General features: G+C 43.0%; 50 protein-coding genes and 1 pseudogene. 8 read left to right on the forward strand and 43 right to left on the reverse strand.

The window, feature by feature from the left end:
* From LJE12_RS10405 to LJE12_RS10425, 5 genes and pseudogenes are all read right to left on the reverse strand, one after another.
* A pseudogene (locus LJE12_RS10405) lies at nucleotides 1-82 on the reverse strand (MarR family transcriptional regulator); the annotation flags it as partial.
* Between the two features lie 272 nt (nucleotides 83-354).
* The gene (locus LJE12_RS21075; protein WP_331466132.1) at nucleotides 355-531 is read right to left on the reverse strand and encodes a hypothetical protein; all 177 of its coding nucleotides are present in this window, start codon (nucleotides 529-531) and stop codon (nucleotides 355-357) included.
* A gap of 41 nt (nucleotides 532-572) precedes the next feature.
* On the reverse strand, nucleotides 573-1,178 hold the full coding sequence (locus tag LJE12_RS10415; RefSeq protein WP_021885137.1) for a YczE/YyaS/YitT family protein: 606 nt from the start codon (nucleotides 1,176-1,178) through the stop codon (nucleotides 573-575).
* Nucleotides 1,168-2,088: a carbon-nitrogen hydrolase family protein gene (locus LJE12_RS10420; protein ID WP_195981585.1), complete on the reverse strand. Its 921-nt coding sequence runs from the start codon at nucleotides 2,086-2,088 to the stop codon at nucleotides 1,168-1,170. The genes LJE12_RS10415 and LJE12_RS10420 overlap by 11 nt, the downstream gene beginning before the upstream one ends.
* 52 nt (nucleotides 2,089-2,140) lie before the next feature.
* The gene (locus tag LJE12_RS10425) at nucleotides 2,141-2,506 is read right to left on the reverse strand and encodes an ACT domain-containing protein (protein WP_195981587.1); all 366 of its coding nucleotides are present in this window, start codon (nucleotides 2,504-2,506) and stop codon (nucleotides 2,141-2,143) included.
* A gap of 279 nt (nucleotides 2,507-2,785) precedes the next feature.
* On the opposite strand from LJE12_RS10425, the gene LJE12_RS10430 reads away from it, so the two are divergent.
* Both LJE12_RS10430 and LJE12_RS10435 read left to right on the forward strand, forming a co-directional pair.
* Nucleotides 2,786-3,634 carry a tyrosine-type recombinase/integrase gene (locus tag LJE12_RS10430; protein ID WP_118085135.1) on the forward strand — a complete coding sequence of 283 codons (849 nt, stop codon included), beginning with the start codon at nucleotides 2,786-2,788 and terminating at the stop codon, nucleotides 3,632-3,634.
* Entirely contained in the window at nucleotides 3,631-4,806 is a 1,176-nt protein-coding gene (locus LJE12_RS10435; RefSeq protein ID WP_227226926.1) for an IS91 family transposase, read from the forward strand. The genes LJE12_RS10430 and LJE12_RS10435 overlap by 4 nt, the downstream gene beginning before the upstream one ends.
* Nucleotides 4,807-5,072: 266 nt before the next feature.
* On the opposite strand, the gene LJE12_RS10440 is transcribed toward LJE12_RS10435, so the two are convergent.
* The 4 genes from LJE12_RS10440 to LJE12_RS10455 form a co-directional block, all read right to left on the reverse strand.
* Entirely contained in the window at nucleotides 5,073-5,879 is an 807-nt protein-coding gene (locus LJE12_RS10440; protein ID WP_227226927.1) for a Cof-type HAD-IIB family hydrolase, read from the reverse strand.
* Nucleotides 5,880-6,081: 202 nt separating this feature from the next.
* Complete coding sequence (locus LJE12_RS10445; RefSeq protein ID WP_227226928.1) at nucleotides 6,082-6,930, reverse strand: hypothetical protein; 849 nt, start codon at nucleotides 6,928-6,930, stop codon at nucleotides 6,082-6,084.
* A 109-nt stretch (nucleotides 6,931-7,039) separates the two neighbouring features.
* Nucleotides 7,040-7,492 (reverse strand): hypothetical protein, encoded by a 453-nt coding sequence (locus LJE12_RS10450; RefSeq protein WP_173681011.1) that lies wholly within the window; start codon nucleotides 7,490-7,492, stop codon nucleotides 7,040-7,042.
* 256 nt (nucleotides 7,493-7,748) lie between these two features.
* Nucleotides 7,749-8,678, reverse strand: coding sequence for an AEC family transporter (locus LJE12_RS10455; RefSeq protein ID WP_118569853.1), 930 nt, complete (start codon nucleotides 8,676-8,678; stop codon nucleotides 7,749-7,751).
* A 143-nt stretch (nucleotides 8,679-8,821) separates the two neighbouring features.
* Here LJE12_RS10455 and LJE12_RS10460 point away from each other — a divergent pair, with 143 nt between their 5' ends.
* Both LJE12_RS10460 and LJE12_RS10465 read left to right on the forward strand, forming a co-directional pair.
* Nucleotides 8,822-9,757: an AEC family transporter gene (locus LJE12_RS10460; RefSeq protein WP_118569852.1), complete on the forward strand. Its 936-nt coding sequence runs from the start codon at nucleotides 8,822-8,824 to the stop codon at nucleotides 9,755-9,757.
* A gap of 53 nt (nucleotides 9,758-9,810) precedes the next feature.
* Nucleotides 9,811-10,536 (forward strand): LysR substrate-binding domain-containing protein, encoded by a 726-nt coding sequence (locus LJE12_RS10465; protein ID WP_008704295.1) that lies wholly within the window; start codon nucleotides 9,811-9,813, stop codon nucleotides 10,534-10,536.
* Here the strand turns inward: LJE12_RS10465 and LJE12_RS10470 are convergent.
* A complete protein-coding gene (locus LJE12_RS10470) occupies nucleotides 10,524-11,915 on the reverse strand; it encodes an MATE family efflux transporter (RefSeq protein ID WP_330380932.1) in 1,392 nt (463 codons plus the stop codon). The genes LJE12_RS10465 and LJE12_RS10470 overlap by 13 nt on opposite strands.
* A gap of 182 nt (nucleotides 11,916-12,097) precedes the next feature.
* On the opposite strand from LJE12_RS10470, the gene LJE12_RS20280 reads away from it, so the two are divergent.
* Nucleotides 12,098-12,292 carry a hypothetical protein gene (locus LJE12_RS20280; RefSeq protein ID WP_008704297.1) on the forward strand — a complete coding sequence of 65 codons (195 nt, stop codon included), beginning with the start codon at nucleotides 12,098-12,100 and terminating at the stop codon, nucleotides 12,290-12,292.
* A gap of 13 nt (nucleotides 12,293-12,305) precedes the next feature.
* Here LJE12_RS20280 and LJE12_RS10480 read toward each other — a convergent pair whose 3' ends face one another.
* The 3 genes from LJE12_RS10480 to LJE12_RS10490 are packed head-to-tail and all read right to left on the reverse strand — an operon-like array spanning nucleotide 12,306 to nucleotide 14,006.
* Nucleotides 12,306-12,677 carry a DUF4186 domain-containing protein gene (locus LJE12_RS10480; RefSeq protein WP_008704298.1) on the reverse strand — a complete coding sequence of 124 codons (372 nt, stop codon included), beginning with the start codon at nucleotides 12,675-12,677 and terminating at the stop codon, nucleotides 12,306-12,308.
* Nucleotides 12,678-12,693: 16 nt separating this feature from the next.
* On the reverse strand, nucleotides 12,694-13,272 hold the full coding sequence (locus LJE12_RS10485) for an SOS response-associated peptidase (RefSeq protein WP_173697082.1): 579 nt from the start codon (nucleotides 13,270-13,272) through the stop codon (nucleotides 12,694-12,696).
* A gap of 8 nt (nucleotides 13,273-13,280) precedes the next feature.
* Entirely contained in the window at nucleotides 13,281-14,006 is a 726-nt protein-coding gene (locus tag LJE12_RS10490; RefSeq protein ID WP_227226929.1) for an AlkZ-related protein, read from the reverse strand.
* A gap of 393 nt (nucleotides 14,007-14,399) precedes the next feature.
* Between LJE12_RS10490 and LJE12_RS10495 the strand changes: the two genes are divergently transcribed.
* Entirely contained in the window at nucleotides 14,400-15,263 is an 864-nt protein-coding gene (locus LJE12_RS10495) for a serine hydrolase domain-containing protein (RefSeq protein ID WP_119253713.1), read from the forward strand.
* 91 nt (nucleotides 15,264-15,354) lie between these two features.
* On the opposite strand, the gene LJE12_RS10500 is transcribed toward LJE12_RS10495, so the two are convergent.
* The 8 genes from LJE12_RS10500 to LJE12_RS10535 all read right to left on the reverse strand — a co-directional run bounded on the left by LJE12_RS10500 (nucleotide 15,355) and on the right by LJE12_RS10535 (nucleotide 26,625).
* A complete protein-coding gene (locus tag LJE12_RS10500; RefSeq protein WP_227226930.1) occupies nucleotides 15,355-15,975 on the reverse strand; it encodes a hypothetical protein in 621 nt (206 codons plus the stop codon).
* A gap of 159 nt (nucleotides 15,976-16,134) precedes the next feature.
* On the reverse strand, nucleotides 16,135-16,737 hold the full coding sequence (locus LJE12_RS10505; protein WP_173697085.1) for a hypothetical protein: 603 nt from the start codon (nucleotides 16,735-16,737) through the stop codon (nucleotides 16,135-16,137).
* 103 nt (nucleotides 16,738-16,840) lie between these two features.
* Nucleotides 16,841-17,848: a DHH family phosphoesterase gene (locus LJE12_RS10510; RefSeq protein WP_173697086.1), complete on the reverse strand. Its 1,008-nt coding sequence runs from the start codon at nucleotides 17,846-17,848 to the stop codon at nucleotides 16,841-16,843.
* Between the two features lie 563 nt (nucleotides 17,849-18,411).
* Nucleotides 18,412-20,745 (reverse strand): ferrous iron transport protein B, encoded by a 2,334-nt coding sequence (feoB, locus tag LJE12_RS10515; RefSeq protein ID WP_173697087.1) that lies wholly within the window; start codon nucleotides 20,743-20,745, stop codon nucleotides 18,412-18,414.
* A gap of 412 nt (nucleotides 20,746-21,157) precedes the next feature.
* Nucleotides 21,158-21,817 carry a DUF6465 family protein gene (locus LJE12_RS10520; RefSeq protein ID WP_008704312.1) on the reverse strand — a complete coding sequence of 220 codons (660 nt, stop codon included), beginning with the start codon at nucleotides 21,815-21,817 and terminating at the stop codon, nucleotides 21,158-21,160.
* A gap of 223 nt (nucleotides 21,818-22,040) precedes the next feature.
* Nucleotides 22,041-24,095, reverse strand: a complete 2,055-nt coding sequence (gene recG, locus LJE12_RS10525; RefSeq protein WP_227226931.1) for an ATP-dependent DNA helicase RecG — start codon at nucleotides 24,093-24,095, stop codon at nucleotides 22,041-22,043.
* Between the two features lie 477 nt (nucleotides 24,096-24,572).
* Complete coding sequence (locus tag LJE12_RS10530; RefSeq protein ID WP_179961419.1) at nucleotides 24,573-26,207, reverse strand: DAK2 domain-containing protein; 1,635 nt, start codon at nucleotides 26,205-26,207, stop codon at nucleotides 24,573-24,575.
* 58 nt (nucleotides 26,208-26,265) lie between these two features.
* Nucleotides 26,266-26,625: an Asp23/Gls24 family envelope stress response protein gene (locus LJE12_RS10535; RefSeq protein WP_020993850.1), complete on the reverse strand. Its 360-nt coding sequence runs from the start codon at nucleotides 26,623-26,625 to the stop codon at nucleotides 26,266-26,268.
* A 208-nt stretch (nucleotides 26,626-26,833) separates the two neighbouring features.
* Between LJE12_RS10535 and rpmB the strand changes: the two genes are divergently transcribed.
* The gene (gene rpmB, locus LJE12_RS10540) at nucleotides 26,834-27,022 is read left to right on the forward strand and encodes a 50S ribosomal protein L28 (protein WP_019161496.1); all 189 of its coding nucleotides are present in this window, start codon (nucleotides 26,834-26,836) and stop codon (nucleotides 27,020-27,022) included.
* Between the two features lie 332 nt (nucleotides 27,023-27,354).
* Here the strand turns inward: rpmB and LJE12_RS10545 are convergent, their stop codons facing one another.
* The 16 genes from LJE12_RS10545 to rsxC all read right to left on the reverse strand — a co-directional run bounded on the left by LJE12_RS10545 (nucleotide 27,355) and on the right by rsxC (nucleotide 42,706).
* Nucleotides 27,355-27,726 (reverse strand): GerW family sporulation protein, encoded by a 372-nt coding sequence (locus tag LJE12_RS10545; RefSeq protein WP_020993849.1) that lies wholly within the window; start codon nucleotides 27,724-27,726, stop codon nucleotides 27,355-27,357.
* Nucleotides 27,727-27,728: 2 nt separating this feature from the next.
* Nucleotides 27,729-28,757, reverse strand: coding sequence for a DUF2953 domain-containing protein (locus LJE12_RS10550; protein ID WP_227226932.1), 1,029 nt, complete (start codon nucleotides 28,755-28,757; stop codon nucleotides 27,729-27,731).
* A 4-nt stretch (nucleotides 28,758-28,761) separates the two neighbouring features.
* On the reverse strand, nucleotides 28,762-29,073 hold the full coding sequence (locus LJE12_RS10555) for a hypothetical protein (protein WP_062807661.1): 312 nt from the start codon (nucleotides 29,071-29,073) through the stop codon (nucleotides 28,762-28,764).
* Nucleotides 29,074-29,177: 104 nt separating this feature from the next.
* A complete protein-coding gene (locus tag LJE12_RS10560) occupies nucleotides 29,178-29,633 on the reverse strand; it encodes an NUDIX hydrolase (protein WP_055060056.1) in 456 nt (151 codons plus the stop codon).
* 183 nt (nucleotides 29,634-29,816) lie between these two features.
* Entirely contained in the window at nucleotides 29,817-31,316 is a 1,500-nt protein-coding gene (locus tag LJE12_RS10565) for a peptidoglycan D,D-transpeptidase FtsI family protein (RefSeq protein WP_227226933.1), read from the reverse strand.
* Nucleotides 31,225-32,598, reverse strand: coding sequence for an FtsW/RodA/SpoVE family cell cycle protein (locus LJE12_RS10570; RefSeq protein ID WP_118614695.1), 1,374 nt, complete (start codon nucleotides 32,596-32,598; stop codon nucleotides 31,225-31,227). Before LJE12_RS10570 ends, LJE12_RS10565 begins: the two co-directional genes overlap by 92 nt.
* A gap of 5 nt (nucleotides 32,599-32,603) precedes the next feature.
* Nucleotides 32,604-34,799, reverse strand: coding sequence for a U32 family peptidase (locus LJE12_RS10575; RefSeq protein ID WP_227226934.1), 2,196 nt, complete (start codon nucleotides 34,797-34,799; stop codon nucleotides 32,604-32,606).
* 128 nt (nucleotides 34,800-34,927) lie between these two features.
* Complete coding sequence (gene zapA, locus LJE12_RS10580; RefSeq protein ID WP_008704329.1) at nucleotides 34,928-35,335, reverse strand: cell division protein ZapA; 408 nt, start codon at nucleotides 35,333-35,335, stop codon at nucleotides 34,928-34,930.
* 134 nt (nucleotides 35,336-35,469) lie between these two features.
* A complete protein-coding gene (gene ruvB, locus LJE12_RS10585) occupies nucleotides 35,470-36,474 on the reverse strand; it encodes a Holliday junction branch migration DNA helicase RuvB (RefSeq protein WP_008704331.1) in 1,005 nt (334 codons plus the stop codon).
* 79 nt (nucleotides 36,475-36,553) lie between these two features.
* Nucleotides 36,554-37,162, reverse strand: a complete 609-nt coding sequence (gene ruvA / locus LJE12_RS10590) for a Holliday junction branch migration protein RuvA (RefSeq protein WP_022380995.1) — start codon at nucleotides 37,160-37,162, stop codon at nucleotides 36,554-36,556.
* A gap of 532 nt (nucleotides 37,163-37,694) precedes the next feature.
* Nucleotides 37,695-38,486 carry an RnfABCDGE type electron transport complex subunit B gene (locus tag LJE12_RS10595; protein ID WP_008704333.1) on the reverse strand — a complete coding sequence of 264 codons (792 nt, stop codon included), beginning with the start codon at nucleotides 38,484-38,486 and terminating at the stop codon, nucleotides 37,695-37,697.
* Between the two features lie 13 nt (nucleotides 38,487-38,499).
* Nucleotides 38,500-39,075, reverse strand: a complete 576-nt coding sequence (gene rsxA / locus LJE12_RS10600; protein ID WP_008704334.1) for an electron transport complex subunit RsxA — start codon at nucleotides 39,073-39,075, stop codon at nucleotides 38,500-38,502.
* Nucleotides 39,076-39,081: 6 nt separating this feature from the next.
* Entirely contained in the window at nucleotides 39,082-39,792 is a 711-nt protein-coding gene (gene rsxE, locus LJE12_RS10605; RefSeq protein ID WP_019161483.1) for an electron transport complex subunit RsxE, read from the reverse strand.
* Nucleotides 39,792-40,400, reverse strand: a complete 609-nt coding sequence (locus LJE12_RS10610) for an RnfABCDGE type electron transport complex subunit G (protein WP_008704336.1) — start codon at nucleotides 40,398-40,400, stop codon at nucleotides 39,792-39,794. Before LJE12_RS10610 ends, rsxE begins: the two co-directional genes overlap by 1 nt.
* On the reverse strand, nucleotides 40,397-41,374 hold the full coding sequence (locus LJE12_RS10615) for an RnfABCDGE type electron transport complex subunit D (RefSeq protein WP_008704337.1): 978 nt from the start codon (nucleotides 41,372-41,374) through the stop codon (nucleotides 40,397-40,399). The genes LJE12_RS10610 and LJE12_RS10615 overlap by 4 nt, the downstream gene beginning before the upstream one ends.
* A 15-nt stretch (nucleotides 41,375-41,389) precedes the next feature.
* A complete protein-coding gene (gene rsxC / locus LJE12_RS10620; RefSeq protein WP_008704338.1) occupies nucleotides 41,390-42,706 on the reverse strand; it encodes an electron transport complex subunit RsxC in 1,317 nt (438 codons plus the stop codon).
* Nucleotides 42,707-42,890: 184 nt separating this feature from the next.
* Between rsxC and LJE12_RS10625 the strand changes: the two genes are divergently transcribed.
* The gene (locus LJE12_RS10625) at nucleotides 42,891-43,916 is read left to right on the forward strand and encodes a ribonuclease H-like domain-containing protein (protein WP_227226935.1); all 1,026 of its coding nucleotides are present in this window, start codon (nucleotides 42,891-42,893) and stop codon (nucleotides 43,914-43,916) included.
* A gap of 14 nt (nucleotides 43,917-43,930) precedes the next feature.
* On the opposite strand, the gene LJE12_RS10630 is transcribed toward LJE12_RS10625, so the two are convergent.
* From LJE12_RS10630 to LJE12_RS10655, 6 genes are all read right to left on the reverse strand, one after another.
* Nucleotides 43,931-44,578, reverse strand: a complete 648-nt coding sequence (locus LJE12_RS10630; protein WP_227226936.1) for a 4'-phosphopantetheinyl transferase family protein — start codon at nucleotides 44,576-44,578, stop codon at nucleotides 43,931-43,933.
* A gap of 11 nt (nucleotides 44,579-44,589) precedes the next feature.
* A complete protein-coding gene (locus tag LJE12_RS10635) occupies nucleotides 44,590-44,892 on the reverse strand; it encodes an STAS domain-containing protein (RefSeq protein WP_008704342.1) in 303 nt (100 codons plus the stop codon).
* 19 nt (nucleotides 44,893-44,911) lie between these two features.
* Entirely contained in the window at nucleotides 44,912-53,896 is an 8,985-nt protein-coding gene (locus LJE12_RS10640) for a non-ribosomal peptide synthetase (RefSeq protein ID WP_227226937.1), read from the reverse strand.
* A gap of 13 nt (nucleotides 53,897-53,909) precedes the next feature.
* Entirely contained in the window at nucleotides 53,910-55,655 is a 1,746-nt protein-coding gene (locus LJE12_RS10645) for an MATE family efflux transporter (protein ID WP_022380987.1), read from the reverse strand.
* A 132-nt stretch (nucleotides 55,656-55,787) separates the two neighbouring features.
* Nucleotides 55,788-57,215: an outer membrane protein assembly factor BamB family protein gene (locus tag LJE12_RS10650; protein ID WP_227194672.1), complete on the reverse strand. Its 1,428-nt coding sequence runs from the start codon at nucleotides 57,213-57,215 to the stop codon at nucleotides 55,788-55,790.
* A 40-nt stretch (nucleotides 57,216-57,255) separates the two neighbouring features.
* Nucleotides 57,256-57,648 carry a hypothetical protein gene (locus tag LJE12_RS10655; protein ID WP_227194671.1) on the reverse strand — a complete coding sequence of 131 codons (393 nt, stop codon included), beginning with the start codon at nucleotides 57,646-57,648 and terminating at the stop codon, nucleotides 57,256-57,258.
* Between the last annotated feature and the right edge of the window lie 23 nt (nucleotides 57,649-57,671).

Consider the following 57,671-nt stretch of genomic DNA (forward strand, 5'->3'; position numbering starts at 1 on the left):
TCTTTTCACTGAGAATCTTCTCGAAAATCCGGTCTCCAAGCTGTTTTATTTTGGTGACAAGAAATCCTCCATTCATTTCCATACAAAAGCTCCTATATAATAGTTTATTAAAAAACATACTATATAGGAGCTTTATTGTCAAGAGTTTATATTTCTTAATAGGTAAATTCCGTTTTTTTCAATTCTCCAAACTGGAAGTTGTCAATTTTTTATATATTTTTGATCAGTGTCAGGAATCGTATCTTCTGACCGATATCGCTCTACTTTCATGTGAAGATTATATTTATCTCTTAACTCCGCAATCTTATTCATCATGGGTGATTGATGGTGAAAGTCAATGCTCTCTTGATTTTCCTAACTGTCAATCAATAGCACAGTTTCCTCATCTCCTAGAGGGAAAAAATAATCATATCTAATGTTCCCCGTTTCATTTCTAATTGCATCAACAGTACCGCTTGAAATCATCTCCTTTGCAAATTTTCGCGCAGAACCATTTTCCCCGGAATAATATATATTAACAACTATACTCATTATACTTTCCTCCAAATTCTAAGTTGTAAGTTTCTTTACTATCATATCTTTAAAACTTGTTTTGCTTTCGCATTAACAAATTGGATAATTGGGCCTGAAATGATAACTGTAATAAGCGTGCATACACCAAACTTTCCGCCAAACAAAACACCTGTAACAACAACCAAAATATCCAATGCCATTCGGACAAATTTAATCTGCCAGTGATTTTTTTCTGCTAAAGCAAAAGTGACTGCCTCATAGGATCCTCTACCAAGGGATGCCGACGCATATAGTCCCGTTCCGACAGCAAACAAAACCACTCCTAACAACATAATTAAAAAATTGATCCACTTATAGGTACTGTAAATATGGCAGTTAGCAAACAAATCTACACAGGTACTGTATACAATCTGGTACAACACAGTTCCTATATGAATCTGACTTTTATCGTAAATGAGCGCAAACAAAATCATTCCCAATGCTACAACAAAAGATGCTGTGCCGATGCTTATGTGAAATGTTCTTGCAATCCCCTGCCACAGCACCGCAAGCGTAGCTCCGCCAAATCCAGCATACAGTGCAAGTGTAATTCCATAAGCCGCAATTATAGAACCTATTACAAGGATTGCCAATTTCTTTAGTGTTTTTTTATTGTTATTTTTCATTGACTTTTAATTCAAGTACATCCGGACGGGCATAATGTCCGATTGCATCATGCTCCATTTTGCAGGCGGCAGGCAAATTCATATCAAGTTCTGCGTAAATGATAGTTTCTTTATCCCAGACAGGTTTTGTCAAATAATGCCCATATGGATCAATAATGCAGCTTCCTCCTCTGCACACAAGTCCTGGAAGTTCAGATACGATATTATACTCCTGCAGATCAGAAGGGTATGAACTGCGTCTGATAATCATATCAGCGTTGATAAAGAAACATTTTCCTTCGATTGCAATATGCTGAATGGTGGCTTGCCACTCCGGATTGTCATTGGTATTAGGTGAAATATAAATAGTGATTCCTTTTTGATAAAGTGCCACACGGGCAAGTGGCATATAGCTTTCCCAACAGATCATGCTACCAATCGGTCCCCATGGCGTTTCAGTAACAGGAAAATACTCTTTATCCGCATCTCCCCATACAACACGCTCAGAGCCTGTCGGCTTCAATTTTCTGTGCACCTTATATGACCCATCCGGTTCAAAAATAACATTACTGTTATAAAGTGTTCCACTAACGGCATCTCTCTCAGAAAAACCAAGGCTGATGTATGCTCCTGTTTCCCTGGCGGTTTCTGCAAGCTGCTGGAATTCCGTCTCTCCAGCAACAACAGAAGCATCATAATATCGTTTCCAATCTTTTCGTCCATACTCACTTCGTTTTCCTACACTAAACCCAAAATTCATTCCAACAGGATATCCCGGAATAAAAAGTTCTGGAAAAACAATTAAGTCCGGCTTTTGAGTTGCGGCCTCATTAATATATCGAAGTACCTTTTTCAGCGATGCACTTTTATCAAATATTACCGGTTCTGCCTGCACCAATGCTATTTTACAAATATTATCAATATCTTTCATGCTAATAATTCACTCCTCGTATGATTTTCTTTAGGTTTAAATCATCTGAAATCTATATCATTGTATATCCGGCATTTAATAATACAGCTAATGATTCTTCAAAATCCGCATCTTTCACTAAAAAATAATCTGTGTTGAATGTAGATACCGCTAAAATTCCAATTTTATTATCTGCAAGTATTCCAGACAACTTTGAAAGAATGCCAATGAGTGAAAAATCCAAAATTCCTTGAATACGGAAACCACGCCACCCATCTTCACGTTCTATTGTGTTTTCAGGAACGTCATTTGTTTCACACACAAGAGAAATTTCTTCATCTGTTTTACCAATGAAGTAGAATTCCTTGCTTAAATCTATATCATCAATGTATTTGACTTTACATACCGTTAGCAACCGCTCTAATTTATTTAATACCAGCAAATTACTCTCCTCCACAAATTCCGATTGAACAAAATCGCTGCGCGATGGCCTGCCAAGGCTGTGGCGCAGTTTTATTTTTATTAAAAAAGCAGTGGAATTACTTTCCATAATCCGTTATTGTTAAGTTACCACACGAAACAACTGAACTAAGAAAGCTCCACTGCCTATGATAAGAATAACATTTTCCAGTCTCTTCCGCAATCGGAATTATGACGCTAACGCACCTCCGAATAGGTAGATGTAATTATTAACACTACTTATTCTGGAGGTTTTATTATGTATAAAGATATTTTTGAATCCATCCGCAATGAAGCGGAAAAACGTAACCTGCGTGAAAGAACTATTCAACTGTATTGCTCTGATGTCAGTTACTTCCTCCGTTGGATTGGAAAAAATGTTTCTGATCTTACACTTGAAGATGCGGAAAGTTTTCTTACTGCCAAACGTCTGGAAGGAAGGTCTCCTGAAACTCACAATCACTATCGGTCTGCAATCAAGTTCTTATATAAAAAGGTGCTGAAGATTCTCTGGGATGATGACACTGTTCCGGCTATGAAAAGAGAGCGAAATCTTCCTGCTGTTCTATCCCGCGATGAAATAAATGCAATCATTGACGCCACTCCGAATCTGAAGCATAAAGCGATTATTGCAACTATGTATTCTTCCGGATTACGTGTATCAGAGGTTGTTCATCTTCATTATGATGACATTTCACGTACCAACATGACAATTCATGTTCGTGAAACCAAAGGCAGAATTGACAGGTATACAATTCTGTCTCAAAAAAATTTAGACCTTCTCACAGAGTATTGGTACAAATGTGGTCGCCCTAAAGATATCCTTTTCCCAAGTTCCTGGTCCGGTGGATATCTTGATATAGCCAGTGTTAACCAGTTCTTTAAGAAAAGTGCTAAACTCGCCGGCATTAACCGTCATGTTTCCTCTCATGCGTGCCGTCATAGTTTTGCCAGCCACCTATTCGAAAGTGGCACAGATATAAAATATATCCAGTCACTTCTGGGACATGTTGATCCTCGCTCTACAGATGTTTACCTTCATGTGAGCAACAAGACACTTCTTGGAATCCGCAGCCCGTTCGACAACCCGGAAGGTGGTGAATCATGAGTAAGGATTGTACGATTCAGGATGTTTTTCATCGTTTTTATCCATCTTTTAAATCCACACATAGTATTTCTCCCGCTCAGCGAAAGGCCGCTTATCACATCATGAATTGCAAAACCGGTGCCTTTGGTGTGAATGTAAGCGTATGCGAGGACTGCGGCTGCATGTCAGTCCACTATAACTCCTGCCGTGACAGATGCTGTCCTATGTGTCAGGAGTTTTCAAAAGAAAAATGGGTAGATGCACGGCGTGAGGATATCTTAGATGCTCCTTATTTCCATGTAGTTTTTACAGTTCCAGAAGAACTTAATCCCATTATCTACAACAACCAGAAATTCTTATACACTGCTCTTTATCATGCGGCTTCAGATACTCTCAGTGAACTTGCTGCTGATAGTAAATATCTTGGGATTGATATCGGCTATATTTGTATCCTCCATACATGGGGAAGCACCATGAATTTTCATCCTCATATCCATGCGATTGTTCTTGGTGGAGGGCTGGATGTGAAAAATCATTGGAAAGACAACGGGAAAGAGTTTTTTCTTCCGATTAAGGTGATCTCCAAAATATTTCGTGGAAAATATATGGCTGAACTTAAGCAGCTCTGGGAAAATGACAGGCTTGAATTTCATGGATCGGCTGCACCTTACAAAAACTACTATACTTTCAAGGAATTGTTAGATACCTGCTATACAAAGGAATGGATTCCTTATTGCAAGAAACCATTTGACGGTGCCGAATCTGTCATCAGATACCTTGGAAAATACACCCACCGGATTGCTATCAGCAACTACCGTATCAAAGACATGACAGAATCTACAGTTACTTTTTCCGCTAAAGATTACAAAAACCAAGGGCTTTGGAAAGAGATCACCATATCCGGCGAGGAATTTATCCGTCGATTTTTAATGCATGTTCCTCCAAAACGTTTTGTACGTATCAGGCACTATGGTCTTCTTTCATCCAGAAATAAGAAGAAAAAGATTACCCTATGCAGAAACATCCTTGGTTGCAAAAAATATATTTCCAAGCTGAAAGATATGGATGCACCTGCCATTATCCGTCTTCTTTATAATAAAGATATATGCAAGTGTTTTTCCTGTGGTGGTAAGATTATTCCTCTGCCTACAGAACAACATTTTATAAAACCAAAACCACATATGCTCTGTTAACGTATCATAACTGTATATTTTTTTAGCTTCCTTAGGGAGGCTTATTTCTGGTGTCATAATACAGGACTGAATTATAAATTCTATGTGTTTCTATGTGTACATGCTATCCTATTATAAATAGAGTGTCATAATTAAAAGTCCATATAGAGTTGACGCGCTTTGTTCAACCAGAAAAAATCGAAATTGATGCAAACGAAAGGGCAGTTAATGAAAAGTCTCCATACTGCTTTTTCGTTTGCACCACCTTCGATTCTTTCCTTAACGATTTATATTACATTGAGCTCACTTAAAGCGTAAGGTATACCATCTTCATTGTTTGATAAAGTGCACATATCCGATGCCTTTTTGACATCCATCTCTGCGTTTTTCATTGCGATTCCGATACCTGCCGCTTTAAGCATAGGGATATCATTTTCGGAATCTCCGAAAGCAATGCTGTTCCTTACATCTATTTTCAAAATTCTGCATATATCACAAAGACCCTGCCCTTTATTAATTCTGCGAGAAAATATTTCCAGATAAAAGGCGGCAGTTCTGACAACAGTTAAATCCTCCGGCAGAAAGTTTCTGATTTGTTCCTGTACCTCATATATTTTCATAGGATCAACCGCCAGAAGAAGCTTTATAGGTGAAAAAGTGAGCCAATCCGCCAAGTTATCGCCCTCTGTACATTGCATCTGATTATTCCGGCATTCATATTCAACCTTATACCCGTTTTTATCCGTAACATAAAACATCTTGCCATCATCAACGATAACAGTTACCGGAAGTTTTTCCAGAAACCGGAGGATTCTCCTGGTCGTAGCAAGATCCATACTGATTTCATAGAACGTATTTCCTTCGCAATCCGTTATTCTTCCACCATTATAAGACATCAGAATTCCACCGAACTGTTCCATTTTTAACTGATCTCTAATACTGAAAAGCCCGGGAGCTGGACGAGCAGATGCAAGGACAAGACGTATTCCTTTCTTCTCCGCTTCAATCAATGTTTCCAATGTCAGGCTGGATATTTTTTTTCGATCATCTGTTAATGTTCCGTCAATATCCAGTGCGATTATTTGAAAATCCATAAAACAATTCCGCCTCCATATAATTTACGATTTGTTACTCACATGATATCATATTTTTTCTTCAATTACATCCACCTAATTCTAATATACTGCCATTTGGCATGCTTCCGTAACCAGCATCCGGTGAATTTTCTTCTGCATTGTTTCCTTTACATCTTCATTAGAATAATTGAAAAAGGTGGAGCCCGAAAGCTCCACCAGGTTATTTCATCATGATCAGGTATTCTATGGTTGACTGCGCTTCGTCATAAACAACGACCTCGTCATTGAACAGAGTAGTTCCTCCGGTTCCTCTTCCATGTGCCCAGGCGCAGTGCGCTCCGGGGTATTTTTTCTGAAAGACATTTTTTGTATGCGATGTATCACAACCCTGATAAATGTCATGATGTTTACCGGTCGCAACCCTGTAGATTGCAAGAAATCTTACATCAGTGTTTCCACCGGCCCAGTACCCGCCGTCTGTATAACCCAGGGATTTCTGGGCAAGCGGGGCAAAATAAGTTCCGTTTCCAAACATACTTCCGGTACGCTGTACTCCGCAGTCCGGATTGATAAGAAGCCCGTTTGTGACAATGGACCAAAAATTCTCAGTCCTGGAGCCATGGAACAGATGATCAATCCCATGACCTTCCGATAACTGTTCCTGCTGACAGAAACGGTCGAATCGTTCTTCTGTCCTCCTGTTACGGATCCTCCACGCTTTTACATACTGACTGGCATTTCCTTTCAGCATGGAAAGAACCTTATCTTGTTCCTCTTCTGTCACATCCCTCCAGTCCAGGTGGAATGCTTCCAAAACGGTAGGTCTTACGGAACAGTTGTCTAAGTCATGTGCATTTCGCACTCTGTTTACCATCACATCAAACAACTCCTGTTCATCCGCAATGATGTCATTAAAATCCAGCTTTCTTTTGGCCAGGACCTTAGACAGGTTATCGATCCTTCTTGGGATTGCTGCATACAGGGTTTTTATCAGGTATTTCACTGACCATACCATATGGTAATTAATATTACACACACAAGTGCGGTAATGTATAAGATTTTCTTTCATACATATATGATACCATGATACCAAAAATTTCGCAATAAAATATCGAACATATTTTCTTTTTTATAATGCTGGATACAGCTTTTTATAGGGATCCTGATCTTTGCAGGAACTACAACGGAATGACATTTTTTCCCTTGCAGAGCTCTGCAGCACCGATCATTGCCATATATCCCATGTCAAATGCATTCTGAAGTACCGTTGTAAGCGGCGGATTCACCTGCTGCTGAACGCAGGACGAAAAATCTCCATATGCTATCCTGCTTTCATCAAATGAAACTTTATATGCATTCATTACATCAAAGACCGCCTGACGCCGTTCATTGGCATCTGTATTTCCATGAGGTCCTGCAAGATAAGTAAATCTTCGATATCCATGATCCCTCACCAGATGTTCTGCCACAGCATACATACCGTGATAGTTGTCTGCTATAATAGAAGTAGCTTTTCCTGAATGGTCTCTTTCTTCTGCGAGAACACAGGGCTTATCCTTATATTTGTCCAGAAACGTTTTCCTTTCTTTTTCGTCCAGAAAAATACAAAGGGAACCATATGCAATAATCAATGCATCCGCATCTGCGAACGCCTGATAATCATAAACTACATTGAACTGATAATCATAATCATCTTCCGTATCTTCGCCAAAATAAGATTTATAGTAATAACTACTGTGAATCCCAAGAAAAACAGAACATTTACGTCCATAGACTTAGCTGCATGAAAAATACTCTACGAAGTAATTTCCTGCGACATACAAAAATTACCGCCAGGTCTATTTCAATCCGCAGTAATTTTCATTTTCTGTTATTCAGATTTCATGATCAGTAGATTGTCACTGCCATAATTATATATACAAGAATAGATACCAGACAGTACATGGAGTTTGTTGTGGAAACATAAGCGCTTCCTTCTTCATCTTTCATAAAAGTCTGCATACTGAATGTGGCCGGTGCTGACATATAACTGATAATTGCAAGATTGACCAGCCGATCATCACCTACCAGATAATGTACAGCAACAAGAACTCCTGCGATCATCACTGCCTGAAGCAATACACGTAAGATGATCGTGGCAATGCATGGCTTTAATAATTTCGCATTCAGTTCCATGCTGTATCCCACTACCAGTAAAATAATGGCAGTCACAGATGTGGTGAGAATATTTTCCACACTCTGGTACACGCCTCCGAAAGGACTGTCTAAAACTGCAAGGATCACCTTCGATAATCCTGCAATAATTCCCAGGATACTTGCAATAAATGCCGGAGTCTTTAATGCACTGAAAAACAGTTTTTTCACATCAATCTTCTCACCGTTTTCCACCTGTCCCAGCATTCCCATATATACACTGAATCCAAACAACAGTCCGGCAATATCCAGAACTGCAATACGGGAAAGATTTTCACTGCCACAGAGGCTTGTATATAACGGATAGGCCATAAGTCCCCCTTCATATACGCTTACCATAAACGGTAGATATTTCTGATAGGTTCCTTTCAGAAATGGCTTCAGCAAAAAGCCCAGACCAAAGGATACTACCAGCATTACAAACATGATCAAAATCAGGATTCCGGTTTCTTTATTATATTCCGCTGTTGCCAGAGCATGAAAAATAGCAATCGGAAGCATAACATTCGTTACAAGCACCTTCATGTTATTGATTCCGTCTCTGGTCAGAATCTTCCATTTTCTGCACAGCATACCGACCACGATCATAACCAGTACAGGCAGAACAATTTCTAATACATTCACTTTTTTACTCCTCCTAATATATAACTCAGCTTTGTTTATTGTAACTCAAAAAAACATTTTTCGCCACCTATACTTTCTGTTGTATTTTCACTTTTTTGCAGTTATAATTTCATGTGAATTTACGAAAAAAAAGGAGAACTCAAATGAATACTTTCAGCATTCTGACTGCTCAGATCGGAATGTTCGTGATCTACATGCTTGCAGGCGTGATCCTGATCCGCACACGGGTTATGAACAGAGAAAATCTTGAAGTCATTTCAAAATTTGTAATAAAACTGGCGCTTCCTGTAATGATTTTTATCAATACTGTAAACGGAGTGGAACGTAAAACTCTTTTTCATTCACTGAGCATTTTTCTGATTGCGGGAATTATGTATATATGTCTGTTTTTACTCAGCTACATATCTGGTATTTTTTTTCATCTGCATGGTAACCACAGGCAGCTTTACAGTGCCATGAGCGTATTCGGAAATGTGGGATTTATGGGTATTCCCATAGTAACCAGTATTTATCCGGAAAACGGTATGCTCTACATCTGTGTATTTACCATTATTGATCAGCTCATGCTGTGGACAGCAGGTGTACGCCTTACTTCAGGTACAGACAGTCAAAAAAACCGTTTTGATTTCCGGAAGCTGATCAATCCTGTTACTGTTTCCATCTTTCTTGCTGTGATCTGTGTGCTGACAGGAATCCGGCTTCCTGAAGTTCTGAACAATTCCCTTCAGAAAATCGGCCAGACCGCCACACCTCTCGCACTGATCTATCTTGGCGGTGTTTTCGCCTGTATCGATGTACTGAAAAATATCCGGAGACTGGATTATTATGGAATTGTCATCCTAAAAATGCTTTTGTTTCCGCTTTTCTTCTATGTATTACTTGGATATCTTCCGGTTTCTTCAGAAATCCGCACTACCATGGCTCTGACTTCTGCAATGCCAGTTATGTCCTCTGTGGTAATGATGGCAAATGCCTACGGATCAGATGGCGATTATGCAATGGGTGGAATTCTTGTTACAACTATCTGTTCTGTTTTTACACTTCCATTTATTTACTGGATTTTTCATTTTATCGGATGATTTAAATATAATACTTTTTTATAAATATTTATAAATTTCATTTATAAAAAAGTGTGGTATACCAACTCTACGACAGCGCTTTCCGCATTCTGGATATCCGCAACAATCTTCTGGAGAATTTCACCGGTTCCAGAAAGCAGATCATTGATCTGGCAGCCTCCACCATTCCTTCTTCTTATCTCCTTCCTGAACTTCTCGCAGGTTTTGGCAGAATGTATCCTGATGTATATTTCCATTCCTGGCAGACAGACAGTTCCGGCGCTATTAACCGTGTACTGGATGGGACCGTAGACCTGGCTTTGACAGGACAGAATACAGGAGACGACAGCTGTGTATTTATTCCCTTCTGTCAGGATAATATGGTGATTGCTACCCCTGTGAATGATCATTATTTAAACTTAAAACAAAAAGAACAACCTGTTGTTTTTCAGGACTTTATCAAGGATCCTGTTATCATCAGGGAAAAAGGCTCCGGAACCAAAAAGGAAATGGATATTTTTCTGGAAAATGCCGGTATTGAACCTTCCAGTCTGAATGTAGTAGCCCGCATGAATGACCTGGAATCAATCAAAAAATCTATTGTAAACGGGCTTGGATTTTCCATTCTTTCTGCCAGATCTGTCGTTGACCTGCAAAAAACAAAGCAGATTCTTCTGTTTCCATTAGAAGAATCTGCTCACAAACGCAGTTTTTATATTGTTTACAGTAAAAACAGAATTCTGAAATCCCATGTACGCCAGTTCATTCACTATGTAAAAGAATACTATCAGACAGTCTGATTAATATTCTGATATTTTTTTGGCATCCAATTTCCCTTCCATGCATAGATAAGCATGAGTACCATTCCTACAGCCCATGAAACAGGATACAGTACATATATAATATCAATGCTGGTGAAATGTGGAACCACAAACTGAATCCACAGAATACGGAACAGGCATAATGCAAGCAGCATCACTACCATGGGAGGTACCGTCTTTCCTGTTCCGCGAATGGTTCCTGCCAGGGAATGCATAATTCCCAGAAGGAAATAGAACGGGCAGAAATATTTCATTGCCTGTGCCCCATAATAGATTACTTCTTTATCACTGCTGAAAATCCCTATGATCGGTCTGGAAAAGGTCAGCAGGAGAATTCCTGTCACGATCGTATAAAGCACGCTCATTCCAAGAGTTACTCTCAATCCTTTCCTGATTCTGTCTGTTTTTCCCGCACCATAGTTCTGACCGGTAAAAGTCGTTGCTGCCATACTAAAACTCATTACCGGCAGAATGTTAAACCCATCTACTTTCAGGTATGCACCAAAACCCGCCATTGCACTGGCTCCGAATCCATTGACACCAGATTGTACCAGTACATTTGAAAAGGAGATTACCGTGTTTTGAATTGCAGTCGGCAGACCTACCTGGATAATCCGTCCTGCCATTGTTCTATCAATGGAAAGTTTCTTCGGATTTATGCGGTAAATATCCGGAACTCTCATCAAAAACCATAATGCAAAAATGCAGGAAAGTACCTGGCTGATATCTGTTGCAATTGCAGCACCCTCGACTCCCATGTGCATTCCGCCGATAAGCCATAAATCCAGAAAAATATTGGAAAACGAAGCTACTGCCAGATACATCAGCGAACGTCTGGAGTTACCTACTGCATTCAGGATCCCCGCTGCCATATTATAGATGACATTAAAAACCAGTCCATAAGAATAAATTCTCAAATACAGAACTGACTGATTCATTACTTCTTCCGGAGTTCTCATCCACCTGAGAATTGCAGGTGAAAATACAATTCCAGCGATAGTAAGAACAATTCCCAGAATAAGCGCAAGCATCAAGGCTGTATGTGCAGAACGCTGAACGCCATTCTCATCTCCTGCTCCATAAAACTGGGATACAATAACTCCCGCACCTGCAGATGCCCCCATACTGAATGCAATCAGCAGACAAATCAGCGACGTACTGGAACCAACTGCAGCCAGTGCATTGCTGCCCACAAAATTTCCTACAATAATTGAGTCCACTGTATTGTACATCTGTTGGAGCAGATTTCCCAGTATCAATGGAATAGAAAACAGAAGGATCTGTCTCCAGATGGTCCCTTCTGTCATGGTACTGATCGATTTTAACTTCACACTCTTACTCTTTTCATATGCTGCCACTCTCATTCCCCCATTCATATATTATTGCTGTTCACAACGCGTCCGGCAGCACCCTTCGGCATTCCTATTATAAAATATTTTATATAAAAATCAAGCCGCCACTATTTATAGCATTGCATTTCCTGTCAGTTTACTGTACAATACTTTTATATTGTAAAGTACGAAACAGGAGGTAATTTATTATGGCTTTTGATATCACACCTTATGTAGATATGTCCCCAAAGAAAGTTCGTGAACTGATCCGCAAAGGAGTTATTGATTTCCCCACTGCAGGAATGTGCCGTGGCTATGCACAGGCAAATATGGATGCCGGCATCAGCAGTATGACTGCCAGCATCAGCATTGTCAGGAATGAAATTCTTTTTCTTTTCATGTAATTAAAGCCCCCTTTTATCGTGCATTTTCCAATTCTCTCTCAATCCATGTCATGATCACATCGACAAGATACTCCTGCTGCACCTGACTCAACTCTCGGCCGGGTTGTATCTTGTGCCATTTGCGGATGCATTCCCGGCAGCAGGTCGCAGTTGCATGCTGTGCGATGAATACCGGGTGACCGCGCATGGGTGTCTGTTTTCCATCATTTGGGATATATGCAGGAGCCTCCCGTTTTGTAATGAAATCCTCTGCGTGTTTCCGGATCGTATCCAGTCCTTTTTCATGAATATAATCAATATCATTCTGCTTAAGATGAAATCTGCTCCGAAATCTGGAGTTTTCAAGTCTCTCGAACAGTTGCTTGTACCATTCATCCTTTGTCATTAAAACTCACCACTTTCTATGAAAACAGACTCTGCTGTTCATATTCCGTCTGTTGGTTAAGCAGAGTCGGTGTCTGGTGCAGAAGTACAGGCATTTTGTTATTATCAAACCAGTCTGTAATTTGTTCCCTTTCCAAGATCAAAGGCATACGATTATGGATTTTTTTCATGGAATCATTCGCTGTGGTAGTCAGGATCACAAATCTTCGTTCATTCTCAAACCAGTCACAGAACCCTGCCATGTACAGCACAGAGGAATCAGGTCTGGTAAAGGTACTCTTTTCTTTCAGGGAATTCCATTCATAGAACCCACCTGCCGGAATCAACAGCCGGTGATATAAGATTCCGTTCTGAAAAGAAGGTTTATCCATGACGGTTTCCACCCTTGCATTGATGACCGGATTTTTACCTTTTGACAGGGGATATCCCCATCTGCACATACCCAGTTCCAGTCTATGTTCTGACTGTCCAATGACCGGTGCGACATCGGTCGGACGGATATCTCCTTGTGTCAGCCGAATCCTCCCATCTATGTTCTGTACCACTCTGGAAATCTCCTCCATCATATTGGGATCTATATAATATCTGCTGCACATATTCTCTCCTATTTTAGAATCTTTCTTATCTGCGTATCTGCGGCTTCTGGATAAAGCTGTTTCATATGATCAACAATTTTTCCCAAGGATGTCCGCGGATCTTCCTTATAACAGGAAGTAACATGGTCATATCCATAAATGTGTTCCGGAGAAGAATACACAGCCACATCCCAGCCGTACTCCACGCCTTTTTGATTGATCCTTTTCCGAAAGTCGCAGTTACACAGATATGTCTGCATCATAAGGCTGGTAATGGCTCCGTCAAATCCCTTTTCGCCATCTTTTCCAAATCCAGCCAATTTTTTCAATTCGTAGGAGTAGATTTCTGCATCATTTTCCATAAAATGATCCATAATATTCTTATGTTTGATCGGTGCTTTTTCATCCTCAAACAGAGCATCAAAATCATAGCCGTCCCTGCGGTAGTTGGCAAATACCGGCAGCCATTTTTTGGAAATAAACCCGGCTTTTTTGGCAAAGAATTTTCCGTAAAGAACATCATGTCTTTTGGCAATGGCAATCCTCCATCTCCACGGATCCCTCACCGGATCATCAGACCACCAATATTCTGCCACTGTCCGTTCCTCCAGAGAAAACCCCGGAATTTCGTTCTTAAAAAGAGGAAGAAAACCAACCCGGTTGATATATTCGACTGCTTCATCCACATCGTGGATGCATTTCGGATCATCCCATGTTACTCCATGAATGATCCATTCCCCTGCTTCGTTTCCCATGACTTTCTCCTTTCTGTATTTTGCTGTTTTAAGTATACCACATATTGACAAGGCAAGACAAAGATATATATTTTTATCGAAAAAATTGATGACATTTTTGTTACTGTTCATACACAATGTCATTAACTTAAGCAATTTGCCAATACTGCATTGATGAAAATATCAGCAGAAGGATTTAATTATGATAAAAAAGGGAATATTGAGGGATTAAGATGCAATGTCTTGCTGAAATTCGGGTATAACAAAAAGACAAAATCAATATTTAATATTGAAATTTGTCTAAAGATGAAATATAGTAATATACCACCTTCTGCAATAACTGGTTTATCCACCATTTTTGTGTTAATATAAAAGTAATAAAATACATTTAAGGACAAGAAGGGTGTAAATATTATGGATATTTCAGATTTTGTTAAGAAAGCAAAAGAATATAATGTTCTTGGAATCAAAATTTCAAAAGATAATGAACTTGCAGCAGAGTGGTACAGCGAACCGGAATGCAGAAGGAATATTTATTCTGCAACAAAGAGCTTCACATCCTGTGCAGTTGGCTTTGCTGTTCAGGAAGGGCTGATCGATCTTAATGAAAAACTAACAGAAGCATTTTCAGGTGACTTGCCGGAGTGTATAGATGAGAACCTGAAAGAAGCAACTGTTCGTGATCTTCTTACCATGTGCCTTGGACAGGAGAAGGGCAGTCTGATGGGAGAACAACGACCTTTATATGAAGAAGATAACTGGGTAAAAATGTCTCTGGCTATTCCCTTTAAGTATAAGCCGGGTACACATTTTGTGTATAATAACGTTGGCCCCTATCTGGCAGGCATTCTTGTACAAAGACGCTCCGGCTGCGATCTGGTTTCTTACCTTACACCCAGACTTTTTTCCAAACTTGGAATAAAACGTCCTACATGGGAGACTGATCCACTTGGAAACAGTTTTGGAGCCGGCGGATTATTTCTGACCCTTTCTGAACTTCACAAATTTGGACTGTTTTATCTTAACAAAGGCAAGTGGAATGGAAAACAGATACTGTCTGAGAAATGGATAGAAGAAAGTACAAAGGCAGCTGATGTTGGATACTATGGTTATCTTTTCTGGCGTGGTGAATATAATTCTTTCCGGGCGGATGGAAAATACTCCCAGATATCTATGATCCTTCCGAAAAAAAACGCAGTCGTTTCGTTTGTTTCAGAATGCCGCAGGGGAGACGAACTTCTGAAGACAGTTTATGAGCTTGTCTGCGCAAAATTATAATATCTTTTCTCCGCGGAAAAACAATCTTCTCTTTCTATAATGCTGAGTTAGTGGAGCAGAAAAGCGACGGGTTTCCCCGCCGCAATATCTCTTATACTTGATCAACCACCATTGGTTCTGTCTCTCTGTAGAACCGCCGCTGCTCTACCCTGAAAAGCTGCTCCAGTCGTGCCGGGCTGTCTAGTCGCCCTTCGTACTCCTCTTTATTCTCCGCATGTATAATAAACGGAGCAATATCTGCCTGCAGGCATTGCACAAATGCAATGATGCGGGCTACCTTTGCGTCACCGCCGATTTTAATCTGTTCTATATGGAACGCTGCGATGTCTCTAAGCGTTTTGGGTTGTTCCTCTACATCGCCCGGTATGTTCTGCCCCGTTCCAAGCCGCCTCTGTATCTCCTGTATATCTCCGCCAGACAGACTATGTATACACTCTGTAATCGCATACTGCAGTGCCGCAAAGTGCCTGTCTGTATTTATGATATCCTCAGCGCGAAACATCGTCTCGCCTTCGTTTGCATATATAAGCCCACTCTCAAACATACTGATTATGTTACGTTTTGACAGCTCGCCGCCGTCTAACCTGCCCTCATTATAAGCAAATTCGCACTGTACATACTCGTAAACACCGCCACCCCGGCCGCATCTGCTCGTAACGCAAGAGCCTTCAAATAAGAGCTGCCGCTTCAATTTTCTCATATATTCATCCACGCTTTACACCTCCCACATTGACAGTATAACATGAGAAAAGCATTAAACAAGGCGACTCATGCCAAAACTATGAATCTCCTTATTTAATAAAGGTTCGAAGTATCCCTCCGGGTATATCTATGTCTTATTTTTGATTAATCTCTGCGAATCCAGCAGCATCTATCCATTTCCAAGATCAACATAAGAACTCTTCTCTTCGTAGTGGTCTATGACGCTACGTGTTTTGGTTTCTGTAACTGTCTCGTAATGGTCGAGAACGTCTTTGTAGGATTGAATTTCACTTTTTGTATATTGCAGCCTCGCATCATCGGGCAGCGACCAGTCACTTTCATTGTGAGTTACAACCTCTTCAATGTCAATGGTTCTTTCCCAATTCAAGTCATCAATCGTTACGTTTTTGATCTTCGGTGCCAGGCATGACATCATGCCAAAAATGATTGCTGCGAAGATTCCCATCTTTTCCTCTTCCTGCTGCCTCATCTCGAAGTAGTTTCTCTCCGAATCTTCTTTTGTGGCACCACAATTTTTGCAGACATTCAGATCGTCGCTGTTAAGACTGCCGCAAAAGCTGCACTGCCAGTCCGGATTACGGCTGATCTTTTCTGCTTCCTCCTCAGAAACATATTTAATTTCATCCGGCATATAGAATTTTGTATTTTCGTCCTGCGGATGCCCACAATCGGGACAGGTTTTTTGACCGGCTCTAATCCTTTTATTCCCACAAAACGTGCAATCCCAGAGACCTTCGATTATCTTTCCCATACAGACTCTCCTCTTCTTTTCCCTCAATAACAATTCCAACAAGTGTTTATATTCCACTTCGGTTTTATAATTTTGTGCAGTTTTTTATTTGCTCATTTATAGATTACTGTTTATTTTTCATCTCTGCTACTCTGTCCAGAATCTGTTTCTTTAATTCTTCTACATTATCTGTCCGATATTTTAATCCTGCTGCGGAGATATGTCCTCCACCGCCAAAAGGTTTCAACAGTTCATTAACATTGATCCATTTCCCGTCTGAACGGAAAGAACATCTCCACCCGTTTTCTTCTTCCTCATACATAGTAAAACCAAGTTCAATATCGTCGCAATCGCGCAGGATCGTGCTGATACAGTGGATGTCTTCGTATGTGATATCTTTTTCGGCAATTTCCTTCTGTCCCATAATGACATAAGCAACCCGGCCATCCATCGCACGTACTGCCCCATGAAGAATATCGGCTCTTTTGTACAGAATGTCCAAGGTATCACTGTGTAAGGTTTTCATAATCCTGCCATGGTCAACTCCCATAGCCATCAGATCAGCTACTGCCTGAAAAATACCCTGGTTTGCCCTTGCCAGTCCTCCGGTATCATGCAGGATGCCAAGGTAAATATAATCTGCGGCATTGGGGTACGCTTCCTTTTGGGCTGCATTTAGAAGCAGTTCGGGAGAAAGCATATGGTATACATTTTCCGCACATGCCTCAGAAACCTTTGTCCAGTTCACATCTCCGTATCCTTCATTGGAAGCATGATGATCAACAACAATGCTGGCAGCGGCATTTTGGTAATATTCCAATCCGATCATACGCTCCAGAGTTGCATTATCACAGATTATGACACAATATTGTTTTCCGGATATATCCGGCATCTCAAAAGGAACAAATATCTTATCTTCCACGACCATCTTTTTCGGACCGCGCTCCAGCGTTTTTGCAAGGTATGGAAACACCCTGTATTGTGGATAATTGACATGGATATAGTGCGCAAGGCTCATCACCGATCCGGCAGCATCGCCATCCGGATTTAAGTGTCCCAGAATCACTACAGTGTCCAGATTGTGCGTCTGCATGGTTTCATCAAAAACAGTATCAAAATTAAACTCTGTCATTCCTACCTCCTTCGTATATCACTTCCCTGTTATATTTTAATTTTATCATCTAACAGATCAGATAGCAAGTTGTGGGCACATACAAGCAAAAACACCTCGCGGAATAGTGATGTGTGAACAGTAACCAAAATTCATTACAGATTGCATTATTTTGCGGAATTGCTATAGAACCAAAAGAGACAAAAGAGACCACTTGTCTCTTTTGGTCTCTTTTCTGTCTCTTTTTAAAAAACTATAGCAATTTCGTAAGATTTCTATAGTTTTTTCAGGGTTTCTGTACTATAATGAAACCCATAAAGAGATTGTCATATCAAAAATAGTAATCTAATTTTCTGCCAGAAAATCAGATCATCTCCCCTCAAACTGGAAATTCAGGGAAAGTTGTTCTGATATTATTATGAAAAAGATGATCGAAGCCCAGGAAAGACAGATGTCCAGTGGTTCCCAGGGCGGACAGTACTAATCAGATAAAAGCCTCTCAGTTGAGGAACTGAAAAAAACCGATGGTGATGACTGAAAACAGTCAAATCCATCGGTTTTTCTATAAAAGCGAATTAATAAAATCAGATCATCCCTATCAGATGTACGATCAGTGCAGCCACCCAGGCAATCACACACTGCCATACCACAACACCAACAGCCCATTTGCTACCCATTTCACGTTTGATTGAAGCGATAGCCGCCACACATGGTGTATAGAGCAAACTGAATACCAGCAGGGATGCTGCTGCCAGCGGAGTCAGTACAGAGGCAATATTTCCACTGAAAAGTACTTCCAGAGTAGATACCACGCTCTCTTTTGCCATAAATCCGCTGATAAGAGCTGTACAGATTCTCCAGTCTCCCAGTCCGATTGGTTTAAATATAGGTGCCAGGACTCCCGCCACCATTGCCAGAATACTGTCTGCAGAATCTTTTACAAGATTTAAATGCAGATCAAAGCTCTGCAGGAACCAGATTATCATTGATGCAAGCAGGATAATAGAAAACGCTCTCTGCAGGAAATCTTTTGCTTTTTCCCACAAAAGCTGACCTACATTCCTTGCTCCCGGCAGCCGGTAATTGGGAAGTTCCATGACAAACGGGACGGGATCTCCCTTGAAAAGAGTTCTGTTATACAAAAATGCCGCCAGAACTCCCACCAAAATTCCAAGCAGGTAAAGACCTGCCATAATAAATCCGCCCTTCTTCGGGAAAAAAGCACTTACAAAGAAAGAATAAATCGGCAGCTTCGCAGTACAGCTCATAAATGGAGTCAGCAAAATCGTCATCTTTCTGTCACGCTCACTTGTAAGTGTACGTGTGGCCATAACAGCCGGAACCGTACATCCGAATCCGATCAGCATTGGTACAATGCTTCTTCCGGAAAGGCCGATCTTACGCAGAAGTTTGTCCATCACAAAAGCAACACGTGCAACGTATCCGCTGTCTTCCATAAGAGACAGAAAGAAAAACAGGGTTACGATAATCGGCAGAAAACTGAGTACACTTCCCACACCTGTAAAAATACCATCAATGACCAGGCTATGCATGGCACTGTTTACATTTGCTGCTGTCAGTGCTACATCTACCAGCGCAGAAACCTTATCAATTCCAATCTCCAGAAGCCCCTGAAGCCACGCTCCGATCACATTAAAGGTAAGATAAAATACCAGTACCATGATTCCGATGAAACAGGGAATCGCTGTATATTTTCCTGTAAGAATCTTATCAATTTTCTCACTTCTGATTCTCTCCTTACTCTCTTTTGGCTTTACAACTGTCTGTTCACACAAACGCTCAATAAAGTCAAAACGCATATCTGCGATCGCAGCGCTTCTGTCAACCTGACGCTCTGTTTCCATCTGCTGTACGATATGCTCCAGCATATCCGTCTCATTTGTGTCCAGCTTCAGCTTCTCAAGAATCAGCGGATCTCCCTCGATTGCCTTGGTTGCTGCAAAACGGGTAGGAATATCAGCCTGCGCCGCATGATCCTCAATCAGGTGCATGACCGCATGAATACAGCGGTGTACTGCACCGTCATGGTCACTCTTATCACAGAAATCCTGACGCAGTGGATGTTCCTGATATTTCGCTATATGTAACGCATGGTCAACCAGCTCATCAACCCCTTCATTCTTTGCTGCGGAAATAGGGATTACAGGTACTCCAAGCAGCGATTCCATCTTATTTACATCTATAGAACCCTGATTTCCCAGCACTTCATCCATCATGTTCATTGCAACTACCATAGGAATATCCATCTCCAGAAGCTGCATGGTCAGATACAGGTTTCTCTCAATATTGGTAGCATCCACAATGTTGATGATCGCACTTGGTTTCTCATCCAGGACAAAATTTCTGGAGACAATCTCCTCACTGCTGTAAGGGGACATGGAATAAATTCCCGGAAGGTCTGTGATTTCTGTATCCGGATGGCCTTTAATCGAACCGGTCTTGCGATCCACCGTTACTCCTGGAAAGTTTCCCACATGTTGACTGGAACCTGTCAGTTGGTTAAACAGTGTAGTTTTTCCACAGTTCTGATTTCCCACCAATGCGTACGTCAGTGTAGTTCCCTCAGGCAGTGGATGTTCATCTTCTCTGGAATGATACTTTCCATCCTCTCCAAGTCCCGGATGTGCCAGGTCGCTTACAGCCTCTATTCCGGCGTGACTTCTGCTTCGCTTCGGGATCTGTTCGATTTCTATCTGCTCTGCTTCCGCAAGTCTTAATGTCAGTTCATATCCATGTACCTGCAATTCCATGGGATCTCCCATGGGTGCAAACTTCACGACTGTGACCTCAGCTCCTGGAATCATACCCATATCCAGGAAATGCTGACGCAGGGCACCCTTGCCGCCAACCGACGTGATCACAGCACTTTTTCCGATTTCCAAATCTTTTAATGTCATTTTCAGTCGCTCACCTTTTGTATTTGTATTTGGTTATCATCGTCGTTATTATAGCAATCCTCGTAAATAATGCATCTTAATCCAGCCCATCAGAGTGTGAAACCCTGCTGAACTGTCTTAAATGCATTATTTACGAGGATTGCTATAGCCGATTTTTCTCAATAACCTTATGCAGATAGCTTATACTAACTGATAATTTTTGTCAAGTAGCAGGTATGTCTCAATTTTTTATAACCGAAAGCACAAAAAACTCAGATGAATTTATGTTATCATCTGAGTTTCTCAATGTCTTAACCTGACAGGTCATTAAACCTGTCTGTGATTACTTCATTACTTATTATTCTGATCATTCTCAAGTAACTGATTTATGTGATTGCCATAAGATTTGGAAATTGTTCTTATTTTTTATATGTCAGATCCACACAGAACCAGTGATATCACCGTTAATTACATAATATGCTTTGTTCTCTTCAGGTTTGATATAAATCTTAATATCTTTGAGATCTTTCTCCTTTTTACCCAGTTCGTCTGTCCAGATTCTTCTGACATTACTTAAAATATTTTTTGTATATACTTCTCTGCCCATGAACTGAATATATACTTCTGCTGTTGCTTCTTTCTTAGTGGTTCTTCTTGTTGTCTTCTTCTCGGCAGCGGTCTCTTCAGCCGGTTTCTCAGCTGTCTTAGCAGGGGCCTTCTTTGTAGTTCTTTTCGTTGTTTTTGTTGGTTTTGCAGCAGTCTTTGTTGTTTTAGCTGTCTCTTTTTTCTCGGCTTCTTTCTCTGTTTCTGCCGGTTTCTTTTCTACAGTGTCTGCTGCTTTAGCTGTTTCTTTCTTCTCGGTTTCTTTCTCTGCTTCTGCTGATTTCTTTTCTGCAGTCTTTCTTGTTCTTCTTGCTGCCGGTTTCTTTGCTGTTGTTTCTTTCTTTACAGTCTCTGTTTCAGCAGTTTCTTTCTTGTTTGCTTCTTTATTTACAGCTACTTCTTCAGCAGTTGTCTTTGCAGGAGCCTCTTTAACTTCGGTTGTCTTCGCAGTGGATGTGTTGAGATCTGCTGTAGTTGCTTTTGTTGCCATATGATTAGCCTCCTTACAAGGTATAAGTATTCGTAACTGCTCAGTTTTGTACAGTTACAGGTATTCTTATGTTACCGAAAATATGATAAACAGTAACATTCTTTTATGAAAATAGAATACTACGAATCTTCTGCTTTTGCAATGTTTTTCTGTTTTTATAATTTAGGCATCTTATGAACAGTAACATGAACAGTATTATTTTTTACTCTGTATCCGTCATTTTCTATAGTCCTAGATTCTGCAGATCTTCCTTCATATATGCCAAAAGTCTCCTCTGAAGTTCCTCATTCTGCGGAAGGCTTAAATCCCCGTCAAGGGACAGAATCTCTGCGGCCGTCTCACTGGCAGCCTTCAGGATATCCGCATCCTGATAGATATCCCCCAGTTTAAATTCCAGCAGACCACTCTGTCGGATTCCAAAAAGATCACCAGGACCGCGAAGCTTCAGATCCTCTCCTGCAATATAAAATCCATCGTTGGATTTATTCAGGATCTGCAGACGTTTAGAAATCTCTTTTGCACCATTTCCCTGCATAAAAATGCAATATGACTGATATTCCCCTCTACCGACACGCCCGCGAAGCTGATGAAGCTGTGCCAGCCCGAAACGCTCGGCATTCTCCACCATCATCACTGTAGCATTAGGCACATTCACTCCTACCTCAACTACAGTAGTAGATACCAGAATCTGAATTTCCCCTGCGGCAAAAGCCTCCATGATCACATTCTTCTCTTTCGCTTTCATCTTTCCATGAAGAGAAGCAATCTTTATATCCGGCGAAAAAACATTGCGAAGCTTCAGGGTATAATCCAGCACATTTTCCCCATCCATCCCTTCGCTCTCCTCCACCATTGGACAGATCACATAAACCTGCCGTCCCTGACGGATCTGCTTCTCCATAAAGGAATAAGCCTTCGGCCTGTAAGAAGTATCCACCACACAATTTTTAATGGGAAGTCTCTGCGCAGGAAGTTCATCAATTACTGAAATATCCAGATCCCCGTATATAATGATCGCCAGCGTCCTTGGAATCGGTGTAGCACTCATCACCAGCACATTAGGCGGGTTTCCCATAGTAGTCAGTGCTTCCCTCTGTTTCACACCAAAACGATGCTGCTCATCTGTAATAACCAGTCCAAGATTATTGTACTGCACTTTTTCCTGAATCAGCGCATGCGTTCCTATCACCAGGTTAGCCTCTTTTGACGCGATCAGCGCATATTTTTCCCTTTTCTCCTTCGCAGTATCTGATCCTGTCAGCAAAACCGGATGCCCAAAATCAATATTCTGTTCCTGCAGCAATTTCTCCATTGCCTGAAAATGCTGCCTTGCAAGAACCTCCGTAGGTGCCATAAGCACTGCCTGATATCCATTCTCCACAGTCATGATCATTGCGAGAAACGCAAGGATTGTCTTACCGCTTCCCACATCTCCCTGCACCAGTCTAGACATCAGGGCCTGGCCGCTTAAATCCCTCTCAATCTCATGCCACACATTCAACTGCGCCTTTGTCAGATCATAGGGCAGACTTTCAATAATCTGCTCTGTCGTCCACACCGGATGCATGGGAAACGCATTCGGTGCTTCCTCCGTCTTCTCCTTCAAAGACTGCACAGCAAGAATAAAAAGAAGAAACTCGTCAAACACCAACCTTCTCCTTGCAGCTAACAGCTCCTGCATATTTTTGGGAAAATGAATCGCAGGAATCGCAAAATTCCTGTCTGCCAGGTGATACCTCTCCTTATACTCATCTGCCAGATACTCTGCCTGAAGCTTCTGCTCATCAAGCACCTGATGGATCAGCTTCACGATCGTCTTATTAGAAAGCCCTGCAGTCAGTCCATAAATCGGCTGAAGACTGTGCAGAATCTCCTCATAAGCCGCAGGCGTAAAAATCTCAGGGTGCTCCATCTGCAGCTTCCCCTGCTTCCTGACGACACGCCCCCGCAGAACAAACCTGCTGCCTTTCCTGACTGCAGAGCGCAGATACGGTGCATTAAACCACGTAACAGAAATTTTCCCCGTAAAATCTGCCACAGTGGTCGTGATTACCTGAAGATTCCGCACCTGATTCACATACACACCCGTTATAACCGCCACAGAAATCGCCACAACAGCTCCCTCTTCCAGAGACTGGATCTCAACAGGCTCCTCATACGCATCATAATTACGTGGATAATAACTCAGAAGAGATTCCATATCCGTAACTCCTATTTTCGCAAATAACTTTTCCGTTTTCTCCCCCACGCCCTTCAAAGTACGCAAAGATGTTGACATATACCACCGATTCCTTTCTACTACAATATAATTATGAATATCCCTTACAGCCAGTAAAAATTATCTATCTTATCCCTGCAAAAAATAACCAAATCAAGCAACCCTCATTCTTCAATCACAATAATCTGCCGACAATAAACTTCCACTATCCAAATCTCAGGCAGGAAAATATTTGTGTCAGGATGCATTTGCAGGTATCTTAGAGATTCTTAGGCGAAAAAAATCTGCGTTATGAGCCGGCTGCATCACTGTCTGAGCGAAGTTTGCAACGGAGCGAGTTTGACAAGACGGCTCATGCTTTTAGCAGATTTTTTTCACCTTAGAATCTCTTAGATGCCGAAACCGCATCCTGACACAAATATTTTCCTGCCGTCCCCTTTTATAACACGAAAACGGATATACCCACCCTCAACAATGGCCTATACCCGTTTTCATCACATGAACTATTCGTTTATCTCTCTCAAAAACTCTATTATCCTACTCTACAGAAATAACATAATAATAAATCGGCTGTCCACCCGCATTCAGTTCCACATCACACTCCGGATAAGCCTCCTCCAGAACCGTTGCCAGCTCCTCAGCTTCAGCCTCCTCAGTATCAGCACCATAATAAATACTGATCACCTCAGACTCATCATCCACCATCTGGGCAACTGTCTCCTTGGCAACTTCCATGCGGTCCTTGCCAACAGCCAGGATTCCATGATCACCGATACCCATCATATCACCCTCATGGATCTCCTTATCATCAATCCTTGTATCACGCACAGCATACGTGATCTGTCCGGTCTTCACATGTTCGATTGCCTGAAGCATAGCCTCAGTATTCTCCGCACTGTTCTTCTCGGGCACATAACTGATCATGGCAGTAATTCCCTGCGGAATGGTCTTAGTCGGCACAACCACGATCTCTTTATCCTCAGTAAGATCCCTTGCCTGGTTTGCAGCAAGAACAATATTCTTATTGTTCGGGAAAATATAAATAGTCTTTGCATTTACTTTTGCAATGGCATTGAGCATATCCTCTGTACTCGGGTTCATCGTCTGACCGCCCTCGATCAGGTAATCCACACCCAATTCCTTAAAGATCTCTGTCATTCCCTTTCCCACAGATACGGAAATAAAGCCAACTTCCTTCGGCGGCTGTGCTGCTTCTTCTTTTTCTTCCTGTTCTGCCTGCTCTTTCGCCATTTTCTCGGCATCCTTTATAAGCTTCTCCTGATGCTCCTCACGCATATTGTCGATCTTCATACGTGAAAGTGCACCAAAGGTAAGAGCTTTCTCAATAGCCTGTCCGGGATGATTGGTATGAACATGAACCTTCACGATCTCGTCATCTGCAACAAGCACAATAGAATCACCAAGGGACATCAGGAATTTCTTAAATTCATGCTCTGTCTCCTCGGACATCGGCTGGTTCAGAAGAATAATAAACTCTGTACAATAACCAAATTTAATATCAGCCTCTGTCTGTGCATCGATCTTAGTCACAGCAGGACCTTTTGCCTTGTCAAACTGTGTATAATCAATCTCCTTGCCAAGGAAACCATCATATGCACCATGGTATACTTCCAGAAGTCCCTGTCCACCGGAATCCACTACTCCTGCTTCTTTCAGAACCGGCAGCATCTCCGGTGTCTTTGCCAGAGTTTCCTCCGCATGAGCGATCACGCTCTGGAAAAATGTATCCAAATCCTCTGCTGTCTCCGCAAGCTCTACAGCCTTGGCAGCAGCCTCTCTTGCAACAGTAAGGATTGTTCCTTCCTTCGGTTTCATGACTGCCTTATATGCAGTCTCCACACCTTTCTCCATGGCTGCCGCGATATCAATGGCATCCAGTTCCTTACTGTTCTTAACACTTCTGGTAAAGCCACGCAGAAGCTGAGAAAGAATAACACCTGAGTTACCTCTTGCACCGCGCAGGGAACCGGAAGAAATCGCCTTGGCCAGTGACTCCATGTCAGGCTCTCCCAGAGAACCTACTTCTGCTGCTGCTGCCATGATCGTCATTGTCATATTGGTTCCTGTATCTCCATCCGGTACCGGAAATACGTTCAGTTCGTTGATCCATTCTTTTTTAGCTTCCAGATTCTTGGCTCCTGCAAGAAACATCCTGGAAAGTATTCTGGCATCTATGGTTTTGTTATTCACCACAAGTTCCTCCTCTATCCTAATCAATTGCGCGTACACCTTCTACATAAATATCGATCTTATCAATCTCCATTCCTGTAAAGGCCTCGACTTTATATTTGACATTGCTGACAAGGTTGTCTGCAATTGTACTTATATTCACGCCATATGCCACAATAACATGGAAATTCAGGCGGATTTTATTGTCCTCTGTAATTCTGACGCTGATGCCATGTTTCAGGCTGTTCTTTCCAAGAAGCTTTACCAGTCCGTCCTTCATACTGACTGCAGCCATGCCTACGATACCAAAACATTCTACAGCAACGCTTCCTGCGTAGGTTGCAATTACATCTGTGTCAATTATGATCTGACCTAATCCGGAATCTATACGTCCATTCATATGGTTACCTCCAATGCTCATTATTGTATGTAAGTGTATTATAACCTCTTTTCACAGAAAAAGAAATATAATTTTTGAGTTTTTTCCTTTTTTTGCTTGCAAAAGCACAATTCATCTGTTACAATGTAATCTGTTGAACACAAGGTTACTGTTCAGACGCTATGCACACAGCACGACAGTAACAATAAAGCGTCAAGGAGGTGCTATCATGGCTAAATGTGCAATCTGTGAGAAAGCTGCTCATTTCGGAAATAATGTAAGTCATTCACATAGAAGATCCAATAAAATGTGGAAATCTAACGTAAAATCCGTTAAAATCAAGACTGCTGAGGGTGGAGCTAGAAAGACATATGTATGTACTTCTTGCTTAAGATCCGGTAAAGTAGAAAGAGCATAATAACACCATTACCCCTGTTGCAACAGGGGTATTTTTTTGCAAAAAAGACTGTCCCTCTGTTCAGATATTCTTTACCGAATATTCTGCCTGAGCTGACAGTCTTTTTTTATTTCATATGTCAAACGGGATATTCGCAATCTTCTGTAAAGTTAATGACAGAAAAGATGATATCCCAACAACAGGAAAACTCCGGCCGAAACCACCAGAACCACATTTTCTGCGATCAGCATCCCGATTATCATCCCAATCCCTATGAAAAACAGCATAAAGCCGAACAGCTTTTCCAATTCTTCTGCACCTTTTTCATCGGTTTGCTATAGTCTATGCAAAAATTATTTTTCTGATTCGCCGACAGATTCTTCGTCACCTTTTCCGGAGGTAAAACGGTCTACAAAATCCGGAACCATATCAAGGATCTTGGTGAGACCATCCTGATTTTTCACATTGACCAGCTTTGTTGTTCCATTCTGGATTACAAGCACTGCACAGGGAGTCATCTTTCCTGCCATTCCGCCGCCGCCGTTATCCTTCTTCTCTCCGGAAAAAGCACCGGCACCTACACCGAAAGATACATCCATCAGAGGAAGAATGATCGTATCGCCTACATGGATTGCCTCTCCTACCACTGTTTTCGCAGAAATAAAACTGTCCATTCCCTTGAATAATGAATTTACGGTTTCTTTAAAATTGTTTTCATTTGCCATGGTCATGCCCTCCTGGTTTTCCAACGTTTTATAACGTATTTTATATTTTTATTGAAATAAATACTCACTGCTGCCCGCACAGGAACAAATCCGTAGATCCTGCCTTTTGCCCTGATGTTTCCATACAGATAATTCTCACTGTCAAAACGGGGATTGATCTGTATATAATTTTTGTGAAATGGAATTGTCATCCCAAGTACAGCAAGTGCCGCACCTGTCAGCGCCGGATCTTCAAAAGAAAAAGTAACCTGCCCTTCTATCCTTGTAGGAAAAATATGCTTAAGCAAAAATTTTCCATGTTTCCATACAAGCTTTCTGGCAGCTGTCACTCTGGGATGTTCTATAAACGCCTTCCACCAGGACACATTCTTCTTAATCTTCCCGAATGTCCTGCGGATATTTTGCAGTTTTGTACGAATCGACTGAAATATATTTCGGATCCGGTCATAGATCCTTTTTATAAAAAACTGCCTCTTCTTTAGACTATTCCGATCTGTATCATCTGCATTCAGTTCCTGCTGTCCGGATATCTGACTGTTTCTGATCCTCTCTGTATCAGCAGATGTACCTGAAGCTGAATTTCTGTCTGTTTTCAGATCCTCAGTCTCCATATTCTCTGATTTCGGGTGATCAACCACTGATTTTTTATGCTCTTCTTCCCTGTTTCCGTCTGTGCCGGATACAGATACCTTTTCTGCGCCGGATTTCTCCGGATTTTTCCCGGATTTCTTTGTTACAGCCCTCTTCTCCTGCCGTTTTTTCAACAACTTGTCTACGGGAATTCCAAACAGATGAAAGGATATCTCCATCTGCTGATCTTTCCATTCCGCTCTCAGCGAAATCCCATGAAACAGCCAGCTTACGATACCCTCTCCCTCTGTCTGTTTCCAGCCACCTTCTGCCTTGACAGCTGATGCCTTATATCTTACAGGACAGAACAGTACAAGAAGAATTGCCAGTAAAAGAAGGCCCAGCAGAATTCCCAGGATGATCAGTATAAATTTAAGGATCAGCCATAAAATATGTAACATATTCTCACCTGTTTTCTATATATTCAGCTGTTGCGAAAGTTCCCGTTTCCCTGTACATTTCATCGATCAGACTTCGCACCATCTCCAGGGCTTCCTCTTTGCCCTTCGCCATTCCTATGATCTTCGGACAGATTCCATAAAAGCTCTTCTGTATCAGCATTGCTGCAGGAATAATATCCATCAGATTCACAGGATTCTCTGACAGAGTAAGGAGATAAATGCCCAGAACCGGTTTTCCGCTGTTCAGTTTCTTTTTTATCTTCTCAGGATTCTTTACAGATTCCCCTGCAAGAAAATTCTCCTGCCATTTCAGCATCTTACACCCTCTCCCGTTTCTATAACACTTCAGTTACAGTATTTCCATTTTCTCCAAAATTTAAACCGGGCTGCGTTGCAAAAAAACACAGCCCTGTTCTCTCGTTAATAATACTTATGCTGTTTTCCCCAGAGTCCATTGCTTCTCATCTCCAAATATTCCTGATAAGCACGCTCTACGATCTGCTTCTCGTTTGAAAACCTCAGCAGATGATAGATCTCATGAAATTTATAATATCCGGAATCTACAAAAAACTCCTCTCTCTGGGGCTTACTATGATAATTATCCGCAGTCATAAGATACCAGTGTACCTCTTTGGAAACCACGTCCTCCGGAACGGTAAAGTTATATTGGCTCTTTCCGATGTATTTCACAATGGTCGCACGCACTCCAGCCTCTTCCATCACTTCCCGCAATGCTGTCTGTTCATGCGTTTCGCCTGGTTCCACTGTTCCTTTCGGCAATACCCAGCCCTCATAACGGTTCCTGTAAGATTTATACAAAGTAAGAATCTTACCCCGATGAATTACCACACCGCCACAGCTCGTTGCTTCTATCATAATGCAATCCCTCCTGTTTTGCGTGGTATTATAAACTGAGTATAGTATATCTCTTTTTTTCCAAACCCGCAAGCTATAAATATCATTTCATAACATATTACCGATTAATTAGTTACTGTTCACTCCGTTCACAGTAACGTAGCCAAAATTCATTCCAGATTGCCTGCAACATGGAATTTATTATTACTTATCATAATAATACGCATCAAATATCTGCTCTGCGATGGGCACTGCTGCTTCACTTCCGGTACCGCCATTCTCAACAATGATCGCAACTACCAGATCCGGATCATCCACGTTGGAATAACCGATAAACCAGGAATGACTGGAACCATTCTCATCAAATTCCGCTGATCCAGTCTTGCCTGCCACTGTATATCCTCTTCCGTTCAGAGCCGATGCGGTTCCGTTTTCCACAACACCTTTCATAAGCTTTCCAAGGATATTCGCCTCATTTGTTGTCATCAGACGTTTATAGCTCTCCGGCTCTGTTGTCTTCACTGTCTCTCCATCTGAACTTACAACAGAATCAATGAGATAAGGCTTCATGAGCTCCCCGCCATTGGCGATCGCACTGGTAATCAGCGCCATATGCATAGGTGATACCAACGTATTACCCTGTCCGATGGCAGTCTGCATAACCTCTGCAACAGAAGATTTTCCATTTAATGTAAAAGTACTCTTTTTATAGGAAGAAAGCGGAAGACTCTTATTAAAAAGAAGATCCTCGGCTGTTTTTTTCAGAGAACTGCCTCCGAGCATGGTTCCGATCTCTGCAAATGCACTGTTACAGGAATTGGCAAAAGCACTGTAAAAATCTTCCTGTCCATGAACAGTTCCGCCATAGCACCTGATCGTGTGATCTTCTCTGGTAATACTTCCCTCACAGAGATAGGAAAATCCCTCCAGACTGCCCTTGGTTCTGAAATAGTCCAGGGCAGTTACCACCTTAAATGTAGATCCCGGAGGATAGGCTCCGTTTGTAGCTCTGTTCAACAGACTGCTGTCATTGGAATCATTTACCAGTGTGTCCCAGTTCTGGGAAATAGTATTCGGGTCAAAGTCCGGTCTGCTCATTTCCACCAGAATCTTACCTGTAGAGGGTTCTATGGCAACAACCGCCCCTCTCCTGTCACCAAGTGCATTATAGGCAGTTGACTGAAGATCTGCGTTTAACGTCGTGATCACAGAATCACCCGTATTTTTCTGATTCTTAAACTCATTTTTCATCTGGTTCAGGAAAAATTCATGAGAAGTCAGAAGCTGGAAGTTCGCCTCTGATTCCAGTCCGCTTTTTCCATTAGTGTCATATCCGACTACATGAGCGAACATATTTGCATAGGGATAAGTACGTTCCTCTGTTCCGTCTTCGTAAACATTGGTCTGGGCAAGCACCTGCCCATCTGCAGATATGATCTTACCTCTTACAACCCTGTCTGAAAAAGTATCCTGCCTTGTATTATAGGGACTATTGATAAAATCATCGCTCTTTGCATAATTAAAGTAGATCAGATATCCGATCATACTGACAAAGATCAGCACAAAAAAGCAGGATACCAGTGTATACTCTCTGTTACGGGGCCTTCTCTTTTCAGAAATCTCCCGGGCTTTGCGCTTCTGGCGCTTCTTCAACTCTCTGCGCCGTTCCTTTTCTTCGATATCTCTCAATTTCTTCGTCCTCATCTTCTCTCAAAATATACAATCCCTGAATAATCGCCAGCATCAGTACTGTACACGCGACAGAACTTCCTCCATAGCTGACCAGAGGAAGAGTTACACCTGTCATAGGGATAAATTTCGTTGCTCCGCCAATTGTCAGAAATACCTGAAATGCATATTCCGTACCAAGTCCAAGTGCGATCAGTTTGTAGAATGGTTTCTTAATCTTAAGCGCAATATTTACGATCATCAAAAAGAAACTCATACATACCAGGATCAGGCAGATTGCAAAAATCCCACCCAGTTCCTCACAGATTGCACTGAATATAAAGTCATTCTTGACAACAGGGATCTTCTCAGGCGAACCCTGACACAATCCCATTCCAAACCATCCGCCGGTTCCAATGGCAAACAGTGACTGGACGATCTGGTATCCTTCATTCTGATATACCGCCATGGGATCCTTCCAGGCTGTCACTCTCTGACGCACATGGCCAAACAGATGATATGCGACAACTGCCCCTGCAGATCCGCCTGCAAGACCAAGTGCCAGATATCCCACATTTCTGGATGCCACATAAATCATCACAAGATATGCCGCAAAGAAGATCACTGCACTTCCAAGGTCTCTGGAAAGTACAAGAATCCCCACATGCAGTCCCGCCACTACCGTAGCCTGGATCACTTTTGAAAAATCAGCACCTTTTCTCAGCAATGCCGCCATAAAGAACACAAATGTAATCTTTATCGCCTCTGAAGGCTGGATTCCCATCAGGGAAAGTTTTGCTCCATAGCTTGTCTTTGCAAGCACAAATACCGCCGCCAGCAAAACGATTCCGATTCCCGCATAAACCCATGTCAGGTCCTTGAGAAATTTCATCTTCCTGATCAGGACAGGTACAATCAATGCCACCACATTCACGCCTGCCACGATCACCAGCTGTCTGGTAGCTGTGGAAACATCCAGCCTGCACAGCATAATAAATCCTACGCTGAGAAGCATGCACATATTGTTGAGCAGTAAAATCGATGCTTTCTTATAAAAAATCCTGTACAAAATCTGGATTCCCGCAAAAAATGCCATCATTTCGATATAAAATAACACGACCTGAAACTTACCTGTCTTCAGGTAGATGACCAGAAACGCAGTGAAATCCATAAAAAAGATAAGCATCAGCTGCTGGCGCAGCGATTCGTTTCTCTCCTCCTCACTCTGCTGTTTCACCAGATAGAAACAGTGAAAGGCATAAATCACCATCAGGGTAAGGATCACATACTTGGATAATTCTACAATTACATTAATCATATGCCTTACTCGGCTCCTCTTTTAAAATGTCCCTTTGTATATTCCCGTTTCGGAGGATTCTTCCCATCACGATAAACAGCTCTGAACTCTTCATATATCTTCACCGCATCCTGAGGCTTCTCAATGGTAAATGCAAGTCTCAGGGAAGAGACACCAAGTCTGTCTATTTGTGATTTCTCTTTCAACAGGCCGTAAGGGATACTGTTGTAAATGATATTATAGCAGGGTATACAGAAATCTGTATTCTCAGTTTTCCATGGGTTACATATACATTTCGCCGTAAATTCTTTATCGTAACGGTCTTTTAAAGTTACCCCTTCTTCCTTATGATTACATCCGTAAAGATTTTTATGCACACACTGGGCCGATATCATAAGAGGCAGATATCCGTAGATCAGCATCTCGCTGTCCCGGTTATCTCTGTGGCGGATTTCCCCTTCGTTCAGCTCAAGCGGTACCGTATTTCTGAGGACTTTCTGATCTTTCCAGAAATCAGCAGCTTCATCATTCCATGTATACATACCGTGATCCAGAACACATTTCTCAGCCAGACCTGCCTTTCGCAGAACTGCAAAAGTCTCCAGATTTCTTACCAGAAATCCTGTCATTCCTCTGTCCATCCACTCTCTGATCCTGGTGAGAAGCTCCCGGGGCATCTCACCTCTCATAATATGCGGAAGAGACAGATACATCTCCATTCCTCTGCTTACACAGTCATCCAGGCAGACCTCCATGGCATCAGCGTTCAGATACATTCCATGTATCCCCTCTCTTTTATATAACGCCAGTGCAGTGGATTTTTCTTCACAGGAAATATAAATCGGAAGATTTTTCTGCTTTGGCAAATCTGCTTTTCTTCCGGCATCCTCTGATAAGCGTTTCTTCCCATTATTTTCTTCTCTCTTATATTGTTTGAGCAATTCATTTTCCAGAGATTCCAGTGCCTCTCTTCTCGCCTCATTCAGCATTTTCATCGGGATAAAAATATTCTCATCCATCTGGATTTCCAGATTTTCCCACTCATATTCTGTATTTCCAAGCTTCTCCATCTGTGAACGGATGCGCTCCTCTGTCAGCGGCTGGTTCTGCGCATACTGTACCTCACCCACAGACGCAGATCCATGGATTCCCCTGCATGACACATCCAGTATAGCAGGACTTCCCGAAAAAAGAATGAATGTTCCCTGAATTTTTTCTTTCTTTTTTCTTAATACAGGACTGACATCTCCTGTTTTCTTCTCATTGCTGAATGCCATCATGGACGGACCATTCTGCATCTGATAATAACCGGTACAGGAACCTCCCCTGTTAAACAGATCCAGCAGATATCTCTTATCCTCCTCTGCTACCCTGTAATTCTCAGCTCCCTTCTCAAAAAGAAGATCCAGGTACTTCCGATATACAGAAGTTACCCCTGCTGTATATCCCGGCTGCTTCATCCTGCCCTCTATCTTAAGAGAAGTAACACCAGCCTCCAGAATCTGCGGAAGAATCTCTATCGTAGAAATATCTTTCAGACTCAGAGGACATAGTTCTTGCGCTTTCCTTTTCTCTGACCGTCTGCCATTTTCCCCGCAACAAAGCGCTGTCTGGTAAGGCAGACGGCAAGGCTGTGCACACCTTCCTCTGTTACCGCTTCTTCCACCCAGGATACTGCTCATCAGGCACTGTCCCGAATAACTGTAACATAAAGCTCCATGGATAAAAGATTCAATCTCGATAGGACTTGTCTCATGCATCCTCCGGATTTCCTCAAGGGAAAGCTCTCTGGCAGTTACCACTCTGGAAGCACCCTGTTCTTCCAGAAACTTCATCCCCTCCGGACCTGTCACAGTCATCTGCGTGCTGGCATGAAGATGCATACCCGGAAACATCTCCCTGATCATCTTAAACACACCCATATCCTGAACGATCACCGCATCCAGACCTTCCTTATAATATGGAAGCAGATAATCATACAACTGTTCAGACAGTTCCCTGTTCTTCAACAGCGTATTCACTGTCAGATAAAGTTTCCTGCCATGGATATGAGCAGTATCAATGGCACGCAAAAGCTCTTCCTCTCCGAAATTCTTCGCATAGGCCCGCGCGCCAAAGGCTGCTCCCCCTACATAAACCGCATCTGCACCTGCACCGATCGCTGCCTCAAATCCCTCATAGGAACCGGCAGGTGCCAGAAGTTCAATCTCTTCTCTTCTCAATTCTATACCTCACGTTTTCTATAACAGTCATCTTAAATGCATTATTTATGAGCATTGCTATAATATTCAAATCGAATACATATGAAACAAATCATAAAGGGGAAATCACCGAAGTAATCCCCCCTCTGTTATTTCAGCAGCTCATCAATCTGCTTTTCCAGTTCCTTATTCTTTCCCTCCAGAAGGCTCTTCTGTTCCAGGGCTTCCTGTTCATGCTTCTGCGCTTCCTCAATCTGCATACGAAGCGAGATCAGCTCATGCTTCAGATCATACATCTCCTGATCCTTCTGCTGTAAATCCTGTTCAAAAACCTCCGCCTGTTTCTTTGCCTTAAAATAGTCATCTGTAATATTCAGGCTGATAAGTGTATGCTTGGTCTCCATGGGCTGTCTGCTGTAACCCGGCATAGCACTTAACTCATCCATCTTTTTATTTATATAGGATGCTACTTTCTGAAAATATTCTTCCGATTCATAGCCTCCCAGCGTAATAATCTTACCACCTATGATTACCTTTGCTGTATTTTTGACCGCCATCCGTACGAGCCTCCTGTATCTTCCTTCAATCTGCCCGGAACCCCGGACATTTACTTCATTATACTCGAAAGCAGTCGAAATGTATAGGAATTTTTAAAAAACTTTTACTTTTTTATATTTTTACGCCCTTAACTTCAGTTTTTCTCCGGCATCTGATAGCCCAGATGCTCATACGCAAGCGCCGATGCCATACGTCCTCTCGGCGTACGGTTCAGGAATCCATTCTGCAGCAGATAAGGCTCATACACATCCTCCAGCGTACCGGAATCCTCCCCTATCGCCGCAGCCAGAGTCTCCAGTCCCACAGGACCACCCTGAAAATTCACGATCATAGTCTGAAGAATCCTTCTGTCAATCTTATCCAGACCATACTGATCCACTTCCAGAAGATTCAGCGCAAAACACGCCACATCATAAGTAATCCGTCCATCATACTTCACCTGCGCAAAATCACGAACCCTCTTCAGCAGACGGTTGGCAAGCCTCGGAGTTCCCCTGGATCTCTTGGCAATCTCAGCCGCACCCTTCTCATCAATCTCCACTCCAAGAACCTGAGCAGAACGGATAATGATCGTCTTAAGCTCCTCATGAGTATAAAACTCCAGATGATGCATCACACCAAAACGGTCACGAAGAGGTGCAGACAGAAGTCCTGCCCTGGTAGTCGCCCCCACCAGTGTAAACTTCGGCAGATCCAGACGTATAGACCTGGCAGAAGCTCCCTTCCCGATCATAATATCAATAGCATAATCCTCCATAGCAGGATAAAGGACCTCCTCCACCTGCCTGTTCAGGCGGTGGATCTCATCCACAAACAGAATATCTCCCTCCTGCAGATTATTAAGGATCGCAGCCATCTCCCCCGGCTTCTCAATAGCCGGCCCGGAAGTCACCTTCATATGAACCCCCATCTCATTGGCAATAATCCCCGAAAGAGTAGTCTTACCAAGCCCCGGAGGACCATAAAACAAAACATGATCCAATGCATCATGCCTCTGCTTCGCAGCCTCTATATAAACCTTCAAAGTACTCTTGGTCTTCTCCTGACCAATATAATCATCCAACGTCTGCGGCCGGAGATTCCCCTCCAGAGAAAAATCCTCCTCCGTCACATCCGTAGTTATAATACGTTTCTCCATCTGTTACCCATCCTAACCTATAACAATTCTATAATAATACAGGCAATCCAATCTACCAGAGCGTAAAGTCCTGCTTCAGTTAAAAATTCTTCAGCGCAGCCTTCAAAAGACCTTCCACATCATCCGGCGGCACATCCGTAACCTTACGCACCGCCCGAAGCGCATCCGCACTGCTGTATCCCAGCGCAACCAGAGCCTCAACAGCTTCCTGCCTGCCATCCGAAACCTCACCGGCTCCCACTGCTGCCCTCTCCTGCTCATGAGCCAGCTTCAATTCAAACGCATCCTCCAGCTTCATCTTATCCTTCAGCTCAAGAATCAGCTTCTGAGCCGTCTTCTTACCGATACCCGGAGCCTTCGACAACGTCTTCACATCATCCGAAAGAATTGCAAACCTCAATTCATCCGCCGTAATCCCCGCCAGAACTCCCAGCGCAGCCTTCGGCCCCACACCATTCACGCCAAGAAGCAGCTTAAACATCTGCAGATCATCCTTAGCCCTGAACCCATACAGCTTCATGGCATCCTCTCTCACACTAAAATAAGTATGGACCTTCACATCCTCCCCCATACGAATCTCAGACAAATCTGCCCCCGTCATATATATCTCATAACCAATCCCCCCGGCCTCAACAACCACCGAGCTCTCAGTCATATCCACAGCCATTCCATGAACAAACGCAATCATGATACATCCTCCGTCCCAAATTCATCACTTCCGATTCATCATACCACATCCCACATCATAACGCAAACATATATTCGCGTATATTGTTCGCGCGCCTTACGAAACAGTTACTGTTCACTCCGTTCACAGTAACTTAGCCAAAATTCATTCCAGATTGCCTGCGGCAATGGAATTTTGGCTTGTATGTCTCGGGATTTTGGCATATTCATGCCAAAACACCTCGCGGGATAGTGGTGTGTGAACAGTAACGCGAAACAACCAGTAAACAGCGCGGGGCATTATTTCGGTTTGGGTGAATTTTGCAGGAAGCGTAGTAACTCTTAGTTCCGGGAAATCTGCGTTATTCGAAAAATGCTCACTGTCTGAGCCGCTTTGCGGCGAGTTTGAGCATTTTTCGAATGCTTTTAGCAGATTTTCCGAAACTTAGAGTTCCTAGCGTCCGAAACTGAACCCAAACCGAAATAATGCCCCGCGCGTCCCTTAATCGAACAAAAAGAACTGCCATGCCACCGCACAGCAGTTCTTTCTCCCATTACTGAATAATATGTCTCGGACAAACCTCTTTACAAGCCCCACAATTCGTACACTTACTATAATCAATATGCGCACAGAAATTATCAACCGTAATCGCCCCATTCGGGCAAGTCTTCTCACACTTCTTACATCCGATACAGCCAACCTCACACGCAGAAGTAACAGCCTTACCTTTCGCATGAGAACTACACTGCACAAACGTAGTCTGCTCATAGGGCACAAGCTCGATCAGATGCTTCGGACACTTGGCAACACACTTACCGCAGGCCTTACAAGCCTCCTTATCAACAACCGCCACACCGTTCACAACATCAATCGCCCCAAACGGACAGGCCTTCACGCAGCTTCCAAAACCAAGGCATCCATAAGTACAGGACTTCGCACCGCCACCGGGAATGAAAGCCATCATCTCACAGTCTTCCACACCTGTATACTCATAATTATCCTTCGTCTTCTCACAGGTACCCGCACACTTCACATACGCCACCTGACGGGTAGTCTCCACAACTTCCTGTCCCATGATCGCTGCGATTACTTTTCCGACAGGCTCACCGCCTACCGGACATCCATTTACAGGTGCCTCACCTTTGGCGATCGCTGCTGCCAGACCATCACAGCCGGGATAACCACAGCCACCGCAGTTATTACCGGGAAGCGCCTCACGAACAGCAACTTCCTTCTCATCCACTTCCACAGCAAACTTCTTACCGGCAACGCCAAGGAAAACACCGATAAAAAGGCCTACTGCCGCAACCAGTACAGTTGCCGCGATAATTGCTCCTATATTCATACCAGTCCCCTCCTTAAATCAGTCCTGAAAATCCGAAGAAGGCAATTGCCATCAGTCCGGCTGTCAGCAGAACTGTAGGGAATCCCTGGAAGGATTTTGGAATGTCATTGTATGCGATTTTCTCACGGATACCAGCCATCAGCACGATGGAAATAGTAAAGCCCACTGCTGTTGCAAATCCGTTCACTGTTCCCTGAAGAACATTATACTCTTTCTGCACGTTTGTAAGGGCAACGCCAAGAACCGCACAGTTTGTTGTGATCAGTGGAAGATACACACCAAGTGCCTGATACAGGGAAGGCATTGTCTTCTTAAGAAACATCTCTACAAACTGTACCAGCGCCGCGATCAGCAGGATGAATACGATAGTCTGCAGATAAGTCAGGTTCGTAGGAACCAGGATAGCATTGTAAATAATACCTGTCACAAAAGATGACAGTGTAATAACGAAGATGATCGCACCGCCCATGCCGGCTGCTGTCTCAACACTCTTGGAAACACCAAGGAAAGGACAGAGGCCAAGGAACTGGCTGAGGACTACGTTATTTACAATCGCTGAGCTTACAAGTATGATCAAAAGTTCTTTCATAATCCATTACCCCCTTTTTCCCTTACACATGGTATTGCCACAGGCTGCACAGCTTCCGCCGCAATCAGGATTACTTGGATCAATGCCACGTTTGGCTGCACCGATTTTGAATTTGTTCTGTAATGCAGAAAGCGCTGCCAGAACAAAGAATGCTCCGGGTGCCAGGATAAAGATTGTGATCGGTTCATAACCAGCCTTACCTGCTGCAGCATCTGCCAGAGGAAGGATCTGATGTCCGAACAGAGAACCTGCGCCGATCAGCTCACGTACTGCACCGATACAGGTGATACTTAAGGTAAATCCAAGACCCATACCAATACCATCAAACAGAGAGGCAATCGGTTTATTCTTGGATGCATATGCTTCTGCACGTCCAAGGATGATACAGTTAACCACGATCAGAGGAATATAGATTCCAAGGGAGTCATACAGACTTGGGATAAATCCCTGTAAAAGAAGCTGTACAACTGTTACAAAGGAAGCAACAACTACGATAAATGCAGGCATACGCACTCTGTCCGGAATAAAGTTTCTCAGAAGAGAGATCATTAAGTTGGATGCTGCAAGGATCACTGTTGTAGTAAGTCCCATTCCGATACCATTGGTTGCAGATGTGGTGATAGCCAGTGTAGGACACATACCAAGCATCAGTACAAAGGTAGGATTTTCTTTGATGATTCCGTTATATAAACGTTCAGCAGGTGTGTTTGGTTTCATCACTGATTTCCCCCTTTCTCATACTGGAATGCACATAATCCGGCATTAACACCGTTTGTCATGGCATTCGTTGTAATAGTGGCACCACTTAACGCATCGATCTGATCATCCGCTGTGGCACCGGTCTTTGTATATTCAAATTTGTCTACGTTCTTATCTTTGAACTGATCCTTAAATGCATCTGTGTTTGCTCTCATACCAAGACCTGCGGTCTCACCGATAGAAAGAATGGAAATTCCATTTAAGGTACCGTCATCCTGGATACCCATTGCAAACTGGATATCTCCGCCGTAACCCTCGGAAGTGGTTACTGTAAATGCATATCCCAGTTCATTGCCTGAAGCATCCTTGGCAAGCATAGTCTCATCTATGGACTGTGCTGCATATCCGTTCTCATCCAGATAAGACTGCATGGCATCCGCATCCACATCCACTGTCTCAAAGCTGTCCGCATCTGCAAATACTGCCTTATACGCATCCTGTTTCGCCTGTGCTTCCTGCTTTGCAATAGGATCTGCCGTAATATCCTGGACTACACCAAGGGCAAGTCCTGCCACCAGTGTGATCACTGTAATGGCTATGGTATCTTTGATAATTCTGTTACTCATGCCTTTTTGCCCCCTTTCCCAAATGCCGGGTGACGAGTCACACGTTCGATCATCGGAACTAACAGGTTGCAGAAAATGATCGCATAGGATACGCCCTCTGCGGAACCGCCGAAGAGACGGAAGACCGCAGTCAGTACACCAAGACAGACACCGTATACATACTGTCCTCTTGGTGTGATCGGTGTTGTGACATAGTCTGTAGCCATAAACCATGCACCAAGCATAAGACCACCGCCGAAGATGTGGCTGAACAGATAGTTCACGTCAAATCCCTTGCCTGTTCCAAGCATGTAAAGGATTACAAATACTGCGAAACTTCCAATATAGGTAAGCGGAATCTTCAGATCGATCACCTTGAAAACCAGAAGGATTGCTGCTCCGATCAGGATCGCAAGGGCAGAAGTCTCACCGATAGTTCCCTGGATATCACCGATAAACATATGTAATACAGATACAGAACTGTCTGTAAATCCATTCTGTTTCAGAGCTGCCAGAGGAGTTGCACCGGATACAGTATCTACCACACCTCTGAAGCTGTCGCTTACTGCGAAATCTGTCATCTTTCCTGCGAAAGAGATCATCAGGAAACATCTTCCTGCAAGTGCCGGGTTCATGAAGTTCTGTCCCAGACCACCGAAGAGCTGTTTTACAACGATGATCGCAAATGCACTGCCAAGTACAGGCATCCAGAGCGGAATTGATGCAGGCATATTTAATGCAAGTAATAAACCTGTAACAACTGCACTGAAGTCTGTAATTGTGTTCTTCTTATGCATCAGCTTGTCATAAATCCACTCAAAGAATACACTGGAAGCGACGGTGATCACTACTACCAGTAAGGCACGAAGGCCAAAATTATAAATTCCAAACAGTGTGGTCGGCAGAAGCGCCAGTACCACAAGCTGCATGATTTTGCTTGTTGTCATCTTATCCCGGACATGGGGATTGGATGATACATGTAACATCTGATCCATTACGATGTCCCCCTTTTACTTTTTCTTACGGCTTGCCAGAACCATCTTACGCATAGATTTGATCATCTGGGTCAGCGGACGCTTGGCAGGGCAGATATAACTGCAGCAGCCACATTCGCAGCACTCCATACCATCAAATTTCTGGAAGCTCTCCATGTCACCATGCTCTGCAAAGGTTGCAAGTCTTGCAGGAATGACATGGCCGGGACAGACTCCTACACATCTGCCGCAGTTAATGCATGCAGTCTGTTCGGCATCTGCCACATCATCCTTCTCCAGACAGAGACATGCGGAACTTGTCTTAATACATGGTACATGAGTGTCATACATGGCAAATCCCATCATAGGACCACCTGAAATTACTTTGGATACATTGTCTGTCAGTCCGCCGGCAGCTTCAATCAGCTCTGCCATATCTGTTCCGGAAAGGACATCAAAGTTCTGCGGATTCTTAATCCCCTGTCCTGTTACTGTCACGATACGGTCCATAACAGGTTTTCCAAGGATAACGGCTTCATAAACAGCAATTACGGTATCTACGTTATCAACTACGCATCCTGCATCTGCCGGAAGCATGGCAGAGTTGATCTCTCTGTCTGTGACAGCCTTGATCAGGAAACGCTCACCACCCTGTGGGTACTTGGTCATCAGCTCTGCTACTTCAATACGTGGAATATCTTTTACCATTTCTTTCAGTTTCGCAATACAGTCAGGCTTGTTATCCTCAATACAGATGTATCCCTTCGCATTGTCAAAGAGCTTCAGCATAACTCTTAAGCCCTCGATCAGCTTCTCAGAGTCATCCAGCATTCTTCTGTAGTCACTGGTAAGATAGGGTTCACACTCGGCACCGTTTACAAGGATATGATCGATCTTGTCCGGTTCCTTTGGCGCAAGCTTTACCTGTGTGGGGAATCCGGCGCCGCCCATTCCCACAACTCCGCCTTCTTTAATTCTCGCCAGAATTTCCTCTTTCGAAAGATCTTCCAGACGTGCAGGAGTAAATTCCACACTTTCATACTGCTGGTCATTCTCAATGATAATGGAATTGACCATAGAACCTGTTGCTGTCAGGCGCGGTTCGATTCCTTTTACCGTACCGGAAACAGACGAATGGATCGGTGATGAGACAAACCCCGCAGCATCTGCGATCTTCTGTCCTGCGAGCACATGGTCTCCCTTCTGAACTATCGCTGCAGCCGGAGCACCGATATGCTGGGAAAGAGGATATACCATATCTCCCTTTGGCAGATATTTCACTACCGGACTGTTCTTGGATAATTCTTTTCCGTCATAAGGATGAACACCACCCTTAAAGGTTAAAATTCCCATTTCGTTCCCTCCTTTTATATTAAGCACCACCAAAGTGCTCTATTTTTGATAAAATCCATATACTTTTTTGTACATTTTTATCAACCTGTTTATAATATAAACCATTTTTTCAAAAAAAGCACTACCCAAATTTCATTTTCTTGTGTATAATTGAATACAATTTCAGAAAGGAAAAATTATTAACATGATTGTTAAAAAAATGCCCATTTTACAAGGGTTTCCAGACTTTGAGACTGTTAAATTTTTCACCGGAAAATTCTTCCAAAAATACAATTTTACACCTGTTTTTTACGACATTGAAACCACCGGATTATCAAGAAATTCCACGTATTTATACCTGATCGGAGCTGTTGGAATTGAAGATGAAACTTGGAATTTTTATCAATGGATGGCGGAAAATGCAAGTGAAGAAGAGACAATTCTGAGAATTTTTTCACAATTTCTTCAGCAATGTGATTTGCTGATTTCCTACAACGGAGACCGCTTCGACCAGCCATATCTGGAAGCACGATATGAAAAATATGGAATTCCCTCTCCGTTTACAGAAAAACAGTCGCTGGATCTCTACTTGACATTAAAACCGTTAAAGTCACTTTTAAAACTGTCTGCCATGAAGCAGCCCTGCATGGAAGAATTTCTGGGGATCAAAGACAGGATTTATGATAATGGTAAGGAATGCATTAAACTTTACAAAGATTTTCTGAAAAAAAGAGATGCCTTTACAGCTGATGAAATCCTGGGACATAACCTGGAGGATGTGCTGGGACTGGGAAGAATCTTTGATATGCTGGGATATCTTTGCATCTATGATGGAGATTATGAAGTTACATACAGCGAATTTGACGGAGATAACCTGATTCTGAAACTGAAGCTCCCCTGCACACTGCCACAGGAATTTTCCAATGGAAACACCGACTTCTATCTGACAGGAAAAGACGAAGAAATCAATTTAATTATCAAGACAACTGACGGGAAACTGAAACAATACTATGCAGATTATAAGGATTACTATTATCTCCCAGAGGAGGATACGGTTATCCCGAAATCTCTCGGGTCCGGAATTGACAGAAAGCACCGGAAAGCAGCAACCAAAAATACCTGTTACACCTGGTTTACCTGCTCCGATGCCTTCCTCAGTTCTCCCGTACAGCAGAAGCAATATCTGACATATACGCTTTCCTGTCTGATTGGAACTCTAGAGCGTGTCTGAAAAATCATCTGTGATCATACATAAATATCGTCGAAAACAATTTCCAATGGATTGTGAAGAGAAAAAACCCTCTCACTGCTGACCGAGAAAATATAACCGTCAAATTCCATTGTCTCAAAAAAGCATGGCCTTTCTGAGGATTTTCCGAGGACAAACCCATCTGCTGTGGGAACCACTTCAAAAGAATCCAAAGGAAGGCTCATTCCTCTGCCTGTCATTTTCATATAACTTTCTTTTAATGTCCAGAGCGTAAAAAACGCCTTATCTTTGTTCTTCGCAGCCTTGATGTAAGCAAGCTCTGAATGGTAGAAATAATGTTCTGCCACCTCAAGAGGCGCATTGGCATTTTTCTCAATATCGCACCCGACTTCGCAGTCTGACAGCACACCCACAACATAGTCCCCCGCATGAGATACATTAAAAAAAAGGCCATCCACAACCGGCTTTTCATTGTCAGAATATCTCAGGCAGCTTTCCGTAAGCCCATTTTCATCGAGGATTTTTCTGATGATGATCCCTGCACCCAGACTTCTTTTGCGGTCATCAGGCATACGATACCTGATGACCTTTTCTCTTCTTCTGATCCCAACCAGATCCAGAAGCCTTTCATTCTTAAGCGGATCCTCAAAATGATTAATATTGATCCTGTATAATTTCTGCATCTGATCAACAGTTACTTCTTCTGAATATCGATCTTGCTGTCAAACCCTGTAAGGCTGAATACATCGTAAACCTCATCAGAAACATTGATGATCTTAAATCCATCCTTTTGAGCCATTTTTTTGTAGGCTACGATCACCTGACGTAAGCCTGCAGATGAAATATACTCCAGATTTGTAAAATCAAATACCAGACTTGTGATGCTGTCTTCAAGTCCGGACAGAGCCTCCCCTAACTGGGGAGCTGTCTGTGTATCAAGCCATCCGCTGATTTCCATAGTTGCTTTGTTACCTTCTGTTTTTGTGATAATTTCCATTGTAATTTTCCCTCCTGAATCAATCAAAAAATGTAAGTCTGTCAAGTGCTGCAATTGCATTTTCCAGATATCTGTCATCTGTAACCGGCCATTTATAATCCAGCCTGTACAGAACCTGTGCTGTAAAACGATTGCTGTAATCAATGGTATAGATTTCATTTTCATTATGTGAGGTATAGGCGATCAGTCCGGAAACCGCATCAGAATCCTGACCGGTCTTTGCAAATTCCTTCACTGCTGCCTCAAACTCCTCATCTCTTACAATATCAATCCTGAATCCATAGCTGCGCATTGCGTAGATCAGGTCTGCCATATAAATATGATGGCTGTTGCATGCATGGAATACAGTAAATCTCCGGTCGGTCTGAGCCAGTCTCAGAACTGCCAGCGCAGTAGAATCAATCGGTGAGAATTCTGCCACCTCATGCATACCGCCCATAGGGAATTTACCTACAGCCGCATAACCTCTCAGGCTGCGAAGGAATCCATTGGTAATGAAATTAATCTGGAACTCGCCGTCAGAGTTTCGGCTCATCAGATTACCTACCCGGACTACCTTGCCGTCCAGTCCCTCGGAAACTGCTTCCAGAACCGCCCTCTCTGCCAGGAATTTGGTGCGGATATATTCGTTGGTAATATTCTGTCCGATGTACAGATCATTCTCACAGAAAACTCTGGACATTGGCGGAACACCGTCAGAACCTTCTCCCGCAACGGAAACCGTAGAAATCTGGATCAGTCTGCGGCCGTTATTCTTACAGAAATCGATCAGATTTTCCACACCCTGCACATTAATTCTTTCCAGTACATCATCAGCCGCAAAATGCTTTACGCAGGCAGCGCAGTTAATGATGGTGCTGAATTTGTATTCTGAAAATCCTGTTACCTGTTCCTTTGAGGTAATATCCCCATCCACACAGATAATACGGCTTTCAAACAGCTCTTTGTATGGATCATCAAAATAGTACATCAGCATGTTCATCATTCGCTTTTCAGGCGATTCATATTTGCCCTTACGTACAAGACAGTAAACCTTACCGTCATAATTATCAAGGAATGCTTTAAGGACATGGATCCCCAGGAAACCTGTGGCACCTGTGACCATAATATCTCCCAGCTTTTCCTTTGTGATCCGGTCTGCATTTTCTTCTGTATTTGCGCTGATCACATTCTGGATCCTGTTATAGTTATAATCCGAAAATTCATTCTTGCTCTGTGCAGCCTCTGTAACTCCGTCATCATCAACCAGAGCTGCAAGTTCCCGTACAGTAGGATATTTGAAAATATCCGCATATACCAGTGAAATATTCTTTGACAGACACATAACAGCAACCTTGGATGCAGTAAGGGAAGATCCGCCCAGCTCAAAGAAGTTGTCCTCAATCCCTACTCTTTCAATTCCCAGTGCTTTCTCAAAAATCTCACAGAGTGCTCTCTGAGCTGCAGTAACCGGCTCTACATAGCTGGCAGTGTTCGTGGTTACCTCCGGCATTGGCAGTGCTTTTTTATCAATCTTACCGCCCGGTGTCACAGGCATTTCCTCAATGCTGACAAAGAAAGACGGCATCATATAATCCGGGATCAGCGGCTCCAGGAAGGTCTTCAGTTCATCCTCCGGGATGGCTTCTCCTGTATAATAAGCTGTGATATATTTATTTCCACCCTTTTCAATTACTGTAACGGCTGCATTTTTCACCAGCTCATGTTTCAGAAGGGCACCTTCGATCTCACCAAGCTCCACACGATATCCTCTGATCTTCACCTGTGAATCGATCCGGCCTATGTACTCAATATTTCCGTCACCTTTCATGCGGACCATATCACCGGTCCTGTAAAGACGGCTTTCCTGCTCACATACAGCAAATGGATTTTCTACAAACACAGATGCTGTTTTTTCCGGAAGATTATGATATCCTCTGGCAATCTGCCTTCCTGCGTGACAAAGTTCGCCGGACGCACCCACCGGAAGCCGGTTCAGATTCTCATCCACAATGTAGCTGCGCACATTCCGCTGTGATTTTCCGATCGGGATGTTGTCATACTGTCTGTCTACCAAAAACTCTGTGGAAGAAACCGTATTCTCTGTAGGACCGTAGCCATTGATCATCTGATAGGTACGGTTACGGTAATGCTTGAATTTCTCGCCGCCAAGTGTCACAAATTTAAGAGCAGGTGCATCCTCCAGAAGTTCTGTAACCAGTTCTCCCATCTGGGTAGGGAAGGTTACGGTGGTGATCTCTTTTTCCTTTATATATCTGCTTATGGCAATGGCGTCCTTACGGATACTCTCCGGTAAAATATACAGGACTGCTCCTGCGGTAAGAGGTGCAAACAGATCGATCACTGACGCATCGAAACAGAAGCTCGCAAACTCTGCCACAATGTCATCCGGTGAAGTATTTCTGCTCAGTGTGATATATTCGATCAGGTTCAACAGATTTCTGTGCTCGATCATAACACCCTTTGGCTTTCCTGTGGAGCCTGAGGTATAGATCATATAGGCAAGGTTCTCCGGTTTCGGAGAAATAAGCTCTGCAGAAAGTTCAAAATCCTCAGCCTCATCTGACACACTGTCCAGACTGATCACATTTCCGTCATAAAATTCCACAAGATTCTGATACTGATCGATCACAAGGAGATTTCTTGCTCCTGAATCCTTCAGCATATATTCAATTCTGCTCTGTGGATACTCCGGATCCAGAGGAACATAGGCTCCGCCGGCCTTCATAACACCCACATAGGCTACTGTATATTCCTTTGTCCTGCCACACAGGATACCTGCAGCCTGTTCCGGGCCAAATCCGTTTTCCGTAAGCTTCTGAGCAATATAATCAGACATTCTGTCCAACTCTCTGTAGGTAAAATCTCCGGAGTCATCCCGCACTGCCGGTCTGTCCGGATATCTGGCAGCCATCTCCTTAAACAGATCTATGAAGGTCTTTCCTGCATGTTCCGGAATATCCTCCATCTGAGTTTTTTCCTCAAACATCAGCCGGATATCAGCCGGATCGCATTCCCTTAAGATTCCCTCTGCAGTGGTTTCCAGATTGTCAGCCAGATACCGGATAGTTTCCTCATGGTACATATCCCCTCTGTACTCAATCTCAAAGACAAATCTGTTCTTTTCAATGGAAATGCTGACAGAAACCGGTGCCTTTGCCATGTTCAGGCTGACAGGCTCCTCCTGTGCATATTCCCCGCCAATGGTGTCAAAAGCAAAATTGTCGCCCTGGTAAATAACCATGGCATCTGCCTTAATATCAAACTCATGGCTGATCTGTGAGAAAGGATAAATATCGTTGTTCATGGAATCGATCAGCTGTTTCTGTACACCGCTTAAGCAATCTTTAGCTGTTCCTGAGAAATCGCAGAAAACAGGGAGTGTTTTTACCAGCATACCCACTGTTTCCGAAAGTCTGGAATCGTTTCTTCCATGGTAAATAGTGGTAAATACAGCATCCTTTTTGAAATTATATTTTCCAAGTGTGATACCAAAAGCGGAAATGAAGAATACATTCTCCGTAATTCCATGCTTTTTACAGAATTCCTTCACATCCTGCACGGAAATGGATCTGGTCTCTCTGTGGTAAAGTTCTGCTGTTGGAGCCGCACCGTTTTTGTCCGGATAGAAGCTGATGCTTCCACCTGCATGTTCAAATACTGACTTATAATAATTCTCTGCATTTTTATAGATATCACCTGCCAGGGCATCTCTGTTATCCAGTGCCAGATCATAGGAAGTATAACCTTCCGGTTCCAGCTTCTCACCGCTGTAAGCTCTGTTAATATCATTAATTATAATAGCCAGAGATGTACCATCGGCAACAATGTGGTGAAGGTCCAGGAACAGATAATTGCCATCACAGGTTCTGTAGATTTCAAACCGGAAAAGCTGTTCATTAAACAACATATATGGACGTACCAGAGTGTCTCTGTTCATTCCGTTTAAAATCGGTGTTTTATAACTGAGCCCATCGTTTCGTTTCTGAAGTACATTTCCGTTGTCATCCATAAACAGACGGGTTTTCAGATAAGGATGCGCCTCAACAGTACTGTCAATGGCTTCTGCCAGTCTGTCCAGATCCACCTTGTTATCAAGCTTTAACAGATACGGGATATTGTAAATGGTAGAACCCATATTTGCAGTACACTCAATGAAAATCCCCTCCTGAGTGTTGGTAAGAGGATAACTTTCCTGTACTTCCCTTTTGCTTTCTTTTCCCGCAGTTTTTACAAATTCCTCCATCATTCGGATAGTAGGATGATTCTTAATATCTGAAGTTTTGATCACAATGTCAAAGGCTTTGGAGATCAGGATATTCAGCTTAATGGCAGTGATGGATGTCAGACCTGCCTCATAAATATCTGTGGTAATCCCAAAATCCGTATACCCCAGAACCTCTGCGATACAGTCAAATAATATCTGCTGAACCTCATTCTCAGGCTTAATGATCTCCGCTGCTTTTTTCTCAGGCAGAGGAAGAGCCTTTTTATTTACCTTCTGGTTCTGGTTCAGAGGAATTTTGTCAATCTGCATGGTAACTGCAGGTACCATATAGGCAGGCTTTGTCTCTTTAATAAAATCATTCAGAGCATTGATATCAACAGTGCTGTCCGATACCACATAGGCAGCAATATATTTTCCACCATTTGGATCATCAAAGGCAACTACAGTGGCATCCCTGATACCCTCATATCTGCGGATCACTTCCTCAACCTCAGAAAGCTCAATCCTGAAACCTCTGATCTTAACCTGGGAATCCTTTCTGCCAATGATCTGGATATTTCCATCCGGAAGAAATCTTGCCACATCACCTGAATGATACATCACTTCGTATCCCGGTGTATCATCATAAAGATTCTTTGTATAGACCTCGGCAGTTTTTTCCGGCTTGTTAAGATATCCTCTGGAAACCTGCCAGCCGGTGATCATCAGCTCTCCGCATGCACCGGGAGGAAGCATATGCCCCAGCTTGTCTGTAATATAAAGCTTCACATTGTCAAGTGCTTTTCCGATCGGGACATTTGGATAATATTTGTCCACTTCAAATACAGTCGTAAAAATAGTCGCCTCTGTAGGTCCATAAGCATTGATAAACTTATAATCTTTTGGCGGCTCACATGGAACCAGTTTCTCTCCTCCTACAGAAAGATATCTCAGGCTCTTACAATCCATCTCCAGCGCAAACTGCCTTCCTACCTGAGTAGTCATAAAGGAATGCGTGATGCCATTTTCCTCAAAATAGCGCTGCAGTCCAATGAAATCCAGACGGATCTCCTCCGGAATAATGTGAAGCTGTGCACCGTTTGCGATAGCACCGTAAATATCCATCATGCAGGCATCAAAACCAAAGGAAGCATATGCAGCTACCCTGGAATCCGAATCTATGCCATAATACCTCTTGAACCAGTGACAGAAAGCAGTAATATTTCCATATTCCAGCATACAGCCCTTTGGCACACCTGTGGAACCGGAAGTATACAAAAGGATAAACAGATCATGCAGCTGCGGCTTCTTAAGCACAACATCCCTATCCTCCAGCTGCCAGATCTGATCTGTAAACAGCACCGGTCCTTTATATCCGTCTACCAGAGGAAGAAGCTCTCTGTCAGCAATGAGAAGCTTTGCAGAGGAATCCTCCATCATATACATCAGGCGGTCCCTGGGATAGGTTGGATCCAGAGGCTGGTAAGCTGCACCTGCCTTTATCACGCCCATCGGCGCGATCGCCATATATTCACATCGGGGGATCAGAATGGAAACAACATCCTCACTGCCGATTCCCTGGGATGCGATATATTTTCCAAGTCTGTCGCTGATCTCATCCAGTTCTCTGTAAGTATATTTTTTATCCTTAAATACCACAGCCGTATGGTCAGGAATGGTCTGTACCAGCTCCTCAAACATATCAGCGATGGTCTTACTTCTGTCATATTCGCAGGCAGTATTATTAAATTCCGCAATTTTGTCCGCTCCATTTCTGGAAAGAACAGAAACTTCCGAAATATATTTTGCTTTCAGCAAGGAATCCATAGCTGCCTCATAAGATTCCAATATTCCACGTACAAAGGCTTCACTGTACATGTCACTGCGGTATTCTGCAGTAAGCACATATTTATGATCGTATTCTCTTACCTGGATCAGCAGAGGCATCTTTGACATATCCGGAGAAAGGTCATGACCCCTGGCAACGGTATCCCCGATCGGGAAATCATCCCCAAGCTCTGCCTGATATGCAAATACCAGATCAGAATTAATCCCGTACTTTGCACAGATATCAGAGAACGGAAAAATATCATTTGCCATGGAAGACAGAATCTGCTCAGAGAGCTCTGTCATATAGGCCTGTATGGTGACTTTCGGATCACAGGAACAGTAAACCGGCAGAGTCTTTACAAGCATGCAGACTGTATTCTCCAGTCTGGAATCATTTCTTCCATTATAAATAGTTGCAAAAAGACTCTCCTCGGAATTGGAATATCTGCTCATGAGAATGCCGAATACACCTGTAAACAGAATGTTTGGAGTAACCCCCAGCTTCTCGCAGGCAGAAAGTACCAGAGACTCTCCGGTGTCCACAGGCATCGACAGATATCCTCTCTCAGGAGTCTTTCCTGAGCAGTCAGGAAGAGGCAGGGATTCTGTCTCAATTCCCTCGAAAATACTGTCATAATATTTCTCGGCCTTCTTATATTTTCCCTCTTTCATCTGCTGTTCTTCATCAAGGGCAGCATCAAAGCCTGTGTAGGATTCTTTCTCCAATTTCTCACCCAGATAGGCCCGATCAATATCCTCAAAAATAATATCATAGGAATTACCATCTGCCAGGATATGGTGGAAATCTGTAAAAAGATATTTCCTGTCTTCTGTCACATAAATCCCCGCCCGGAACAGCCGTCCCTTTTCCAGCTTAAAGGGACGCACCAGCTCATCTTTCATCTTTTCAAACTGCTCATTTGTGGTCTGTACCACCTCTGGTACAAAGGCTTCCTCACAAGGCTTCTGCACCATCTCTCCGCTGTCACTTAAATAAACCTTTGTCAGCAGATACGGATGTGCAGCGATCATCTGAGAAATGGCATCTGACAGCTTCTGAACGTCAACAGAGCTTTCCAGTTCAAACAGGAACGGAATATTGTATACCGTACTCTCAGGATTCTTCATGCACTCTGCAAAAATACCCTTCTGGGAGCCGGTAAGAGGGTAAACTTCTCTCTTTTCATAGGTTCTGATCTTCGGTGCAAGCATCACATATTTTTCCAGTTTCTCCACCGTATTGTTTTCGTGGATATCACTGGTTTTCACAGTCACTCCGAATTCCTCTGAAATCAGAATACAAAGCTTCATGGCACTGATAGAAGACAGCCCCGCCCTGTAAAAACTTGTGTCAGTTCCAAAAAAATCATTCTCCACAACGTCTGCAACGATTTCAAAAATCTTCTTCTGCATAGGAGTCTGGGGTTCTTTCAGATTCTTTGGCTGTGCAGCCGGCTTTGGCAGTGCTTTCTTATCAATTTTACCATTCTGTGTCACAGGCATCTTTTCCAGTTGGACAAAAACCTCAGGAACCATATAATGAGCCAGGGACTCTGATGCATAGGCAGAAAGCTCCTCTGTATTGATCTGGCGGTCAGCCATAAAATAGCAGCAGAGGAATTTGTTATCTACAGGCAGAGTAATGCTGGTAATGATTCCCTCATAGGAATTGATCACTTCCTCGATCTCACCAAGCTCAATCCTCAGACCGCGAAGCTTGATCTGATTGTCTATTCTTCCGAAAAATTCAATCTCACCCTCAGGGCTGATCCTTGCAAGGTCACCGGTCTTATAAGCTCTCTCGCCGTTAAGATCAATGAATACAGCCTCTGTTTTATCCGGCAGATTCATATAACCTCTGCCAACGCCCAGTCCTGCGATCACAAGCTCTCCGGTCTCTCCGTCCGGAAGGATCTTATTCTCTTTATCTACAATATATACCTTCACATTACCGTTAGGCGTACCAATGGTAATGTTTCTGCTGTCCGTAATTACCTTCATGGTACAGCTGATGGTAGTTTCCGTAGGTCCATAACCATTCATAATGTAAGCATCCGGGTTTACTCTGCGAATCTTGTCATACAGAGCCGGAGGAAAAGCCTCTGCACCTACATCAAACACCTTAATCTGAGAAACTGCTTTTTCAAGCTGGGGCAGATCGATCATATTGGACAGGTAAGTAGGAGTTGTGGTCATAATATCCACTTTATTTCTGACGATCAGCTCACCCAGCATAAGAGGATTCAGAATCTCCTCATCAGAGGCGATCACCGCAGTCATCCCGTTGGTAAGTGGCAGAAATTCCTCCAGAACAGACACATCAAAGGTCATGGCTGCCATGGAAAGAGAAACCGATCCCCTGCTGACATAACCATAAGTTTCCGCATTTTTCGGATCCGGATTTACAAAATTGGCAAGGTTGATATGTTCGATCAGCACACCCTTGGGCTTGCCTGTGGAACCAGAAGTATAGATACAATAACAAAGATCATGCTCCCCGATCTTTACCTGAGGATTCTCTGTATTCTCATTCTCCAGAAGTTCCTCGATCAGAAGTACTGTACAGGGAAGCTTAGCAAACAGTTCCCTTCGTTCCTCTGCGATCTCCTTTGTTGTGATAATAAAAGGAGCTCCTGAATCCTCAAAAATATACCGGATCCTGTCATCAGGATAATCCGGTGTGGCAACTGCAAATGCGCCTCCTGCCTTCAGGATACCCTGTCGCACTGCATAGAAATCACAGCATCTCTCAAGAACCACACCTACGATGGTCTCCCGTCTGACACCTTTTTCCACAAGTGCATTGGCAATCCTGTTAGCCCGTTCGTTGAGCTGTGCATAGGTGAAGCTCTCTTTGCCGGAGACAACTGCACATTTCTCTGGATGAAGCTTCACCTGTTCCTCGAACAATTCTGTTACCGGCCGAAACTCAAAAACAAAATTGTTCCTTTCATTAATATTTTTCATTTTCATGTACCTCCTAAAAAGATATTATGGTATTATTCATATCAATCGCACGAATATAATCCATGGATTTTGATACCTTCTTGACAAGTTCAATCCCATGTATATCAAAGTCTTCACTGTCATACTGATATTCCAGAGGGTTGAAATTTACACCGTTATCTCTGATCCTCAGTCTGCAGAGATCATCCTCCAGACAGAGGTTAATGTCGATCCAGTTGGAGGTTTTTCCCCCGAATCGTATAATATTTACAGTCATTTCCTCCGCACACACTGCGGCAAGATTTGCCTTGCTTTTAGAAGCTCCCTGTTCCTGGCAGAACTCTATGATCCTCTTATGAACCGTTTGTGCTTCCTCCATGGTACTCTTAATGGAAAAATCCAGATTAATCCCCGGATTTTTGTCAGGAACAATATAAAAGCTTGTATTCTTATGCCTGATTTTTCTGAAAATACAGGCTGCAACTGCAGTTATGATCTCAGTGGCAACAAATCCTGCTGCAATTCCGTCGATACCGATCCCGTCAATCTGTTTCCATACAAGGATTCCCACCAGGGTTGCAGGCAGAACTACCACCGCATTCTCCAGAAATGTGGCAAAACTTGCAATGACTGTCTCCTCAATGGACTCGTAATAGCTGATAATAAACTTATTCCACAGATAAGGTGCCACACACAAAGCAAAGATGCGCAGCGCCTGGACCATATGGCTGCCCAGCTCGCCACCGCCGCTTCCGAACATGACAGTGATTTCCTCGGTAAACAGCATAATAAGGACAAAGATCACAGCCAGCAGGATGTAACTGTATTTCAGCATCTTTTTACAGAGAACCCGGATTCCCACGTAGTCCTTCTCTCCAAAAAGGATTCCTGCCACATTGGGGATCACACCGATGATTCCGCCTGTAAGCATCTCGACGATCAGCAGCACATTGTCACAGACAGTAAATACTGCCATACCTTCCTCGCCCAGCTGGTTCATGATAATGGTATTCAGTCCAAGCGCCTTTACAAAATTAGCTGCCATAAAGATCAGCATTGGCACGCCTGTGATGATTGCTTCCTTTGTGATTCCAAGTTCGCCCGGCTTTAGCAGGATCAGATGAAGGTTTCGCTTATCAGAGCGGATATAAAGCACAAAAATTCCCATTGCAAACAGGAAACCAAGAACAGTTGATAAGGATGCACCTGTAATTCCCAGCGGAGTATATCTGAGGAATATATAGTCCAGCACAAGATTGATCACATTGGCTGCGATAAGGTAGGCTGATGCCAGCTCCGGATGATTCTCCACTCCAAGGTAATTGACCATCATCAGTCCAATTCCGATCACCGGTGCCCCCAGCATACTTACACGTATGTAATCTCTGGTATAACCGGTCAGGACACCGTCACCTGATACCAGAAGTCTGGCAACAGGTTCTGCTGCAGGAAGGGCGCAGATTGAAAAAATGATTCCCACCACAAGTGCTACTATAAATGTGGCAGAAAACAATTTCGATGCCCCTTCTTTGTCTCGTTTGCCAAGCATGTTTCCCACTGCTATGGAACCGCCGATACCAAGGCAGTAACCCGTAAGCTGAACAAGCGTCTCTACAGGCAGGCTCAGGGTAACTGCAGACATTGCCTCCACACCTATCAGATTACTTACAAATATCGTATCCACAATATTCCCCAGCTGAAGTGCCAGAGACATCATAATCCCCGGAACAATATACTTGTTCAGCTTCGCATTCAGCAGTCTGTTATTTCTCTCTTCCATCGCTTCCTCTCCTTTGTTTTCAGTTTTTTCAAAATATTGTGTCGTAAAACTGTAAGATATTTAAATTTTACCATTTAGTGCGATAAATGGCAAGTTAATAAAGAATGGGAGAAAGCAAATAAATATTGCTATTTACTGTAACCTGATTCCCCATATTTTACAGTCTCTGGTGCCTACAACCGCATAGTTATCGTAGACAGCCGGGGAAGCCTCTATCACGCCCTCGCTGACAGATAATACATCTTCCTGTTTACCTGTTTTACCATCAAGAAGGCGGATATCACCTGTACTGTTGCAATAAAGAACCTTTCCTGATCCGTCTTTGTTATAAACGCACACCGGAGAAGACCAGGCATATGAGGAAGAATCCTCCCATGCTTTAGATCCGTCAGATTTTCTCAGACAGGCAAGAACTCCGGATGCATTGTCAGAGGTCTTTGCCACTGTCACATATATATAATCGGCAAGGCTGTTCTTTCCACAGGCAATCGTAGACTGAACTCCACCGGAAACACCGTCATCAGTAGTACATTCATAATCTGTATGCCACACGATCTCACCGGTTTCTGCATCAATCTTCCAGACAGGGACAGTGGCTGTGTCATAACTTCTCCATCCAAGGCGGAAGGAAGTACTTACATACAGATACAGATGTCCTTTTTCGATTTCCAGAACAGGCGTTGAATTAGAATCATCCAATGTATCCTGAACCCATACCAGCTGAAGAGTGTTCAGATCCAGACACATAAGATTTCCCCCATTATCGGTCATAAATATATAGCCTTTATAGATTGCCGCACTGTCTTCCATTCCAAGCCAGAAAGACTCTGTACTGCTTCTTGTTCCATAGTAGCGCCATTTTACAGTTCTGCCCGGATCAATGGATAAAGTCCCACTGTTCAGATCATATTTTGTATTCAGCCTGATCAGATACAGGATTCCGTTCTCTCCCGGATAGATCAGGGTATCTGTCTCTGCATCCACAAGTGCTGATCCGTCAAAAAAGCTCAGACTTCCTCTGAGTGAAAACTCATCATTGTCTCCAAAAGTATACATAACACTACAATCCAGCAAGTTTACTACAAATACCTTTGCAGTTCCTTCGTTGCTGTTATATCCGGCGCCAACATACATAATCGGATATCCTCTCGGATCAAGGGCACCCGCACCCTTAAAAGTATATCCCAGATATAATGGGTCACGTGTCTTTTCTCCCGTTCTCAAATCCAGAAAATACACATACCCATCCATACAGGCATAAATCACCTCAACCAGTTCATCATCTGCCTTTGCTTTCTCTGTCATATTCATATGTGCTTTAACTTCTTTGGGCCATTTCATCATAAGCGGCTGTCCTGTCCAGCCACTTCCTGTCCAGACTGCGCTGCCCGAAGAAAGAGAACCTGTATCTGCAGACCACAGTTTGTCCAGCCTGAAATCAGTCATATCTGCATAACCATGGGAAGGAGCATCGCGAAAACTGTTTCCGCGGAATGTGACGATCCCATCCACCTCAATATTAGTATAGCTGATCAGATTTTCCGGTTTTGTAGAATCCACACAATGAGGCTGAAAATTAATCTCTTTAGTCTCTTTCCTCCTAAAAAATATATCCTGTGAACTTCATCTTCTGCCTGGCTGTATCCGGCACATCGATCAGCCCAAAGCGGTAGAACATTCCATAGATATAACTCACTCCGCGGATGTCGCCCAGAGCTTTGGGTCTGTCAACCACAGTTCCCACCTTCTTTATGTTTCTCAATGCCAGCAGCACTGAACTTAACGCCAGACTCTTACTGTTCTCCCTACGGTCGATCCACAACTCCCTTGTGTAGTCTCCATTCCGACCCTTTCTTACTTCATAAGTGAACGGAAGCCCTGTATAGGTTTTGAAACTCTCACCTGCATAGAGTAAAATAACCTCCCACAGATACTTCTCGTCCAGTGTTTCTCTCAGCTTCTCTACTGCCTGATATCCTTGTCTTTGCTGCATCTCTGATCTTTCCTGCATTCCTT

Source organism: Blautia sp. DFI.6.71, from assembly GCF_020593585.1.
Classification (GTDB): domain Bacteria; phylum Bacillota; class Clostridia; order Lachnospirales; family Lachnospiraceae; genus Blautia_A; species Blautia_A wexlerae.

What these genes read in the sequence shown, in the direction of transcription:
- LJE12_RS21075 (WP_331466132.1), bottom strand. Translation starts at nt 531, where the DNA reads ATGAGTATAGTTGTTAATATATATTATTCCGGGGAAAATGGTTCTGCG.
- LJE12_RS10415 (WP_021885137.1), bottom strand. Translation starts at nt 1,178, where the DNA reads ATGAAAAATAACAATAAAAAAACACTAAAGAAATTGGCAATCCTTGTA.
- LJE12_RS10420 (WP_195981585.1), bottom strand. Translation starts at nt 2,088, where the DNA reads ATGAAAGATATTGATAATATTTGTAAAATAGCATTGGTGCAGGCAGAA.
- LJE12_RS10430 (WP_118085135.1), top strand. Translation starts at nt 2,786, where the DNA reads ATGTATAAAGATATTTTTGAATCCATCCGCAATGAAGCGGAAAAACGT.
- LJE12_RS10435 (WP_227226926.1), top strand. Translation starts at nt 3,631, where the DNA reads ATGAGTAAGGATTGTACGATTCAGGATGTTTTTCATCGTTTTTATCCA.
- LJE12_RS10440 (WP_227226927.1), bottom strand. Translation starts at nt 5,879, where the DNA reads ATGGATTTTCAAATAATCGCACTGGATATTGACGGAACATTAACAGAT.
- LJE12_RS10445 (WP_227226928.1), bottom strand. Translation starts at nt 6,930, where the DNA reads ATGAAAGAAAATCTTATACATTACCGCACTTGTGTGTGTAATATTAAT.
- LJE12_RS10460 (WP_118569852.1), top strand. Translation starts at nt 8,822, where the DNA reads ATGAATACTTTCAGCATTCTGACTGCTCAGATCGGAATGTTCGTGATC.
- LJE12_RS20280 (WP_008704297.1), top strand. Translation starts at nt 12,098, where the DNA reads ATGGCTTTTGATATCACACCTTATGTAGATATGTCCCCAAAGAAAGTT.
- LJE12_RS10480 (WP_008704298.1), bottom strand. Translation starts at nt 12,677, where the DNA reads ATGACAAAGGATGAATGGTACAAGCAACTGTTCGAGAGACTTGAAAAC.
- LJE12_RS10485 (WP_173697082.1), bottom strand. Translation starts at nt 13,272, where the DNA reads ATGTGCAGCAGATATTATATAGATCCCAATATGATGGAGGAGATTTCC.
- LJE12_RS10490 (WP_227226929.1), bottom strand. Translation starts at nt 14,006, where the DNA reads ATGGGAAACGAAGCAGGGGAATGGATCATTCATGGAGTAACATGGGAT.
- LJE12_RS10495 (WP_119253713.1), top strand. Translation starts at nt 14,400, where the DNA reads ATGGATATTTCAGATTTTGTTAAGAAAGCAAAAGAATATAATGTTCTT.
- LJE12_RS10505 (WP_173697085.1), bottom strand. Translation starts at nt 16,737, where the DNA reads ATGGGAAAGATAATCGAAGGTCTCTGGGATTGCACGTTTTGTGGGAAT.
- LJE12_RS10510 (WP_173697086.1), bottom strand. Translation starts at nt 17,848, where the DNA reads ATGACAGAGTTTAATTTTGATACTGTTTTTGATGAAACCATGCAGACG.
- feoB (WP_173697087.1), bottom strand. Translation starts at nt 20,745, where the DNA reads ATGACATTAAAAGATTTGGAAATCGGAAAAAGTGCTGTGATCACGTCG.
- LJE12_RS10520 (WP_008704312.1), bottom strand. Translation starts at nt 21,817, where the DNA reads ATGGCAACAAAAGCAACTACAGCAGATCTCAACACATCCACTGCGAAG.
- recG (WP_227226931.1), bottom strand. Translation starts at nt 24,095, where the DNA reads ATGTCAACATCTTTGCGTACTTTGAAGGGCGTGGGGGAGAAAACGGAA.
- LJE12_RS10530 (WP_179961419.1), bottom strand. Translation starts at nt 26,207, where the DNA reads ATGTTTCTTGCAGGAGCCAAGAATCTGGAAGCTAAAAAAGAATGGATC.
- LJE12_RS10535 (WP_020993850.1), bottom strand. Translation starts at nt 26,625, where the DNA reads ATGAATGGACGTATAGATTCCGGATTAGGTCAGATCATAATTGACACA.
- rpmB (WP_019161496.1), top strand. Translation starts at nt 26,834, where the DNA reads ATGGCTAAATGTGCAATCTGTGAGAAAGCTGCTCATTTCGGAAATAAT.
- LJE12_RS10545 (WP_020993849.1), bottom strand. Translation starts at nt 27,726, where the DNA reads ATGGCAAATGAAAACAATTTTAAAGAAACCGTAAATTCATTATTCAAG.
- LJE12_RS10550 (WP_227226932.1), bottom strand. Translation starts at nt 28,757, where the DNA reads ATGTTACATATTTTATGGCTGATCCTTAAATTTATACTGATCATCCTG.
- LJE12_RS10555 (WP_062807661.1), bottom strand. Translation starts at nt 29,073, where the DNA reads ATGCTGAAATGGCAGGAGAATTTTCTTGCAGGGGAATCTGTAAAGAAT.
- LJE12_RS10560 (WP_055060056.1), bottom strand. Translation starts at nt 29,633, where the DNA reads ATGATAGAAGCAACGAGCTGTGGCGGTGTGGTAATTCATCGGGGTAAG.
- LJE12_RS10565 (WP_227226933.1), bottom strand. Translation starts at nt 31,316, where the DNA reads ATGAGGACGAAGAAATTGAGAGATATCGAAGAAAAGGAACGGCGCAGA.
- LJE12_RS10570 (WP_118614695.1), bottom strand. Translation starts at nt 32,598, where the DNA reads ATGATTAATGTAATTGTAGAATTATCCAAGTATGTGATCCTTACCCTG.
- zapA (WP_008704329.1), bottom strand. Translation starts at nt 35,335, where the DNA reads ATGGCGGTCAAAAATACAGCAAAGGTAATCATAGGTGGTAAGATTATT.
- ruvB (WP_008704331.1), bottom strand. Translation starts at nt 36,474, where the DNA reads ATGGAGAAACGTATTATAACTACGGATGTGACGGAGGAGGATTTTTCT.
- ruvA (WP_022380995.1), bottom strand. Translation starts at nt 37,162, where the DNA reads ATGATTGCGTTTGTTCATGGAATGGCTGTGGATATGACTGAGAGCTCG.
- LJE12_RS10595 (WP_008704333.1), bottom strand. Translation starts at nt 38,486, where the DNA reads ATGAATATAGGAGCAATTATCGCGGCAACTGTACTGGTTGCGGCAGTA.
- rsxA (WP_008704334.1), bottom strand. Translation starts at nt 39,075, where the DNA reads ATGAAAGAACTTTTGATCATACTTGTAAGCTCAGCGATTGTAAATAAC.
- rsxE (WP_019161483.1), bottom strand. Translation starts at nt 39,792, where the DNA reads ATGAAACCAAACACACCTGCTGAACGTTTATATAACGGAATCATCAAA.
- LJE12_RS10610 (WP_008704336.1), bottom strand. Translation starts at nt 40,400, where the DNA reads ATGAGTAACAGAATTATCAAAGATACCATAGCCATTACAGTGATCACA.
- LJE12_RS10615 (WP_008704337.1), bottom strand. Translation starts at nt 41,374, where the DNA reads ATGGATCAGATGTTACATGTATCATCCAATCCCCATGTCCGGGATAAG.
- rsxC (WP_008704338.1), bottom strand. Translation starts at nt 42,706, where the DNA reads ATGGGAATTTTAACCTTTAAGGGTGGTGTTCATCCTTATGACGGAAAA.
- LJE12_RS10625 (WP_227226935.1), top strand. Translation starts at nt 42,891, where the DNA reads ATGATTGTTAAAAAAATGCCCATTTTACAAGGGTTTCCAGACTTTGAG.
- LJE12_RS10630 (WP_227226936.1), bottom strand. Translation starts at nt 44,578, where the DNA reads ATGCAGAAATTATACAGGATCAATATTAATCATTTTGAGGATCCGCTT.
- LJE12_RS10635 (WP_008704342.1), bottom strand. Translation starts at nt 44,892, where the DNA reads ATGGAAATTATCACAAAAACAGAAGGTAACAAAGCAACTATGGAAATC.
- LJE12_RS10640 (WP_227226937.1), bottom strand. Translation starts at nt 53,896, where the DNA reads ATGAAAAATATTAATGAAAGGAACAATTTTGTTTTTGAGTTTCGGCCG.
- LJE12_RS10645 (WP_022380987.1), bottom strand. Translation starts at nt 55,655, where the DNA reads ATGGAAGAGAGAAATAACAGACTGCTGAATGCGAAGCTGAACAAGTAT.
- LJE12_RS10655 (WP_227194671.1), bottom strand. Translation starts at nt 57,648, where the DNA reads ATGCAGCAAAGACAAGGATATCAGGCAGTAGAGAAGCTGAGAGAAACA.